Raw genomic sequence first — 55,550 nt, 5'->3', positions numbered from 1 at the left:
TCCCGTGTGGAACCCAAATCTAAGTCTCTGGTTGAGAGGGCCTGATTGTACCCGGCGCGGTGAGACCCTTCATGCGGCTTGCTCGGCTCTCGGCTCTCCTGATCTCCGTCGCTTTGGCCGGACCTGTTTTCGCGCAATCACCGACTGTTACCCCGCCGCTCTCGGCCGCCCCGAAGGACGACGGCCAGTGGACCATGCCGGCGAAGAACTTCGCCAACACGCGCTACAGCGAACTCAACGAGATCAACCTCTCGAACGTCGCAAACCTGCGGCCTGAGTTCACCTTCTCGCTCGGCGTGAACCGTGGCCAGGAGTCCCCCGCCGTGATGGCGGGGAACACGCTCTACATGGTGTCGCCTTATCCCAACACGCTCTATGCGCTCGACCTGACCAAGCCGGGCGCGCCCATGAAGTGGCGCTACGATCCCAAGCCTGAGCAGGCCTCGCAGGGCGTGGCCTGCTGCGACGTGGTCAACCGCGGCCCGACGGTGGCGGACGGCAAGGTGTTCATGTCGACCCTCGACGGCTCCATCATCGCGGTGGACGCCGAGAAAGGGACGATGATCTGGCGGACCAAGATCGCCGACATCAACATGGGCGAGACGGTCACAATGGCCCCCTTCGTGGCGAAGGGGAAAGTCTTCGTCGGCAACTCGGGCGGCGAATACGGCGTCCGCGGCTGGATTCAGGCGCTCGACGCCAACACCGGCAAGCCCGTCTGGAAGGCCTTCAGCACGGGGCCCGACAAAGAGGTCCTGATCGGGCCGGACTTCAAGCCGTTCTACGACGCCGACAAAGGCAAGGACCTGGGGATTTCGACCTGGCCGCCGGACGCCTGGAAGCACGGCGGAGGCACGGTCTGGGGCTGGGTCGCCTACGACCCCGACCTGAACCTGCTCTACAATGGCGTCGGCAATCCCGGGCCCTGGAACTCCGCGCAGCGGCCGGGCGACAACAAGTGGACCAACTCGGTCTTCGCCCGCGACATCGATACGGGGCAGGCGCGCTGGGCCTACCAGGCCACCCCCCACGACCTGTTCGACTGGGACGGCATCAACGAGAGCATCCTGCTCGACATCACCTGGAAGGGGCAGCCCCGGAAGGTGCTCGTCCGGCCCGAGCGCAACGGCCATCTCTATGTGATCGACCGGGCCACCGGCGAGGTGCTGTCTGCGGAAGCCTACGCCTACACGAACACGACCACCGGCGTTGACCTCAAGACGGGCCGGCTGCAGCGCGTCGGAGACAAGGAGCCGTCGGTGGGCAAAGTCCTGCGGGACGTATGCCCCACCGCGCCGGGCGCCAAGGACTGGAACCCGTCGTCCTTCTCCTCATCCACGGGCCTGCTCTACATCCCCCACAACAACCTGTGCATGGACTGGGAGTCCCAGGAAACCAACTACATCGCCGGGACGCCCTTCGTGGGCGCCGAGGTGCGCATGAAGCCAGGTCCGGGCGGCCACATGGGAGAGGTCACGGCCTGGAACATCCTCGAGGGCAAGCCGGCCTGGGTCATCAAGGAGCGCTTCCCCGTGTGGAGCGGGGCGCTCTCAACGGCCGGCGACCTCGTCTTCTATGGCGACATGGAAGGCTGGTTCAAAGCCGTGAACGCCAAGACGGGGGAGGTTGTCTGGCAGTTCAAGACCGGCTCGGGGATCATCGGGCAGCCCACCACCTATCGCGGTCCCGACGGGCGCCAGTACGTGGCCATTCTGTCGGGCGTCGGCGGCTGGTCCGGCGCCATCGTGTCCGGAGACCTCGACCCGCGCGACGGCACGGCTGCGCTGGGTTTCGTGAACGCCATGCGCGACCTCAAGAACGCCACCACGGCCGGAGGGATGCTCTATGTGTTCCGGCTCCCTTAAGGCCTTGATGGCGGCGTGCGCCATGGGGGCGCTCCTCGGAGCCTGCCAGCGCGAGGAGCGGGACCAGCGCCCCTCGCCGGTGGCGTCCGAGACCCGGGAGCAGGTAGCCCTGACCACCAACTCGGCGGGGCCGAGCCCGCCCGAGATCCGGGTGAGCGGCAAGGGGGCCAAGTACGAGGCGAGCGCCTACGATCAGAGCCAGGGCAAGAAGTACTACGCCTGGTTCAACTGCAACGGCTGCCATTCCAACGGCGGCGGCGGCTCCGGGCCGCCCCTGATGGACGACCGCTGGATCTATGGCGGCTCGATCGAGAACATTGTGCAGACGATCCGGGAGGGCCGGCCCAACGGCATGCCCTCCTTCCGGGGCAAGATCCCGGACGAGCAGATCTGGCAGATCGCCGCCTATGTGCGGTCCATGTCGGGCAACACGAGCTCCGACTCTGCGCCGCAGCGCAACGACTCCATGCATCCGCATCCGTCCGAGAGCCGGACGCCGCCCAGTCCGCCGGTGAACGGCGGCACCGTCGCGCCGAGCCCCAGCCGATGAACGGCCCCGGCCGCCATGCATGTTGGAGCGCCCGCGCAACCAGGTGGGCCGTTATTGCGAGCGCAGCGAAGCAATCCAGGAGCGCCGCGCGCCGAGCTTTCCTGGGCCGGGCCTCCCTGGATTGCTTCGTCGCTGCGCTCCTCGCAATGACGGCGGGGAGGCGCACCCGCTTGGTGGCGCTTTCCTTGCCGTCGGTTCTGACAGGGTGCGAACGTTGGCCTGACGCGCTCGACCCGAAGGCGCCAGAGGCGCACGACATCGCGTGGCTGATCTGGACGTTCACGGGCCTGCTCGGGGCCATCTGGCTGGCGGTCGTGATCGCGATGCTGATCGCCATCCGGGGCGGGAGGCGGGTGGCTCCGCCTGCGGCGGGAGCTACTCCTCTCGACGCGCTGGCGTTGCATCCGGCCGGCGAGCGCAGCCGCACGGTCATCGTCGGCGTCCTGGGCGGGCTTACCGCGCTCACCGTGCTGGTGCTGACCGGGCTCAGCTACGCCACCCAGCGGTCGCTGTTCGCCCCCCGCCAGGAGGGGCTCAGCATCCTGGTGACCGGCAAGCAGTGGTGGTGGGAGCTCCAGTACGAGGACGCGGATCCGAGTCGGATCGTGGAGACCGCCAACGAGATCCACGTCCCGGTGAACGTGCCGGTGACCCTGAAGCTCGAAGCCTCCGACGTGATCCACAGCCTCTGGGTTCCGCGCCTCATGGGCAAGGAGGACCTGATCCCGGGGCGGCAGAACGTCAAGCGCGTGTTCGTGACGCAGCCGGGTGTCTACCGGGGCCAGTGCGCCGAGTTCTGCGGGCAGCAGCACGCCCACATGGGCCTTCTGATCGTCGCCGAGCCCATGGCGGACTTCGAGCGCTGGCGAGACCGGCAGCGGGCTGAAGCCGCGTCTCCGTCCAGCGACGAGCAGCAGGCCGGGCACGACGCCTTCCTCAAGCGCTCCTGCGTGATGTGCCACCAGATCCGGGGCACGGACGCCGGCGGGCGCTCCGGCCCGGACCTCACGCATGTCGGTTCGCGCATGACGCTGGCCGCCGGCACGCTGCCCCTGACCCGCGGAAGCCTCGCGGCCTGGATCGTCGACCCGCACGGGGTGAAGCCTGGGGTGGACATGCCGCTCACCAAGCTCGAACCCGACGAACTCAACGCCATCGCGGCCTATCTCGAGAGCCTGAAATGACCGACGTGGCGATCCGGGCCAGCGAAAAAGACCTGCGCGACACCGACCTCGCGGCCGAGGACCTGCACGATCGGCTGAGCAGGGCCTGGGGGGCCAAGAGCGGGCTGATCGGCTGGCTGTCGGATGTCGACCACAAGGCCGTGGGCCGGCGCTACATCTTCACGGCCTTCGTCTTCCTCGCGCTGGCCGGCAGCGCCGCGGCGCTGATGCGGCTCCAGCTGGCGCGGCCCGAGTCGCAGCTCATCGGGCCGGACCTCTACAACCAGCTGTTCACGATGCACGGCACGACCATGATGTTCCTGTTCGCCGTGCCCGTAATGCAGGCCTTCGCGGTCTACCTGGCGCCGCTGATGGTGGGCACGCGCAACATCGCGTTCCCGCGCCTCACCCTGTTCAGCTACTACGTCTACGTGCTGGGCGGCCTGATGATCTGGGTCGCCTTCCTGATGAACATCGGCCCGGACGTGGGCTGGTTCGCCTATACGCCGCTCTCGGGCCCGCAGTTCTCGCCGGGCAAGCGCTCCGACATCTGGGCGCAGATGATCACCTTCACGGAGGTGTCGTCGCTGGCCGTGGCCGTGTCGGTGATCGTCACGGTGTTCAAGCAGCGCGCGCCGGGGATGACGTTGGACCGCATTCCCCTGCTGGTCTGGGCGATGCTGGTCACCTCGTTCCTGATCATGTTCGCGATGCCCGCCGTGATGCTGGCCTCGACCATGCTGATCCTGGACAGGCTGGTCGGCACGCATTTCTTCAACTACGCCGAGGGGGGCGACACCCTCTTGTGGCAGCACCTGTTCTGGTTCTTCGGCCACCCCGAGGTCTACATCATCTTCCTGCCCGGGACGGGCTTCGTCTCCCAGATCGTCGGCACGTTCTCGCGTCGTCCGGTGTTCGGCTACCTGCCCCTGGTGCTGGCGCTGGTGGCGACAGGATTCCTGTCGTTCGGCCTTTGGGTGCACCACATGTTCGCGACGGGCCTGCCGCAGCTCGGCGCGAGCTTCTTCACGGCGTCGAGCATGCTCATCGCCGTGCCGAGCGGCCTGCAGATCTTCTGCTGGATCGCCACGCTCTGGGGCAGCCGGCCGGTGCTGGCGACGCCCATGCTGTTCGTGCTCGGCTTCCTTTTCATCTTCGTGCTGGGCGGCATGACGGGCGTGATGGTGGCCTCCGTGCCGATCGACCTGCAGGTCCACGACACCTACTTCGTGGTGGCGCATTTCCACTACGTGCTGATCGGCGGCGCGGTGTTCCCGCTGCTCGGGGCCGTCTACTACTGGTTCCCCAAGATCACGGGCCGGCTGATGAGCGAGCGGCTCGGCAAGTGGAACTTCTGGACCGCCTTCATCGGGTTCAACGTCGCATTCTTCGGAATGCACATCCTGGGCCTGATGGGCATGCCGCGGCGCGTCTACACCTACCAGCCGGACCTCGGCTGGGGGCCGCTGAACATGGTCTCCACGGCCGGCGCGCTGCTGCTTGCGGCGAGCTTCGGGCTGTTCTTCATCAACGCCCTCGTCAGCATGCGCTCGGGCGCGCCCGCCGGGAACAACCCGTGGGGCGCCGGCACGCTGGAGTGGGCGACGCCTTCGCCGCCGCCGGTCTACAACTTCGCGCGCTACCCGATCGTGCGGCACCGCGAGCCGCTCTGGGCCGAGGGCGACGAACTGCCGGTCGCGCACGGCCTGATGGTGAGTCAGCGCGAGCTGCTGATCACCACGCTCACGGAAGCGCGGCCTGACCTGCGCGAGGGCACGCCGGACGGATCCATCTGGCCCTTCATCGCAGCGCTGGCGGTGGCGGTGGCGTTCATCTGTTCGATCTTCTGGGCGATCGCGGCGGTGTGGGGCAGCGCGCTGGTCGGGCTGACGCTCATCGGCTGGTTCTGGCCCAAGAGCGTGACGGAGGACGTGACATGAAGCTGCGGCCGGTCACGGACCTTTCGGGGCTGCCCACCTACGGCTATGGGCCGCAAAGCCCGATCTGGTGGGGCACGCTCGGCTTCATGGCCCTGGAGGGGATGGGTTTCGCGCTCGCCATCGGGGCCTATCTGTACCTCTACCACCTCGCGCCCGGTTGGCCGCTCGCCGACCGTCCGCCGAACCATTGGCCAGGCACGCTGATGACGGCCGTGCTGCTCCTTTCGGCCTGGCCCAACAAGCTGGTCGACCGGGCCGGGCATGAGGAGGACCTGCCCAAGGTCCAGCGGTTGCTGATCGTGATGTCCGTGATCGGGCTCCTGACGCTCGTCATCCGGTTCTGGGAGTTCACGCAGCTCTACGTCCGCTGGGACCAGAACGCCTATGGGTCGCTGCTGTGGCTCCTGCTTGGGCTGCACTACACGCACCTGATCACGGACGTGGGGGACACGCTGGTGCTGACCGCTCTGATGTTCACCAAGCACGCCCGGGGCAAGCGTTTCAGCGACGTGAGCGACAACGCGTTCTACTGGTATTTCGTGATCGGCGCGTGGCTGCCGATGTACGTGCTGATCTATTGGGTGCCGCGATGGTAGGCCGCCAAGCCGTTCCACGCCCGGCGGATGTCGAGCCCGCCGGAGCGGGCGTCCATCACCCCCGCTTCGGCTGGGCGGGCCTGGCTCTGGGGCCTGGCGCCTGGGCGGTCAACACTCAGGCCAACCTGACGCTGACGCCCTTCTCCTGCGGGTCCGGGACGCCCTGGCCCGTATACGTGTCGATCGCGATGGCCGTTCTGTCCCTGGCCGGCGCCGCGATCTCGGCCGTGGTGTTCAGCCGGGCCGGCGGGCTGGCGCGCTACCGCGAGCGAGGGGACGGGCGTCCAGGCCTTTTCCTCGCCGGCGTCGGCATCGGCGCGGGCGCGCTGTTCGCCATCGTGATCCTGACCCAGGGGGCCGCGGGGCTCGTCTTCATCGGGTGCGAGCGATGAGGCGGGCGCCTGCGCTGTCGCTCTGCGTTTTCGCGCTGGCGGCTTCGGCTGGTCCGGCGCTGGCCCATGCGGGCCACGCCGCGGAGGGTCCGGGCTGGTTCGAGGATCCCTGGGCCACGGCCATGCTGGCCGTTTCGGGCGGGCCTTACGCCGTGGGGACGGTGCGGCTCTGGGGGCGGGCAGGCGCCGGGCGCGGGATCGCCCGCTGGAGGGCCGCCTGCTTCGCGGCCGGGTGGCTCTCGCTCGCGCTGACCCTGTGCTCGCCTGTCGCTGGCTGGTCGGAGCGCCTTTTCGTGGCGCACATGATCGAGCATGAGCTGATGATGACCCTGGCCGCCCCGCTGCTGGTGATCGGGCGGCCGCTGATTGGCATGCTGTGGGCCTTCCCGCGCCGCGGGCGGCACGCCGTCGCCGCCTTTTTCGGGGCTGGGCCGCTGCTCCGGCTGTGGAACGCGCTGACGGAGCCGCTCACCGCCACGGTGCTGCACGGCGCGGCGCTTTGGGCCTGGCACGCGCCGTCCCTGTTCGCCCTGGCGCTGGAGAACCCGTTCTGGCACGCCGTCCAGCATCTCAGCTTCTTCGGCACCGCGGTGATGTTCTGGTGGTCGCTGGCCAAGTCCCGGGCCTATGGCGCCTCGGTGTTCTGGCTGTTCGCCACCAGCCTGCACAGCGGCTTCCTTGGCATCCTGATCGCGCTGGCGCGGGCTCCCTGGTACCCCGGGCAGGGGGAGGCCAGCGCGCAGTTCGGCCTCAGCCCGCTGGAGGATCAGCAACTCGCCGGTCTTGTGATGTGGGTCCCGGCCGGGGTCGTCTACGCCGGGGCGGCGCTGGTTGCGATGGGGCTCTGGATCCACCGGTCGAGCCGGACCGCGGGAGGTCGCCATGTTCCGCTCGCGTCTTGAACGCCTGCTCGTGGTCGGGGGCGTCATCGGCGCGATGGCGGCCTTCGGCCGCTACCTGGGCTCCCATGTATGGCGCCGCGACATTGTGGCGCCATCGCGCTTCGTGGCCGTTGCGAGCCCCACGATCCTGGGCGATTCCGGCCAGCGGCATGGGCTGGCGGCTATCGGGGCAGTGATTCTGCTCGCCGCGAGCGTGGGCGGCTGGTCGTGGTGGAATGCCTCGCGCCATCGCGCGGAGTTCAGGAGCGCGCTGATCGAAGGGGATCCCGGGCGGGCGCCTGACCTCGTGCGGCGCTACGGATGCGGGGGATGCCACACGCTCACGAGCGTCCGCGGCGCGGCAGGGCGGGTCGGGCCGCCGCTCGACACCGTCGGACAGCGCGTGTTCCTGGCGGGGCGGCTGCCGAACACGCCGGAGAACCTGGCGCGCTGGATCCACGACCCGCATGGCGTCGATCCGCAGACTGCCATGCCCAACACCGGCATCTCGATCGACGACGCGCGCAACGTGGCGGCCTATCTGCTCCAGGAAGCGCCGCGCTGACCGCGCTTCGGCCCTGAGCGCGCGCGTACTGCCCAGCGGCCAGCGGAACATGCGGGCGCGGACGCCGTTGAGGGCTCTGATCCCCCGCATGTTTGGAGAATTCGCATGACGATGTCCGATGGCGGCTCCGACACCATCCGCTCGGAGTTCATCACCGGCCTGCGCAACGCTCATGCGCTGGAGAAGCAGGCCCGCCAGCTGATCGAGCGCCAGCTCGAGCGCGTCAAGAGCTACCCGGACGTGGCCCAGAAGCTGCGCCAGCACCTGGACGAGACCAACGCCCAGGAGGAGCGCCTCGACCAGCTCCTGGCGCGCTTCGACGAGAGCCGTTCCGTGCTGAAGGACATGGCGACCCAGTTCATGGCCAACATGGGCGCGATGACCCACGCCATGGCGGACGACGAGATCCTGAAGAACACCTTCGCCAACCTGGCCTTCGAGAATTTCGAAATCGCCTCCTACAGGTCACTGATTTCGATAGCGAAGGCCGGCGGGTTCAGCCAGGAGGCCCAGGTGCTCCAGCAGTCCCTCAACGAGGAACTCGCCATGGCGAAGTGGATCGACGAGCACGTCGACGACGTCACCCAGCAGTACCTGAGCCTCAAGGCCAGCGGCCAGAAGGCCGACCGCTGATCCAGCCCTGACCTTTGAGAGCCGACGCCGCCGTCCGGCGGGCGGCGTTGTCACACCCGGGCTGGGCATCCCTGCGAGCCCGCCTTGCGCTTCCGCGCCATGGCGGGCGCCTTGCCGGCGTGGTACCCGATAGACAACGCGGCGCGCAGGACGCCGCGACATCGGGAGGCGCGGGCGTGGACTATCTGGCATCGCTGTTTTCCGTCGCGGGCAAGACCGCGCTGGTCACCGGTGGCGCGACCGGGATCGGCCGCATGTGCGCCGAAGCCTTGGTGCAGGCCGGCGCCCGGGTGCTGATCGCCTCGCGCAAGGGCGAGGCCTGCGAACGGGTCGCCGCGGAGCTGAACGCGCTCGGCGCGCCGGGCTCCTGCGAGGGCTTCGCGGGAGATGTCGGGACGGAGGAGGGCGTGCTGGCGCTCGCCGCTGAAGTCAAGCGCCGCGCCGGAGGCCGCCTCGACATCCTGGTGAACAATGCCGGCAAGACCTGGGGCGAGCCGCTCGAGCGCTTCCCGTGGAAGGCCTGGGAAGGCGTGTTCTCAGTCAATGTCGCGGGGCTGTTCACGCTCACGCGCGAACTGCTGCCGGAGCTCACGGCCGCCGCTTCGCCCGATGACCCGGCCCGGGTGGTCAATCTGGGGTCGGTCATGGGCTCGGCCCCCATGGGCGAGGGACCCTATTCGTATTCGGCCTCCAAGGCCGCCGTGCATCACCTCACCCGCATCCTGGCCCGGGAGCTCGCGGGGCGGCAGATCACGGTGAACGCCTTCGCGCCTGGCCCTTTCCTGAGCCGCATGATGGCCTTCGCCACCGCGGAGGAAGAGGTGCGGGCCAAGACCGCGGCCACGGTTCCGATGGGGCGGATCGGGCGGCCGAGCGACGTCGCCGGGGCGCTGCTGTTCCTGTGCGGGCGCGGGGGCGCCTACACGACTGGAGCCATCCTGCCGATCGACGGCGGCATCGCCTGCGACGTTGGCCACAAGCTGTTCGAGGTGGAGTGAATGTCGGACCATCCCTTGCCGGTCGAGGGGCCGCGGACCGCCCTGTCCCTGACGGCCTATCGCGAACGCGTGGGCCAGGAACTTGGCGTCTCGGCCTGGGTCGACGTCACCCAGGACATGATGGATCGCTTCGCCGAGCTCACGCATGACAAGCAGTTCATCCACATCGATCCGGAGCGCGCGGCGAAGACGCCCTTCGGGAGCACGGTGGCGCATGGGTTCCTGACCCTCTCCTTGCTGAGCGTGATGGCCTACGACGCCGTGCCCTCGCTGGAGGGGTCGTCCATGGGAGTGAACTACGGGTTCGACCGGCTCCGCTTCGTCACTCCCGTGAGGCCGGGGTCGCGGGTGCGCGGCCGCTTCATGCTGCGTGAGCTGGCGGAGCGGTCCGCAACCGAGCTGATGATCCGGGTCGCGGCCACCGTGGAGATCGAAGGGCAGGACAGGCCCGCGATCGTGGCGGATTGGCTGACCTTGCGCGTGCTGGACTGAGCCGAGGAGGGGGCGATGAGCATCAGGTTCGACGGACGGGTCGCCATCGTGACCGGCGCAGGCGCCGGCCTCGGCCGCAGCCATGCGCTGGGCCTGGCCGAGCGGGGCGCCAAGGTGGTCGTGGTGGACAGAGGCGGCGCCGTGGACGGCTCGGGCGGGTCCGCATATGCGGCGGAGCGGGTCGTGGAGGAGATCCGGGACGCCGGGGGCGAGGCATTCGCGAGCGCGCTGGACGTCACCGACTTCGCGGCCGTGACCGCGATGGCCCAGGACGTGCTGGCCCGGTGGGGGCGGATCGACATCCTGGTCAACAACGCGGGCATCCTGCGCGACCGCACCTTCGCCAAGATGGAGATGGAGGACTTCCGCAAGGTGCTGGACGTCCACCTGATGGGCTCCGTCCACTGCACCAAGGCCGTGTGGGAGACAATGCGCCGGCAGAACTACGGGCGAATCGTGTTCACGTCCTCGTCCTCGGGCCTCTATGGTAATTTCGGGCAGTCGAACTATGGGGCGGCCAAGGCCGCTCTCGTGGGGCTGATGAACGTGCTGCACCTGGAGGGGCGCAAGCACGACATCCGGGTCAACACGCTCGCCCCGACGGCGGCGACCCGCATGACGGAGCAGCTGATGTCGCCCCAGGCGCTGCAACTGCTGCGGCCCGAGAGCATCACGCCCGGCGTGCTCTACCTGGTCTCGGAGGTGGCCCCCTCGCGCACCATCCTGTGCGCCGGCGCGGGCGTGTTCGCCCAGACGGTGATCACCGAGACGGAAGGCGTCTACCTTGACGAGGCTGAGCGCACGCCCGAAGGCGTGGCGGCCCATTTCGCGGCCATCTCGGACACGAGCAACGAGAGCGAGCTGACCGAGGCCTTCCACCAGACGGACAAGTTCGTCAGGATGGCGGCCCAGCACAAAGGCATCGACCTCAAGGCGAGCCGATAAGGGGAGGGCGCCCATGCGCGAAGCGGTGATCGTCTCGACAGCGCGCACGCCGATCGGAAAAGCCTATCGGGGCGCGTTCAACGACACGCAGGCGCAAGCGCTCGGCGGCCACGCGGTCGCCGCGGCGGTGAGTCGCGCCGGGGTCGATCCAGCCGAGATCGACGACGTGATCCTGGGCGCGGCGCTGCAGCAGGGCTCGACGGGCGTGAACATCGCCCGGCAGGCGGCGTTGCGGGCGGGGCTACCCGCGACGGTGGCCGGCATGAGCGTCGACCGGCAATGCGCGTCCGGGCTGATGGCCATCGCCATCGCGGCCAAGCAGATCATTGTGGACGGGATGACGGTCACGGTCGGTGGCGGACTCGAGTCGATCTCGCTCTGCCAGAACGAGCACATGAACGGCTTTCGCGCCCGGGATCCCTGGCTCGAGGAGCGCGCGCCCGCCCTTTACATGAGCATGCTGGAGACCGCCGAGGTGGTGGCCGAACGCTACGGCGTGAGCCGGGAGGCGCAGGACGCCTATGCGGCGCAATCCCAGGCGCGCACGGCGGCGGCCCAGGCGGCCGGACGGTTCGACGCCGAGATCGCGCCCATGCCAAGCCGCATGGCCGTGCAAGACAAGGCGACGGGCCTGGCGTCCGCGGTCGAGACGCGGCTCGCCAAGGACGAGGGCAACCGCCCGGGCACGACCGTGGAGCAGCTCGCCGCCCTGAAGCCGGTGTTCAAGGACGGGCAGCGGATCCGGGAAGGGAGGTTCATCACGGCGGGCAACGCCTCGCAGTTGTCGGACGGCGCCTCGGCCAGCGTCCTCATGGAGGCGAAGGAGGCGCAGCGGCGCGGCCTGCAGCCGCTCGGGATCTACCGGGGTATCGCGGTCGCCGGATGCGATCCGGACGAGATGGGGATCGGGCCCGTGTTCGCCGTGCCGAAGCTCCTCAAGCAGCACGGGCTCACGGTGGATGACATCGGTTTGTGGGAGCTCAACGAAGCCTTCGCGGTGCAGGTGCTTTATTGCCGCGACCGGCTCGGCATTCCGGATGAGCGCCTCAACGTGAACGGCGGGGCCATCTCCATCGGTCATCCCTACGGGATGTCGGGCGCGCGCATGGTCGGGCACGCGCTGATCGAGGGCAAGCGCCGGGGCGTGCGCCACGTCGTGGTCACCATGTGCGTGGGCGGCGGCATGGGCGCGGCCGGGTTGTTCGAAGTCGCATAACAAACACAAGGGGGAGGACACGCCATGTCGCTCGGAGAGCCGATCGTCGGCGCCATGAACCTCGGCGTGACCGAGAAGCTGCGGCCCATCCTGGACAAGGTGCGGGCCATGGTGCGCGACGAGATCATCCCGCTCGAGCGCGAGTTCGAGGAGGAGGTCGGCAAGGCCGGCGACCGCTTCGCGCACACCCGGCGGCAGCTCGAGATCCTGGACGGGCTCAAGGCCAAGGCGCGCGAGCGCGGGTTGTGGAACTTCTGGCTCACGGATTCGGAGAAGGGCTACGGCCTGTCCACGGTGGAGTACGCCTACCTGGCCGAGGAGATGGGCAAGTCCTTCATCGGGGCGGAGGTGTTCAACTGCTCCGCGCCGGACACGGGCAACATGGAGGTGTTCGAGCGCTACGGCTCGCCGGCGCAGAAGAAGCAGTGGCTTGAGCCATTGCTCGATGGGAAGATCCGTTCGGCCTACCTGATGACGGAGCCTGGCGTGGCCTCGTCCGACGCCACCAACATCGCCCTGGAGGCCCGGCTCGACGGCGACGAATGGGTGCTCAACGGCGAGAAGTGGTGGGCTTCGGGCGCTGGCGACCCGCGCTGCAAGATCTACATCGTCATGTGCCTCACGGATCCGGAGGCGGACCGGCATCACCGCCATTCCATGATCCTCGTGCCTGCTGGAACGCCGGGCGTCACTGTGCTGCGGGCCATGCAGGTCTATGGCGAGGACGACGCCCCGCACGGTCACATGCACATCCGCTTCGAGAACGTGCGGGCGCCGAAGGACAACCTCGTGCATGGCCGCGGGCGCGGCTTCGAGGTGGCGCAGGGGCGGCTCGGACCGGGGCGCATTCATCATTGCATGCGGGCGATCGGGCAGGCGGAGCGGGCCCTGGAGGCGCTGTGCCGGCGGGCCAACACCCGCACGGCTTTCGGCAAGAAGCTCGTCGACCTTGGCGCCAACTACGACATCATCGCCGAGAGCCGCATGGAGATCGAGATGGCGCGCCTGCTGTGCCTGAAGGCGGCCTACATGATGGACACGGCGGGCACGCGCGCGGCGGCGCCCTGGATCTCCCAGATCAAGGTGGTGGCGCCGCGCATCGCGCTCAAGATCACGGACGAGGCCGTGCAGATGCACGGCGCGGCGGGGATCAGCCAGGATTTCCCGCTCGCGCGCATGTGGACGCACCTGCGCACGCTGCGCCTCGCGGACGGGCCCGACGCCGTGCACCGGCGCGTGGTCGCGAAGGCGGAGCTCAAGCGCTACACCAACGCGGGCGAGTGACATGAGCGGGACCGTCGCGGCCCTCGACGAGGCGGCGCTGGCGCGCTGGATGGAGGCGCATGTCCCCGGCTTCCGGGGGCCACTGAGCGCCGAGAAGTTCCCGGGCGGGCAGTCCAACCCGACATTCCGCATCACTGCCGGCTCGGGCGCCTACGTGCTGCGCCGAAAGCCGCCCGGCCAATTGCTCAAGTCCGCCCATGCGGTGGACCGCGAATTCCGAGTGATCAGCGCCCTCGCGCAGACGGACGTGCCCGTGCCCAAGGCGCTCGCGCTGTGCACGGACGAGTCCGTGCTCGGGACGCTGTTCTACGTCATGGAGGAGGTGCGAGGGCGGGTGTTCTGGGACCCGGCGATGCCTGACTCGCAACCGGACGAGCGCGCGGCCGTCTACGACGCCATGAACGCGGCGCTCGCGGCGCTGCACTCCGTGGATGTCCAGGCCATCGGCCTCGCTGATTTCGGCAAGTCCGGGGACTACTTCGCCCGCCAGGTGGCGCGATGGTCCGAGCAGTACCGCGCCTCCGAGACCCAGCCCATCCCCGCCATGGACCGGCTGATCGCCTGGCTGGGGGAGAACCGGCCCCCGGACGACGGCCGCATGTCGCTCGTGCATGGCGACTACCGCATCGACAACATGATCTTTGCGCCCCACTCGGCGAAGTTGCTCGCCATCATCGACTGGGAGCTGTCGACGCTGGGCCATCCCTTTTCGGACCTGGCCTACCAGTGCATGCAGTGGCGGCTGCCGCACGAGGGCGATTTCCGCGGCCTTGCGGGCGTGGACCGCTCGGCCCTCGGGATCCCGACCGAGGAAGCCTATGTGGCGGCCTATTGCCGGCGCATGGGTCTCGACGGCATCCCGACCTGGACGTTCTGTCTCGCCTTCAGCTTCTTCCGCCTCGCCGCCATCCTGCAGGGCGTGCTGAAGCGCGTGCTCGACGGCAACGCTTCGAACCCCGAGCACGGGTTGAAGATGGGGCGCGCCGTCCCGTTGCTGGCCCAGATGGCGTGCGACCTCGTGGAGGCGCGGGGATGATCATTCTCCTTCCGTCATTGCGAGCGGAGCGAAGCTATCAAGGCGATGGCGCCCGCCGCGATGGATTGCTTCGTCGCTGCGCTCCTCGCATGGACGGGGAGACATCGGCCGCTCTGATTTCTCAGGGCGAGGCGCCATGAATCGGTTTGCGGGAAAATCCGTCCTGATTACGGGCGCTGCGGGCGGGTTCGGCCGGCGGGCGGCTGAGCGGTTCGCGGACGAGGGGGCGCGGCTCGTGCTGTCCGACCTCTCGGCCGACCGCCTGGAGCAGCTCGCCGCCGGCTTGCGCCGCGGGGGCGCGGAGGTGGCGGTCGAGCCGGGGGACGTCTGCCAGGAATCCACCGCGCAGCGGTTGGTCGAGGCCGCCTTATCCGCCTATGGGCGGCTGGACGTCGCGGTGAACAACGCCGGGATGATGCACCCCTTCCGCAAGCTGCCCGAGGTCGATTCAGGCCTCGCCGAGAAGGTCCTGGCGGTGAACCTTACGGGCGTGTTCTACGCGCTCAAGCACCAGCTGCCCGCCATGGAGCGGCAGGGCGGAGGTGTGATCCTGAACATGGCCTCGGTGGCGGGGCTGGTCGGCGCGCCTCTCCTGTCGGTCTACGCCGCCGCGAAGCACGGCGTGGTCGGGCTCACAAAAACGGCGGCGGCCGAGTACGCCCGCAGGAACATCCGGGTGAACGCGCTGTGTCCCTCCTTCGCGGACACCGCGATGGTGCACGACGAACTCGCCCAGATGCGCGGCGGCCCCGACGAGGCGCTGGCGCGCGTGCTGGGCGCCATCCCCATGCGGCGGCTCGCCAGCGTGGACGAGGTGGTGGGGGCGATGCTGACGCTCTGCGGGCCGGAAAGCGCCTTCGTGACCGGCGTGGCTCTGCCCGTGGACGGCGGGTTGTCGGCGGTGTGACAGGGGCCCATTCCCCTGGATCATCTCCCGCGCCTTCGGTGCGCCCGGCATCACGGCGCCTGATCATTCGGCTGCGGAGCTCGCGTTTGCGGCTTTCTCGCCGGGCCCGGGCGGCCAGCCCTCGCGATGGCGGGCGCGGTCCTTGTCCGCGTCTTCCGTCTGGTCATGCAGCAGGATGGTCTGCGTCGGGAAGGGCAGGTCGATCTTCGCCTCGGTCAGGGCGTTGCGCAGGGCCTCGACGACCCGCGCCATGGTGTGGACCACGTCGGTGCGGATGGACTTCGTCCACCAGCGGATGCGGAGGTTGACCGAGGAGGCGCCGAGCTCCCAGGCCAGCGCTTCGGGCGGCGGCTCGGCCTCGACGCCTTTCACGCCCTTGATGGTGGACAGGATCACCTCGCGGGCCTTCTCCAAGTCGTCGCCATAGCCGATCCCGATCTCGATCTGGCTGCGGCGCTTGGGGAAGGCGGTGTTGACGATGACCGAGGTGGCGTAGACATCGTTGTTTGGGATCACCACGCGGCGGCCGTCATAGGTCTTGATGAGCGTGGCGCGGGCCTCGATGTGCTCCACCGTGCCCTCGTATTTGCCGACAATGATTTGGTCGCCGCGGCGGAACGGCTGGCGCCACAGAATCAGCAGGCCGGCCATCCAGTTCTGCAGGATGTCCTTGAAGGCGAAGCCGATCGCGATGGAGCCGACGCCCAGGGTCGACAGCAGGTCGGCCGGCTTGATGGACGGGAACACGATCGCGGAGATCACGAGCACGCCGAGCAGGACCACGCCCCAGCGGGCGAACTCCGCCAACAGCTCGCCCAGGTTGTCGCGGCCGCGCCGCTTGAACACGCGTCGGACAACGGCGCGCACGCCCCAGGCGACGAGCCAGAAGACGACCGCGACCCCGAGGGCCAGGGCGAAATTGGGCAGGAGCCAGAAGAAGCCCTTGATGAGCTCCTCGATCTTGGCGGTGGACAGGTGGGACTCGGCGGGCACGGGGCATCCTGGGCTGTTGAAGCCTTTCAATGCGCCGCTCGGCCGATTGTTCGTGAGGGCTAGGCGGCCGGCCTGCCATGGGCGGCGAAGCTCCCGCCGTTTTCCGCCAGTTCGACCAGGAGCGGCGCAGGCTCCCAGCCGGCCCCGTAAGCCTGGTGCAAGTCCCGCACATCAGCCAGGACCGCCGGGAGGCCGATGGCGTCCGCCTCGAACATGGGGCCGCCGCGCCAGGCGGGGAAGCCGTAGCCGTGCAGCAGGACCATGTCGATGTCGAGCGCGCGCGCGACGATTCCCTCCCGCAGGATCTTCGCGCCTTCGTTGACCATGGCGGCGCGCACCCGGCGGACCAGCCGGTCGGCGTCGAAGGGCTCGCGCTTGCGCCTGAGTTCCGTGGAAACGTTCTCCACGAGATCCGAGACCTCGGGATCGACCTGCCGCTTGCCGTTCTCGTAGCGGTAGTAGCCCATGCCGGTCTTCTGGCCGAAGCGGCCCTGGGCGCAGAGGCGGTCGGCGACGGTCCCGCCGTAGCGGCCGCGGGGGTCTCGGGTCGCAGCGAGGCGCTTGCGCCGCGCCCAGCCGATATCGAGGCCGGCGAGGTCGGCCACTGCAAAGGGCCCCATCGCCATGCCATAGCTCTCCAGCGCGGCGTCGACCTCCTGGGGAAGAGCGCCGTCCTCAAGGGCGAAGTCGGTCACCTGACGCCAGGCGGCCAGGATGCGGTTGCCCACGAAGCCATCGCAGACCCCGCAGGTCACCGGCAGCTTGCCGAGGCGCTTCGCCAGGGCCACGCCAGTCGCTACGGCCTCCTTGGCGCTGGCCGCGCCTTCGACGACCTCGACCAGCCGCATGATGTTGGCGGGCGAGAAGAAATGGAGGCCGATCACGTCGGCCGGACGGCCGGACGCCTCGGCGATCTCGTTGACGTCGAGGTAGGAGGTGTTGGTGGCCAGCACGGCCCCATGCCGAGCGGTTGTTCCAAGCCGCGCGAAGATGTCCTTCTTCACGGCCATGTCCTCGAAGGCGGCCTCGATCACGAGGTCCATCCCGGCGAGGTCGCCGAAGTCCTCCGTCACGGTCAGACGCGACAGGCGCTCGTCCTTGCCGGACTCGTCGAGGCGGCCCGATTTCATCGCCCGCGCGTAGAGGCCGGCGATGCGGTCCCAACCGGCGCCCACCGCCTGCGTGCTGGTCTCGACCACCGTGACGCGGAGGCCCGCGTCCAGCAGCGCCACTGCGATGCCGGCCCCCATGGTGCCCGCGCCGATCACGCCGACCGTATCGACGCGCCGGGGCTCCACCCCGTGGAGGTGCGGCACGCGCTGGACCTCACGCTCGGCGAAGAAGGCGTAGCGCAGCGCCCTGGCCTGGTCCGAGCCGACCAGCTCAGCGAAGATGGCGCGCTCGGCCTTGAGGCCTTCCTCGAAGCTCAGGCGTGTCGCGAGGCGCACCGCCTCGACCACCTTCACGGGAGAGAGCTGGCCCCGCGCCCTGGCCAGGACGGACGAAGCGGCTTTCTCAAACTCGTCCTGGTCATAGGGCGGAATGATCAGCTGGCTCGTCCGGCGCGGCGGCTTCTCCGTGAGCTCCCGCGCCAGGGCGATCGCGTCGGCGCGGAGATCCGGGCCGGAGATGGCGTCCAGCAGGCCCTTGGCCTTCGCTTCGATGGCCTTCACGGGCTTGCCGGAGGCCATCATCTCCAGGGCCGCCACGGGGCCGGCGAGACGCGGCGCGCGCTGGGTGCCGCCGGCGCCGGGCACGATGCCGAGCTTCACCTCAGGCAATCCGACGGACGCCTTCGGGTCGGCGATGCGGGCATGGCAGGCGAGCGCGACCTCGAAGCCGCCGCCCAGCGCCGTGCCATGGATGGCGGCCACAACGGGCTTGGTTGAGCCTTCCATGGCGGCCAGAACCTCGTTCAATCCCGGGGCGAGCGGCGGCTTGCCGAACTCGCGGATGTCAGCGCCGGCGATGAAGGTCCGGCCCTCGCAGGCGATCACCAGGGCATGGACGGAGGGGTCCGCGACCGCGGCGGAAACCTGGGCCAGCAAGCCGGTGCGCACGGCCTGAGACAGGGCGTTCACGGGCGGGTTGTCGACCAGAATCAGTGCGACGTCGCCCTCGCGACGGGTCGTGACGGGGCTTGGTTCGCTCATGCGGTCCTCGGTCGTTGTCTGTCCCTGGGCGCGGACGCTTCTGCCTTGCGAGCGGCGGCGTCCTGGCGCGCATCCTAGAAGGGGCGGGCCGTCCAGCGTAAGCCCCGCCAGCATTCTGACGTTGCGCAACCTCAGGCAGCGAGAACTGGCGCAAGCTGCCGGCGCTGAAAGGAGTGGCCGCCTGCGGCCGCGGGCAGGCCACGACATCCGAATGGACATCGAGGTTGCGCCATGGACTTCCGATCCCTCATGCCGTTTTCCGGCTCATCCCTCTCTCGCGCCGGGAATGGCGATCCCTTCATGAGCCTGCGTCGTGAAATGGATCGCATGTTCGACGACTTCACCCGCGGCTGGCCGGCGCCGTCCGGCATGGAGCAGGGCGGCTTCCTGACCCCCAAGGTGAATGTGGCCGAGACCGAAAAGGGCCTCGAGGTCACGGCCGACCTGCCGGGCGTCGATCCCAAGGACATCCAGGTCGACCTGACCGACGGGGTGTTGACGCTGAAGGCGGAGCACAAGAGCGAGAAGGAAGAAAAGGACGAGGCCAAGAGATATCACCTCGTCGAGCGTTCGAGCGGCTCCTACATGCGGCGGTTCTCGCTGCCATTCGAGGCGGACGAGGACAAGATCGACGCGAGCTTCGAGAAGGGCGTGCTGAAGATCAGCATTCCCCGTTCGGCGAGCGCCGAAAAGCCGGCCAAGAAGATCGAGGTGCGCAGCGCGTAGGCGCTTCGGGCCGCGGGCTCACGACCGCGCGGGCCGGCTCTCCGGAGCCGGCCCGCTTGCGTTCGGCGCGTCTTGTGGGAATGTCCGACGCCAAGCATCTTTCGCCCGGGCGCGGCTTGAAAGCCGGGGCGGGATGCATTATTGACCTCCCCCGAAAGGGCGCGTGGGCCGCAGACCACGTGGAACACGGCGTGCCCGCGAGACCCAACCCGATTCTGGTCGTTCCGCGCGACCGTCTGAAGCGAGACTGGACCGATGAAGATCCGCAACTCTCTCAAGTCGCTGCGCGAGCGCCACCGCGACAACCAGATCGTGCGCCGCAAGGGCCGCGTCTACATCATCAACAAGACCCAGAAGCGCTACAAGGCGCGTCAGGGCTGAGGCCCGGCGGCCTGGCTCTCCCGAGCCGGCCTTCAATCGCGGTTTGGAACAGGGCGCAGCCTCTGCGCCCTGTTTTCGTTCGTCTGCATCCTGCGACGGCGAAGCCTTTGACACGCGCCGGCCGCGCCCTATGCTCTGGGCATGTGCGCGTTCCGGATCGCCCTCTGCGTCGGGTTGGGCCTCGCCGTCCTTGGCGGGCCGGTTCTTGCGGCGCAACAGCCGCCCGCGCACGCCAGGGAAGGCAAGGCGCCGCCGCCCCGGGCCGCGACGCTGGACGACCTCTACGAGCGGCTCGCCAGGACAAAGGACGAGAGCGAGGCCAAGGGCATCGTCGCCAGCATCCAGCGCCGCTGGATGCGCTCTGGCAGCGATACGGCCGACCTCCTCTTCAGTCGCGCCATGGACGTTGCCGAGCAGGATCCCGCGCTCTCCATCGAGCTTCTGGATCGCGTGATCGCCCTCGAGCCCAAGTGGGCCGAGGCGTGGAACAAGCGTGCGACCGTGTTCTACATGATGGGCGACGTCACGCGCTCCATGGCGGACCTGCGCGAAACGCTGGCCCTGGAGCCACGGCATTTCGGGGCGCTCTCCGGCCTCGGAATCATCCTGCAGGCGAACGGGGACCGGAAGAAGGCCTACGACGTGTTCAAGCGGGCGCTGGCCGTGAACCCGTTCCTGGCGGATGTGAAACGCCAGGTCGAGCACCTGGAGCCCGAGGTGGGCGAGACCGACCTGTGACCCTGCGTCACTTTGCGGTCGCGCCGGACTGAACCTCCGCGCCGCTCGCGCGTAAGCGGTTCAAAGCAGGAGACCTTCCCCGCATGAACCGCGCCGCCTTCGCGTTGACCCTCACGGCCGGCGTCGCCCTGACGTCGGCCATTGGCTCCATCGCGCTCACCAGCGTGCTGGACCGGCGCTACCCGCCGCGGGGCCGCTTCGTTCCCGTGACCGGCGGGCGCGTCCACCTGATCGACCGCGCGCCGGAAGGGCGGGCCCCCGCCGGGACGGTGCTGCTGCTGCATGGCGCTTCGGCGAACTCCGGCGACATGATGATGGCCCTGGGCGACCGGCTCGCGGATCGCTATCGCGTCATCGCGGTGGACCGCCCTGGCCACGGCTGGACCGATCGGCCTGGCAAGCGAGCCGACTCGTCTCCGGCCCGGCAGGCCGCGGTCATCCGGGAGGCCTTGTCGGGCCTCGGGATCCATCGCGCCGTCGTCGTGGGGCACTCATGGTCCGGCGCGCTCGCCACCGCCCTGGCCCTCGATCACAAGGACCTCGTCAGCGGGCTCGTTCTGCTGGCAGGGGCCACCCATCCGTGGAGGGGCGGCGTGGCCTGGTACAACACGGCGGCGTCGGATGACCGTTTCGCGCCGATCTTCACGCATACAGTGGCCACGCCCGCCACGGCGCTGGCTCTCGACGCCGGCATCAGGGCGGTGTTCGCGCCCAACGACCCGCCCCGTGGCTACGCCGAGCGCACGGCGGTGCGCCTCCTGCTGCGTCCGGCCGAGTTCCAGGCCAACGCCGAGGATCTCACGGACCTGAACGCCTTCCTCAAACGGCAGAGCCAACGGTACGGCGAGATCACGGTCCCGACCAGCATCCTGCACGGGGAGGCGGACAAGATCGTCTCGCCGGTGCTGCATTCGGTGGCGATCAACCGGCAGATCGCCGGGTCCAGGCTGATCCTGCTGCCCGGCGTCGGCCACATGCCGCACCATGCGGAGACCGACCTCGTCCTGGGCGAGATCGACAGGGTTTCCGCCGAGGCGCGACGCCTCGCTCAGGCCGCGGAATAGCGGTCAGCGCGACATGCGTGTCAGGGGGACTTGGGAGGCGTCGACGGCGAACCCCGGCTGGGGTCCGTGAGCTGCACCGTCCAGTTCTTCTGCTCGCCTGTGTCGATCTCGAAAAAGCCGACGCGGTCGAAGCCGCGGGCCAGGCAGTCCTCCACGCCGCGGACCGTGAACTCCTTGTCGCGGGTGCACATGAAGGTCTTGCCGCCCCATTCGCCGCCGCGGTCATAGTCCTGGGCGTAGATGTAGTAGAAGCGCGCCGCTAGCCCGCCTTTGAGCATGGTCTCGCACTCGTTCGGCTTCAGGTTCCACCAGCCTTCGGACAGCCAGCCCTGGGCGTCGCGATAGCCCAGCGCCACGCCGACTCGGCTCTGGGTGAGGTTGCACAGGCGCAGGTCCGCCCGGGCGGGCGCCGCGCAGGCCATGCTGGAGACGAACGCGGCGGCGAGCAGCGCGGGCAGGCGGAACGACATCGGCGATTGGGCAATCCATAGGAGGTGAGTCGCCCGCGATTTGGCGAGCCGGCGCCCCTGCTGTCAACCAACCAGGATGACGCGCAGGTCGTTGACGTTGGTTCGGGTGGGGCCGGGCTTCAGCAGGTCGCCGAGCTTCTCGAAGAAGCCGGTCGAATCGTTGTTCGCCAGGAACGCTGCGGGCTCCAGGCCGGCTTCCCGGGCGCGGGCGAGGGTGGTCGCGTCCACGACCGCGCCGGCCGGGTCGTCCGCCTTGCCGGCGCCGCCATCGGTGCCATCCGTGTCGCCCGCCAAGGCGGCGATCCCAGGCTCGCCGTCGAGCGCCAGGGCCAGCGCGAGGGCGTATTCCTGATTGGGGCCGCCGCGGCCATCGCCCTTGATGGTGACGGTGAGTTCGCCGCCCGACAACAGCGCAACGCGGCGTCCCTCCGCCTTGAGGCGGCGCGCCATAGCGGCGTGCTCGGCCGCAACCTCGCGCGCCTCGCCCTCCAGGTCCGCGCCGAGCGGAATCGGGTCATAGCCCGCCGCCCGGGCGGCCTCGGCGGCCGCTTCCAGCGACTTCGCCGGCGTGGCCACGATGTGGAACTCCGCACGCTCGAAAGCCGGATCCCCGGCCTTGGGCGTCTCGTTGGCGTCGTCGTCCAGCAGCGCCCGGGCGGCCTGGGGCAGTTCGAGCTTGTACTTCGCCACTACGGCTCGGGCGTCCGCCATGGTGGTGGGGTCAGGGACGGTCGGGCCGGACGCGATGGTGGACGGGTCGTCGCCGGGCACGTCGGAAATGGCGAGCGTCACCAGCCGAGCGGGCGCGGCGAGGCGGGCGAGGCGGCCGCCCTTCATCAGGGACAGGCGCTTCCGCAGCGTGTTGATCTCGCCGATGTTGGCGCCCGAGCGCAGCAGGGCGCGGGTGAGGCCCTGCTTCTCGGCCAACGTCAACGCGCCCGCCGGAGCGATCCAATTGGCGGACCCGCCGCCGGAGATCAGGGCCAGCACGACGTCGTTCGGCCCCGCCTCCTGGGCGAGCGCCAGGGTGCGGCGGGCCGCCGCCAGGCCGGCTTCGTCCGGGAGAGGATGGCCAGCCTCCACCACTTCGACCGCGTGGGTCGGCTCGGCGTAGCCGATGCGGGTGACGGCCAGGCCGGTGAGGCGGGAGTCGTCCAGGCCGCGCTCGTCCATGTAGAAGCGCTCCGCGGCCGCCGTCATGCTGGCGGCCGCCTTGCCGGCGGCGAGGATGATCACGCGGCCGTTGGCGGGCGGCTCTGGCAGATAGCTCGGCAGGCAGTCGCTCGGGTGGGCGGCGCGCACAGCGGCGTCAAAGATGGCGCGCAGCGTGGCGCGGGTCTCGGCGGCGTCGCCCATGGAGTTTCCTTCCCGTGTTCTTGTCGTGCTTATGGCTTGGCCGCCTCCCGCGGCCGGGCGATCCAGATCCCGAGCAGGATCAGGGCGCCGCCCAGAGATTGCGCCACCGTGAGCGCTTCGCCTAGCGCGATCCACGCCACGATGGCGGCCGCAATCGCTTCCAGGAAGATCACCAGGGAGGAGAACACCGCCGGCAGGCGGCCGAGCGCGACGGAGAGCAAGCCCTGGCCGCCCGCATGGCTGAGCCAGGACATGCCCAGGAGCGCCAAGGCGCCGGCCGCTGTCCTGGGCCACAGGGCGTCCCCCGCGAGCAGCGCGACGCCGAGCAGGATGAGGGCGGTGACGCAGGACAGCGCGAAGGTCACTCGCGCCGCGCCCGCATGGGCGCGGGCCGCCTGCACGGCGATGAAATACAGGCCGAAGAAGACCGCAGTGGCGAGGCCGAACAGGTCGCCGCGCAGCTTGGCTGGGTCCACCTGCAGGGAATGCCCGATCAGCGCCACGCCGCCCAGGAGGCACAGCGCGACCCCGGCCAGGATCTCGCGGCGGATGCGCTGCTTCAGCACGGCCCAGGAGAACAGCACCACCCAGATCGGCGCGGTGGTGGCGAAGAAGGTGGCGTTGGCGATGGTCGTCTGCAGGATCGACACATGCCAGAACAGGAGGTCCCCGGCGAACAGGAGGCCTGACACGACCGCAGGGCGCGTGAAGGTAGGTTTCGCGCCGGCTCCGGCCGCGCGCTCCTCCAGCCGCGCCCAGGCGTAGAGCACGGGCAAAGCCAAGGCGACCCGCCAGAACGCGGAGGCGAAAGGCCCGACGCCGGCGTCCTGCGCCAGGCGCACGAAGACGGGCGAGATCCCCATGGCGAGGGCGCCGCCGACGAGGGCGGAGAGAGCGCCGGCGCGCCCGGAAGCGGCGTCGGGGGCCGTCGCGGCCGGGCGTGCGATGTCGGGCGAGGTCATGGAGGCGCATGCGTCATGGCGGGAATGCGCCACAGTCCTATGGCAGTTCGCCCGGCCCGTCACTATGGTTGCGCCGTTCCTGGGAAGCCCGCATGACCGCCCCGCCCATTGCGCTCATCGAACAGCCCGTCGTCATTCCCGGCGATCCCGCCTGCGGCGTGGTTCTTCTCTGCGACCACGCCTCCAACCACATTCCGGAAGAATACGGCTCGCTCGGCCTGCCGCCCGCCGAACTGGAGCGGCACATCGCCTACGACATCGGCATTGCGGGCGTGACGCGCCGGATGGCGGAGATCCTGGGCTGTCCCGCAGTGCTCAGCCACTTCTCGCGGCTGCTGATCGATCCGAACCGGGGAGAGGACGACCCCACCCTGGTGATGCGCCTGTCCGACGGGGCCGTGGTTCCGGGCAACGCCAGGGCCGATCGGGCGGAGGTGGAACGCCGGCTGGCGCGCTTCTACCGCCCCTACGACAACGCCGTCGGGCGGGTCATCGAGGAGGCGCTGGCGTCCGGCAATCCGCCGGCGGTCGTGTCGATGCACTCGTTCACGCCGGCCTGGAAGGGCGTGCCGCGGCCGTGGCATGTCACGGTGCTGTGGGACGCCGACCCGCGGCTGGCCTTGCCCCTGATCGAGGCGCTCGCGGCGGACAAGGCCCTCCTGGTCGGCGACAATGAGCCCTATGACGGCGCGCTCGCGGGGGACACGGTCAACCGCCACGCCACCGCGCGCGGGCTCGCCAACGCGCTCCTGGAGGTCCGGCAGGACCTGATCGGCGGGGAAGAGGGGCAGGCCGAATGGGCGGAGCGGATCGCGGCCGCGCTGCTCCCGATCCTGGCGGAGCCCGAGACGCACCGCGTCGCCATGCATCCCACGCGCACGGCGAGCCGCCATCGCGCGGCGTTCGCGCCGGAGCCGAGCCCCAGCATCTGACGGGGCGCGGCGAGGTTTTGCCCGCGTTCCACAGGGGGCTTCGCCGCGGCCTTGACCGGGGCGGCCCCATGGCCGAAACCCTCGCGCGAATTTCTCAAGCCGATTCTGACGAGGCGGGCTCTCCATGGACAATTCGATCGCGGCCGACCAGCTGAAGGCCATCATCGAGCGCATCGAGCGCCTCGAGGAAGAAAAGAAGGCCCTCAGCGAGGACATCAAGGACGTCTATGGCGAAGCCAAGGGCAACGGCTTCGACACCAAGATCATCCGCAAGATCGTCGCGCTGCGGAAAAAGGACCATGCGGAGCGCAAGGAGGAAGAGGCCATCATGGAGCTCTACCTCGAAGCGCTCGGCATGGCCTGAGGGGCGCAGCCCTCAACGGGCGCAGACCCGCCGCCCGGCGCGATAATAGCAACGAACGGGCGGACGCGTGGCGACCGCGGCGCCGCGAGGACCCGCGCATCCGGCGCGATACACGCCTTTCGCGCAGACGACAGCCTCGGCCGGCGTCGGGGTGGCGAACAAAACCGCCGCGAAGGCGGCGAGCGCGAGGCCTCCGGCGAGCATCAGGCTTTGCATGACAAGGCTCCTCCTCGGCTGGCCTCGTTTTGGAAGCCCGCGGTTGCGGCCTGTGAGCCAGCCGCCTTCAGCTTGGCCCAGCCCGGAGCCCGCGCCCTGACAGGGCGCAAGTTCGGCGGTTCCGAGTTACGCGGGGTCCGAAGCGCCGCGTTCAGTGCGCAGGAGAAAACCGGGCGAGCGGCACCGCCTTGACGGCCGGGCCGCTGAAGCGGTCGGCGCTGAGTTCACCGGGCCCCCGCTCGAAGCGCATGGCCACCGTCGTGACCGGCTTCGCGGCGGCGCCGGGGATCTCCTTGGGAGCGATTTTCGCCTTGGCGGTGCTGACGGAGGCGGGACGCGGCGCGGCCGGATGCTTGCCGCCCAGGCTGCTGGACGCGAAGAGGGCCTGAAGGCCGTCGCGGTCCAGCGCCGCCGTGTTTTCCGGCTCGTCCGCCGGCGCTTCGGCGCGCGACGGCTCGGGCGACCGCGCCGACGCCGCCCCGTGGGCGTGGGCCTCGGCGGCCGCGCGGGTCGTGTTTGGCATCCCGACCGGGAGGGTCGCGGGGAGCATGGGCTCAAGCGACGCCAGGGCGACCGGCCGGGCCGGCGGCAGCGGGACGTTGGCGTAGACGGGGGCCGTAGCCGGCCCGAGATCGGCAGGGCGGGCGAGGGGCAGCGGCAGGTTCACGATGCGCGGCTCCACCGCGCTCGGCGCGCCGGTCGGTCCCGCCTGCCACACCATCTGGGGCTGGCCCGGCGCGGACGCGGCTGGGGCCTCAAGGGCGGCCAAAGCGACGGGGCGGCTCGCCGGAAGCGGAACGTCGGCGGAGCGAGGCGCTGGCGGCGCAACGGGGGCCGGCGCGGGCGGCGGCTCGATGACGGCGGCGCCGGCCGGCCCCATGGGGCCCAGCGAGGCGACCTGCACCGGCGCGGGCGCGGGCGGAGCGTCCGGCTGGCGGCGACCGAAGAGGGGCGCGGGACGGGCGGGCTCGCGGTCGGTGCGGCCAAAATTCACCGCGACATAGCGATCATCCTCAGCCGTGGCCGGGGCGTAGGCGGCGACCTGCGTGGAGGGGCGGGACGGGCCACGTCCGCGGCCCCGGACGGGCTGGGCGGTCTCCTCGTCTTCGTCCTCGCCTCCAAGGCCGAACAGGGCGGCGAAGAAGCTCTTGCCCTTGCGGGCGGTCACGACGCGCGTGGAGCCCTCCTCGCCGTCGGCATTGCCCGCATAGGCGAACACCGTGCCGCCGTTGGCGACCACCTCGGCGGCGGCCTCCTCGTAGCCGGGCATGGGCTTGCCGTCGATCGGGATGTGGACCGTCTTGCCGTCGGGGAACAGGCGGGCGAGCTGGTCCCGGCTCATGCGCGGCCAATGGCGCACGCTGCCCGCGTCCAGGTGAACGAAGGGGTTGTAGGCGTTGGGGTAGTAACCCACGCCGCCACGCTGAAGGCGAAGACCGACCTCGCGCACCTTCGCCATGGAGGCGTCGGGCAGGTAGAAGTCCATCGCCTTGCCCAGCATGTGCTGGGAGTGCTTGGCCACCGCGCGGGAGCGCCGTCGCAGCATCGCGTTGGTCTCGGGCGCGCGGTAGGCCGAAACGACGTGGATGGGCTCCTGGGAGCCGACTTCGCGGTACACCTCCCAGACGATGTCGAACAGCCGGGGGTCCATGCTGGTCGGCTCGTCGAAGCGCCAGTCGCGCAGCAGCCAATTCAGCTTCTCCAGGCCGTCACGGTCGAAGACGCCGTTGCGCTTGAAGGTGATGACCGCCGTTTCCTTGGAATGCGTGTGGTAGATGTTGAGCGAACGCGTGTCGCCGTTCGCCTCGGCGTTTCCGACCGCGCCGGTCTCTCCCACCACGATGGACAGGGCGGCGATAGCCGGCATGGCCGGCTTCAGCCAACGCGACGCGAACGCCGCGGCTCGAGACGCAAACCGGAACCGCACGATTCAACTCATCGGTTGTTCGGAAGAGGCGCAAATCGGCCCCAAACCCGCGAGGATGATGAATTGAACGTTGCCGAAAACGATTAACGCCACGTTACGGCCCCCCGATCGCCCGCACCGCCCTCCCTTGAGGAGGAGGGATGCATGGCTCGCTGGCGCCCGCGCGACTCAGCCCGGAGTCACGCCCAGCCAGGCGCCGGTCGGGAGCAGAGATGACCACAGCGGTCGACCGTGGTCAAAGCCAAGTTCATGCTTGAGGTTGGGCCTCAGGGCTGGCGCTGCGCCTGCGTCGCCTCGGCGGCGTGCGCGAAGCGGCGCCCGTCGGAGGCCAGGCCCAGGGCGGTCCTGACCCGCCCGTCATACCCGTAGAGATCCTCGCGACGCACCAGGCGGCCTGTTTCGTCCACACTCACGGTGAAGTAGGTGAGGTGGATCGGCAGGGTATGTTTGAACCGGATCGTGCGTTCGCCCTTGCCGATGAGCCCCCGCAGTCGCTTCTCGTCATATCCCTGGTCGCCGAGCACGAAGTCAGCCAACCGGAACGGGTTCTCGACGCGCACGCAGCCGTGGCTGAAGGCGCGCTTCTCGTTGGCGAACAGGCCGCGAGACGGGGTGTCGTGCAGGTAGACGGCGTGCTGGTTGGGGAACATGAACTTGATGAAGCCCAGGGCGTTGCGCTCGCCCGGCGGCTGCCTGACGAAGATGCGGTTGCCCTTGCGGATCACCTCGTAGCCCTGGCGGGCCGCATAGTTCGGATCCTGCGCCATCTTGGGCAGGAACTCGTTCTTGATGATGGACGGCGGCACGTACCACGACGGGTTGACGATGACGTATTCCATCATGTGCGAGAAGATCGGCGTCGGCGACGTGGCCTTGCCGACCACCACGCGCGTGCGGTGCACGACCTGTCCGTTCTCGTAGAGCCGCAGGGTGTATTCCGGCAGGTTCACCTCGATGTGGCGTTCGCCGAGGTCCTGGGGCAGCCAGCGCCAGCGCTCCATGTTCGCGATCACGTCGCCCATGCTCACATTCGACGAGCTCGAACGGATGCGGCCGGTCAGAAGATCGGCGGTGTGCTGGTCGAAGATGCCGGTGGCGCGCACGCGCCGGGCCCGCTGAAAGGCCTTCACCGCGGCGATCAACTCGTCGTCGTAGGCCTGGTCCGGCTTCGGATCCAGGGACAGCTTGGCGCGGATCAGGGGCACGCGCGGGTCTGTCGAGCCGTAGCGCAGGGGCGGGCCCTCGAACTCGTCCCGCTGCTGGTGCAGCGCGCCGGTGGACTCCCGCATCTCGTGCAGCTTGGCCTTGAGGGCCAGATAGCCCGGATGCGGCGGCTGGTAGGCGGCGAGCGCTTTGCCGGCGTCGGCCGCCTGCGCGAGCGCAGCGAGCACCTCCGCGGGTTCGGGCAGAGCCAGATCCGGCGTGATGAGATTGGAGAGCCGGCTCGGCTCGATGCGGGCGCCCCGGGCGTCGCGCGCATAGGCGACCGCCGCGGCCGAAAGCGAGAGGTCCGCCTCGGCGCGATCCGCCGGGCCCGCGTCGGCGGCGGGCAGGGCGGCCGGGTAGGAGGCGGGGTCGAGCGCGTCGTCCTCCGCCGTGGCGATCTGCGCCAAGACGGCCTTGGCGGCTGCTGTGGGCTGGCCATCGGCGAACCAGACGGGCTTGTCGTCGCGGCCGGCGTAGAATGCGGCCAGCGCCTCGCGCTCCTTCTTGGGCAGGCGCGCAACGGGCTTGCCGACCTTGGCGGCGCCCTCGGCGTAGGCCTTCAACGTGGCCCGCAGGGCGTCGGCCTCGACGGTGGAGAGGTCGGGCTTGGAAGCGTCGATCACCACCGTCACGGGCGGCAGATCGGGCGGCGGGATGTCCACGGCCGGACTGGCCGGCGCGGCGGCGACGGCGGGTGCGGCCGGCTCGGCGGGCTTCTCCGCAGCCTTCGGTTGCGCGGGAGCGGCGGGGGCCGCGGCCTCCTCCACGATCAGGGTGGAGGGCTCGTCTGGCAGAGGCACGACCACGTCGGCTGCCCCGACGGACGGCTTTTCAGAGGCAGCGACGGAATTCTCAGCAGCGGCCGGAGCGGGGGCTGCGGCGGGGTGCTGGGTCGCCGCCCCGGCCGTCATCGCCGCAGCGGCGTTCGCCGGTTCCGCGGGGGTGGCCGCGGGCGCCACCGTGGCCGCGGGGACCGGAGGTTCTTCCGCGCGCGCCAAAGACGCGGACGCCAACAACGCCAGCAGGGACACGCCGGCCATCGGCGCGCGCCAGGACAGTCCCCGCATGCCATTCTCCATTCGATTCACCATCGGGCGTCCCGACGAGAGCTTTGTCCTCGCACAAGCGGACAAGCACAAGCCTGAAAAGACCTCACAAACCCGTGTGCCAACGCTTCGTCCTTCTTTGTCGGCCGGTGTGTCCGGACAACATCGCGACGTCAGGCCGCAGCGTCTTCTGTATCCTCGCCAGAGTCGTCGAGGCCCAATTCTTTCAATTTCCGGTAGAGCGTAGACCGTCCGATGCCGAGCTTACGCGCCATCTCGGTCATGTGCGAGCGGTAGTGGCCCAACGCGAAGCGAATGGCTTCCTCCTCCAGGGAGGCGAGAGTGCGCACGTCGCCGTTCTCGTCGAGCAGGGAGACCCGACTGGGGTCGCGCAAGGCGACCAGCGGAGCCGGCGCAAAAGCCTCCTCGACCATGCGCGCGGATTGGAACTGGGGAACCGCCGCGGCGTAGGCGGGGGGTGTCGCAAGGGGGGGCGGAGCGGGGGGCGCGGGCGGGATCCTGGCCTCGAAGCCGTCCACCTGGGCGGCGATCTGCGGGAACTCGTCCACCGTGAGTTCGTCGCCGTCGCACAGCACCACGGCGCGGAACATCGTGTTTTCGAGCTGGCGCACGTTGCCCGGCCAGGAATAGCTGGACAGGAGCGCCACCGCCTCGGGGGAGACGCCGCGCAGGCGCTTGCCTTCCTCGGCCGCGATCCGCGCCATGAAGCGACGTGCGAGGTCCGGCACGTCCTCGCGGCGCGCGCGCAGAGGCGGGATCGTGATCGGGAACACGTTGAGGCGATAGAACAGGTCTTCGCGAAAGCGACCCTGCTTCACGGCCTCGATCAGGTTGGCGTTGGTGGCCGAGATCAGGCGCACGTCGACCTTCACGGTCTTGCGGCCGCCGACTGGGTCGACCTCGCCTTCCTGGATGGCGCGCAGCAGCTTGACCTGGGCATCCAGCGGCAGGTCCCCGACCTCGTCCAGGAACAGGGTGCCGCCGTTCGCCTCCACGAACTTGCCCACGTGGCGCTCGGTTGCGCCGGTGAAGGCCCCCTTCTCGTGGCCGAAGAGGATGGATTCGACGAGGTTGTCCGGGATGGCGCCGCAGTTCACCGTGACGAAAGGACGGCCGCGTCGCTCGGACGAGCCCTGGATGGCGCGGGCGAGGAGCTCCTTGCCGACGCCCGACTCGCCTTCCAGCAGGACCGGGATATTCGACTTCGCGGCCCGCTCGCCGAGCCGGATGACGCGCGCCATCTCGGGGCTGCGGGTCACCAGGTCCTTGAAGGTGAGGGCGCCCTGGGCGTGGCGGTTGATGCGCCGGATCTCGTCTTCCAGGGCCTCCGCCCTGAGGGCGTTCTTGATGGAGACCGCGAGACGCTCGGCCCCGACCGGCTTCACCACGAAGTCCGCCGCGCCGGCCCGCATGGCCGAGATCACGGTTTCAATGGAGCCGTTCGCCGTCTGGACGATGACCGGCACGGCCTTGCCGGCCTGGCGCAGGCGCGACAAAACGCCCATGCCGTCGAGGCCCGGCATCACCAGATCCAGCACCACGAGGTCGATCCCCTCGCCGTCGGGCCCGGTCAGGATTTCCAGCGCCTGTTCGCCCCGCTCGGCGATGCGGGTCATGTAACCCAGGCGGTTGATCATGCTGTCGAGAAGGCGGCGCTGAATGGGATCGTCGTCGACGATCAGGATCGTGTGGGTCATGGGCCGCCTTGGGTATGTGTCCCGTTTCGGCGCCATGGTGCGGGTTTCGGGTAAACGGCTCTTTAATGGGCCGAGCGGTTGCGCCGGCGTGGGGGCATTGTGGGAACCGCCAGGGGCGTCCTATGTGTTATCCATGCTCGTCCTCCCTGCCTGGTGAACCATGCCCTTGATCCGGTCCATTGCCTGCGCCCCTTCCGCCGCCCGCGACGCGGGGGCCACGCTGGGCGAGCTGCCCGAATGGGACCTGAGCGACCTTTACCCATCCATGGATTCGCCTGAGTTCGCGGCCGAGCTCAGCGAAGCGGAGGCGGACTGCAAGGCCTTCGCTGACGCCTACAGGGGCAAGCTCGAGGGCATCGTGTCCGGCCCGAACGCAGCGGAGGCCCTGAACGCGGCTGTCCAGCGCTATGAGCGCATCGAGGACCGGCTCGGGCGCGTGATCTCCTATGCGGGCCTGGTTTACGCGGGCGACACCACGGATCCGAAACGCGCCAAGTTCTACGGGGACGCCCAGGAGCGGCTGACTGCGGCTTCGTCGGACCTGCTGTTCTTCCAGCTGGAGCTGAACCGGCTGGACGACGCCCGGCTCGACGCCCTGGCTGCGCATCCGCCGCTGAGCCATTACCGGCCGTGGCTGGAGGACATCCGCAAGGAGAAGCCGTACCAGCTGGACGACAAGCTCGAGCAGCTCTTCCACGAGAAATCGGTCACGGGCCGGGCGGCCTGGAACCGCTTGTTCGACGAGACCATCTCGTCGCTGAAATTCCAGGTGGGCGACGAGGAACTGACGCTCGAGCCCACCCTCAACAAGCTGCAGGACGCCGACGGAGAGGTGAGGCGCACGGCGGCCGAGGCGCTGGCGAAGACGCTGGGCGCCAACCTGCGCATCTTCACGCTGATCACCAACACGCTCGCGAAGGACAAAGAGATCGCGGACCGCTGGCGCGGTTTCGAGGACGTGGCGGACAGCCGGCACCTCTCCAACCGCGTCGAGCGCGAAGTGGTGGACGCGCTTGTGTCCGCCGTGCGCGCCGCCTATCCGCGGCTGTCGCACCGCTACTACGCCCTCAAGTCCAAGTGGTTTGGCGTCGAGGCCCTGAACTTCTGGGATCGCAACGCGCCGCTGCCCAAGGTCGAGCAGCGGGTGATCGGCTGGACGGAAGCGCGCGACACCGTGCTCGACGCCTACAATGGTTTCTCGCCGGAAATGTCGGAAATCGCGCGGCGCTTCTTCGACGGGAGCTGGATCGACGCGCCCGTGCGGCCCGGCAAGGCGCCGGGCGCCTTCGCGCATCCCACGGTGCCGTCCGCGCACCCCTACGTGCTGCTGAACTACCAGGGCCGGCCGCGGGACGTGATGACGCTCGCCCATGAGCTGGGGCACGGCGTGCACCAGGTGCTGGCGGGGCCGAACGGCGCGCTGATGGCGCCGACCCCGCTCACGCTCGCCGAAACGGCGTCCGTCTTCGGCGAGATGCTCACCTTCCGGGCGCTCCTGGCCAAGACGACCGACAAGGCGGCGCGCAAGGCCATGCTCGCCGCCAAGGTCGAGGACATGATCAACACGGTGGTGCGGCAGATCGCGTTCTACACCTTCGAGCGCGACATCCACACGACGCGCGCGGCGGGCGAACTGACGGCCGAGCAGATCGGCGAGATGTGGATGAAGGTGCAGGCCGAGAGCCTCGGGCCGGCGATCCGGCTGGGCCCGGGATACGAGACCTTCTGGTCCTACATCCCGCATTTCATCCACTCGCCGTTCTACGTTTACGCCTACGCGTTCGGCGACTGCCTGGTGAACTCGCTCTACGGCGTCTACGAGAAGGCGGCGGACGGCTTCGCCGACCGCTACCTCGCCATGCTGGCGGCCGGCGGCACCAAGCACCACACGGAGCTCCTGGCCCCCTTCGGGCTCGACGCGCGCGACCCGGCCTTCTGGAGCATCGGGCTCGACCTGATCGACCGGATGATCACGGAGCTGGAGGGGATGGAGTAGGCCTGCGGCGACCTGCCTCGGGGCGCGGGCGGCCGAACCGCTCGGCCCGCGCCGTCGACACCTGCCCCTCGCCGCCCCATATCTGCGCCATGGCTGATCGAGACGACGAACGGAACCGCCTCTCCGCCCGGGCGGCGCGCTATGCGCGGGTGGGGGCGAATGTGGGTGGGGCGGCTGCGCGCATCGCGGGCGCGCGGCTGTTCGGTGGAGGGGACCGGCGCTCGGGCGCCCAGGCGCTCACGGAGGCGCTGGGCGGGCTGAAGGGGCCGCTGATGAAGGTCGCCCAGCTGATGGCGACCATCCCGGAAGTGCTGCCGCCGGAATACGCCGAAGAGCTTTCGAAGCTTCAGAGCGACGCTCCTCCGATGGGCCCAGCCTTTGTGAAGCGCCGCATGATGGCGGAGCTCGGGCCCGACTGGCAGGCGCGCTTCGGCTCGTTCGAGCTGCGCTCCGCGGCCGCCGCCTCGCTGGGGCAGGTGCACAAGGCCACGGCCAAGGACGGCTCCCCGCTCGCCTGCAAGCTGCAGTACCCCGACATGCAGTCCGCCGTGGAGGCGGACCTGCGGCAGCTCGACGTGCTGTTCGCCATTCACCGGCGCATGGACCCGGCCATCGACACCCGCGAGATCGCCAAGGAGATCGGCGCCCGGGTGCGCGAGGAGCTGGACTACCGCCGCGAAGCCAAGCACGCGGCGCTCTACGGGCTGATGCTCCAGGACGAGCCGCAGGTCCGCGTGCCGCATGTTTGGAGGGAGTTGTCGAGCGGCCGCCTGCTCACCCTTGACTGGCTCGAGGGCGAGAAGCTGCTGAGCTTCAAGCAGCACTCGCTGGAGGAGCGCAACCGCATCGCCACCGCCATGTTCAAGGCCTGGTGGTCGCCTTTCAGCCGCTTCGGGGTGATTCATGGGGATCCGCACCTCGGCAACTACACCGTGTTCTCGGGAGGCGGCGAGCCGCAGGGGATCAACCTGCTGGACTATGGCTGCATCCGCATCTTCCCGCCGCGCTTCGTGGGGGGCGTGGTGGACCTCTACCGCGGGCTGCTGGAAAACGACCCGGCCCGGGTGGTGCACGCCTACGAGGTGTGGGGCTTCAAAGGCCTCACCAAAGAGCTGATCGATATCCTGAACATCTGGGCGCGCTTCATCTACGGTCCGCTGCTGGATGACCGCGTGCGCACTATCGCGGACAAGGTCAGCCCGGCCCAGTATGGGCGGCGGGAGGCCTACACGGTGCACAAGGCGCTCAAGGAAAAGGGGCCGGTGCGGGTGCCGCAGGAGTTCGTATTCATGGATCGCGCCGCCATCGGGCTCGGCGGGGTGTTCCTCCACCTCGCGGCGGAGCTGAACTTCCATCGGCTGTTCGAGTCCGCGATGGTGGATTTCTCGCTCGAGGCGGTGGAGCGCCGGCAGGCCGAGGCGCTGGCGGCAGTCGGGTTGAGGGCGACGAGCTAGGTTGCGTCATCTCGGCCGGAGCCGCGGCGGGGAAGGAGAACCAGGACGACCTGGCGCCTCGCCCAGACGCCTGGATCCCCTTCCCGGCCTGCTTCGCAGGCCGCCGGGGATGACGGCGGACAAATTGAAAGCCTCAGTCTCTGCCCCCGGCAGCCCCTGGATTGCTTCGTCTCGGCGCTCCTCGCAAGGGCGGGCTCACTCCCGCACCAGGTCTCCCAGCAGGCTTGCGGCGACGGTCAGCTTCGAGATCGTCAGGCCGGAGCCAGCGATCGCTTCTACGGAGCGGATGATCCGCTCGACGGACGCGCCCCGTTTCGCCATCCAGGCGTCGACCGCGACGGCGCCTTCGGACGCCTCCGTCTGGGCGATCTCGCTGGTCAGGGCGCGATGGGCGGTCTCTATGCCGGCCAGTGCACGGTCGAGGGCGAGGCGGTCATAGTAGTCCGCGGCGGCTATTTCCTGCGCGGCCTGGGCCAGCTGCCCGAGGCGGAAACGGTTCGCGGCGGCGAAGTGAATGGCCGCAATGGCTTCGGCCGGGCGGCCGACCTTTTCGGACACCAGCACGATGTCCGGCGCTGCGGTGATGGCCGGCAGGGTTGCGAGGCGCTCGGCCAGTTCGGCCGGTACGCCCGCATGGGCGAGCTCCGCGGCCCGGCGACCCACGGCTTCGCGAGACGCAGGCTCCAAGGCCGTGTCGCGGGCCGCCTCCACTGCGGCCACCCCGGCGCGGAAGCGGCCGACGACGTCCTCCAGGGTGTGCTGGGTCCAGTCCACGTGGCGGATGAACCAGACCATGCGGGAGAGCAGCAGGTCCTGGACGCCCTTGTAGAGCCTGAGCTGCAACTCACCGGAGATCTCGCCGTCAAGGGCGTCGATCGCGCCGTTCAGGGAGATCAGGTCGAAGCTGTCACGCGTGGCCGCGTAGGCCGCCGCGATGGTGGGCGCGTCGGCGCCTGTCTGGTCCACGAGGCGGGTGACGACCGTTGCGCCGCCCCGGTTGACGATGGCGTTGGCCAACTGAGTGGCGATGATCTCGCGCCGCAGGCGATGCGTCTCGATTGCGTCGGGGAAGCGCGACACGAGGATCTTGGGGAAGTACCGCACCAGCTCGGTCGCCAGGTACGGATCATCCGGCACGCGGCTGTCGAGCAGCGCGTCATGAAGGGCGAGCTTGGCGTAGGCCAGGAGCACGGCCAGTTCGGGCCGGGTCAGCGTCTCGCCGCGGCGATCCATGTCGGCGAGGGTCATTTCGTCGGGCAGCAGCTCGACAGTGCGATCCAGCCGCCCGGAGGCTTCCAGGGTTTGCATGAGGCGGCGGGCGAAGCCGAAGTCCTCTCGGCCACGCGCCTGGGACAGCGAGAGCGAAAGGGTCTGCAGGTAGTTGTTGCGCAGCACGAGGCCGCCCACCTCGTCGGTCATTTCGGCGAGCAGCGCCTTGCGGTGCTCGGCGTCCAGGCGGCCGTCGCGCGCCGGCGTGGCCAGCGCGATCTTGATGTTCACCTCCACGTCGGAGGTGTTCACGCCGGCCGAGTTGTCGATGGCGTCCGTGTTGAGGCGTACGCCCTTGTGGGCCGCCTCGATGCGGCCAAGCTGGGTGACGCCGAGGTTCGCGCCTTCGCCGATCACCTTGGCGGCGACCTGCGCGCCGGTGATGCGGACGGCATCATTGGCGCGGTCGCCAACCTGCTCGTCTGTTTCAGCCGAGGAGCGCACATAGGTGCCGATGCCGCCGAACCAGAGCAGGTCCACGGGCGCCTTCAGGATGGCGCGCATCACCTCGGCCGGCGTCGCTTCCGCCTTGTCGAGGCCGAGGGTCGCCCTGATTTCGGGCGAGAGCGGGATCGCCTTCAGAGAGCGGGAGAACACGCCGCCGCCCTTCGAGATCAGGCTCTTGTCATAATCCTGCCAGGACGAGCGGGCGAGATCGAAGAGGCGCTGGCGCTCGGCGAAGGAACGCGCCGGATTCGGGTCGGGGTCGAGGAAAATGTCGCGGTGGTCGAACGCGGCCACCAACCTGATCTGCTCGGACAGCAGCATGCCGTTGCCGAACACGTCGCCGGACATGTCGCCCACGCCGACCACGGTGAACGGCGTCGACTGGATGTCCACGTCCATTTCGCGGAAGTGACGCTTCACGGCCTCCCAGGCGCCGCGGGCCGTGATGCCCATGCCCTTGTGGTCGTATCCCACCGAGCCACCCGACGCGAAGGCGTCGCCCAGCCAGTGGTGATGCTCCTCCGAGAGGGCGTTGGCGATGTCCGAAAAGGTCGCGGTGCCCTTGTCGGCCGCCACGACGAGGTAGGGATCGTCGCCATCGTGCCGCACGGTGTCAGCCGGCGGGACGATGTGATCGCCCTCGATGTTGTCGGTCAGGTCCAGCAGGGTCCCGACAAACTCCTTGTAGGCCGCGACCCCTTCCGCCATCCAGGCCTGCCGGTCGGAGGGCGGCGGCAGATGCTTGGGCACGAACCCGCCCTTGGCCCCCACGGGCACGATCACGGCGTTCTTGACCTGCTGGGCCTTCACAAGGCCCAGCACCTCGGTGCGGAAGTCCTGGCGCCGGTCGGACCAGCGCAGTCCGCCACGGGCCACCTTGCCGAAGCGCAGGTGGACGCCCTCCACCCGGGGCGAATGGACCGCGATTTCGTAGAGCGGCCGGGGGAGAGGCAGGCCCTCGATGCGCCGGCTCTCGAACTTGAACGCGATCGGGATGCGCGCCTTGCCGTCCGGCCCAAGCTGGAAAAAGGACGTGCGCACGGCGGCTTCGACCAGGTTCACGAAACTGCGCAGAATGCGGTCCTCGTCCAGGCTGTCGATGGCGGCGAGGCCGCTGTCGATCTCGCGGCGGATCGCATTCTGGCGATCGCCGCGCTCCTCGGCCGCCTCGGGACGCGGGTCGAAGCGGGCATAAAGAAAGTCGACGAGCAGGGCGGAGAGCCCGGCGTGCTTCGCCAGGGTGGTCCACATGTAGTCCTGGCTGAACGGGGCCCGGGCTTGCTGCAGATAGCGCGACAGCGTCCGAACGGCGGCGACATCCCGCCAGCCCAGGCCGGCCTCAAGGACGAGCGCATTGAAGCCGTCGGACTCGGCCAGGCCTCGGAACAAGGCCATCAGAGCAGCCTCGAGCTTCGGCCTCAGCGCCTCGATGTCGATCTCGCCGCCCTTGAAGCGCTCCAGCGCCATGTCGTGCAGCCAGATGCGGCCCGTCTCGGGCGCGCCCTCGGGCTCCACCCGATAGGTGCGCTCGTTGAGAACGCGGAACCCCATGTTCTCCAGCAGAGGCACGCGCTCGGAGAGCGGCAGAGGCTGGCCAAAGGCGAACACCTTGAGGTTCACCCGGGTCGGCTCCTCGCCTTCGCGCCGCTCGATCCGCACGGCCCGCGGGTGCGCGTCGTCCAGCTTTTCCAGCACCTGGATGTCCGCGATGGCCTGGGCGGGGCCGAAGGCCTCGCGATAGGCGGCCGAGAAGGCTCCCGCAAAGCGGGCCGCGGTTCCGCGCGCCCTGGCGCCCTCGTAGGCGTCCGACAAGGCGTCCGCGAGTTGGTCGCTCCAGGTGCGGACGACGCCCTGGACCGCCTCCTCGAGCGCGCCGCGCTCGATGACGGGAGTTTTCCCCTCGTCGCGGCCGATGATGTAGTGGGTGCGGGCGAGGGGACCCTCGGGATAGGCCGGGTAGGCGGCCGAGAGGCGGCCCTTGTAAAGGCTCGCGAGCAGGTGGCCGACCCGGTTGCGGACCTGGGTGTCGTAGCGCTCCTTGGGAATGTAGACGAGCACCGAGACGAAGCGGTCGAAGCGGTCGGGCCGGGACAGGACGCGCACGCGCGGGCGCTCGTAGAGCGCCATGATGTCGGTGGTGAAGCGCAGCAACTGGTCGACGCCGACCTGAAACAGCTCGTCGCGCGGGTAGCTTTCCAGCACGTTGCGCAGGGCGCGGCCGGAATGGCTGGCGGGATCGTAGCCCGCACGGCGGATGACCTGGGCGACCTTGTGCCGGACGTAGGGGATCGCCTGGGTGGTCTCCGTATAGGCCGACGACGTGAACAGGCCGACGATGCGCAGCTCGCCAGAGAGCAGGCCATCGGGCGTGAACAGCTTGACGCCGACATAGTCCAGGTGGACGCGCCGGTGGACGCGCGACTTCACGCTCGCCTTGGTGACGATCAGAGGCACGGGCTCCTTGAGGAAGGCCCGGATCTCCGGCGTGATGGCGACGAGTTCGCCGCCCCGGCGCAGCACTTTCACCGTAGGATCGGAGAGGATGCCCAGTCCGCTGCCCTCGACGGGATCGGCGGCCGTGTCGCCCTCGGGCATGCGGTATTCGCGAACCCCAAGCAGGGTGAAATTGTCTGCAGCGAGCCAGTCCAGGAGGGCGATCGCTTCGGCGATCTCGTCAGCCGGCAGCGGCGGCGGATTGCTGCGATACGCGTGAATCGCCTCGGCGATGCGCCCGCGCATGGCGGCCCAGTCGCGCACGGCCACGCGGACATCGGCGTAGACCTTGGCGAGCCCCTCGGCCAGGGCCTGGCGGGCCGCCTCGCCGTCCAGGCGGTCGAGGTGGACCTGGATCAGGCTCTCGCGCCGGGCGCCCGGCTGCCCGCCGGCCATGGCTTCGCCGGCGAAACGGACGAGACGTCCATCGGAATCGCGCTCGACGGCCACGATGGGATGCGCCACGAACCGAACGGCGAGCCCACGGTCGGAGAGCTCGGCCAGAGTCGAGTCCAGCAGGAAGGGCATGTTGTCGTTGAGGATCTCGACGACGGTGATGTCGCGCTCATGGCCGCCGATCTCGACCCGGCGGTCGGTGAAGCGGATGTCCTCGTGGCCTGACCGACGCGGGCTCGAGAGGTGCTCGAAGGCGCTCGCCGCAAAGGCGGCGAGATCGGGGGCGGAATAGAGCGCGAGGTCTTCGGCTGAAACACGCGCGAACAGCGCCTCGACGAAGCTTTCCGGAACGCGCCCCTGCCCCTCGGGCATGGCCTGGATGATGGCCAAAACCAGATCCTGGCGGCCTTCCCGGTCACGTTTCAGCATCGCTGCTTACCCCCGACCTCGCTGCGGCGTCGTTTGCGCCGTCCTCGTTGGGGTTATGCTAGGCCTACGATGGTTATGAAGCCATGACTGTTTTCGGCCTGGAAGGCGAAGAATATTTCGCCGAACAGGCCAAAGACGGGTGAAAAGCCGGCCCGGGGTCGTCCTTGCGAAGAGTGAAGCCACGAGGCTATCCAGGGCGCCGGGCGCCGCCCTGGATTGTTGCGCTGCGCTGGCGATGACGCTGGGTTCGCGATCTGACGCCGATATGCCCGGGACGATCCCGCGCATATTGGTGATTGGCGGATGCTTCGCTTGACCTCCCGCATGGGCGGGAGACGAGATCACGCAAGCGCGCTCTGCATCAGCCGCGTGAGCCGCTGGGCGAAGGCGGCCGCGTCGGCCGGGGGCTGGCCTTCCGCGGCGCGGGCCTGGTCCAGGAGAAGGTGGGCGGCGTCTTCCACCAGCGCCTTGTCGCCGCCCTCCTTGAGGCGGTTGGCCAGCTTCGCCACGAGGTCGTGGCGCGGGTTGACCTCCAGCACCGGCTTGGTGGCCTCCGCAAGCTTGCCATGGGCCGCGAGGAGGCGCTCCAGGCCGCGGTCCGGGCCGTGCTCGCCGGCCACCAGGCAGGCCGCGCTTTCTGCCAGCCGCGAGGACGGGCGCACATCCGACACGGCGTCGCCGAGCGTCTGCTTCACGAAGGCGAGCAGGGTCGCGACTTCGGGGCCGGTCTCCTTGTTCTCTGGCGCTGTCTCGCCTTCGGCGAGCGGAACCTTCTCGATGTCGGCTGCGCCCTGGGTGACCGACTTGAAGGGCTTGCCGTCGAAGCCCAGCGCGTTCTGGACCCAGAAGGCGTCCACCGGATCGGACAGCAGCAGCACCTCGATGCCGCGGGCGCGGAAGCCTTCAAGGTGCGGGCTCGCGGCCAACCGCTTGGCGTCATCGCCGACGAGGTACCAGATGTCGGTCTGGTTCTCGCGGAGTTCGGCGACGTAGGCCTTGAGCGAGCGACCGCCCTCCGGGTGCTTCGAGGTGGCGAAGCGGGCGATGCCGAACAGGGCGTCGCGGCGCTCATAGTCCTCGTAAAGGCCCTCCTTGATCACGGGCCCGAAGGCCTTCCAGACCGCAGCGAACTTCTCCGGGTCCTTGTCAGCGAGCTTCTCGAGTTCGGACAGGATCCGGTTGGTCACGCCCTTGCGGATGGCCGCCAGGATCGGGCTCTCCTGGATGGTCTCGCGCGACAGGTTCAGCGGCAGGTCGGCGCTGTCCACCACGCCGGAGACGAAGCGCAGGTAGCCGGGCAGGATCTCCAGTTCGTCGGAGATGAACATGCGCCGGACGTAGAGTTTCATGCGGCCCTTGCGCAGCGGATCGAACAGCGCCAGCGGCGGCGTGGAGGGCACGAAGGCGAGCACGTTGTACTCGTGCCGGCCCTCGGCGCGGTAATGGATGGTCAGCGCCGGGTCGTCGAACTGGGTGGCGACCGACTGGTAGAAAGACTTGTAGTCCTCGGCCGAGATCTCGCCTTTGGGCTTCGTCCAGATGGCGGCGCCGTCGGCGATGCGGCGCTTCTCGGCGCCGGGCTTCTCGACCAGGTCCACCGGCACCGGTACGGCGCTGCCGTGCTCGCGCACGATGCGCTCGACCGTATGGGGCTGGGCGTAGTTCTCGCTGCCCTCGGAGAGGTGCAGCACCACCTTCGTGCCGCGGGCCGGGGCGTCGCCTTCCGGGGCGGGTTCGATCGTGTAGGCGCCCTGGCCGTCGGAGGACCACTTCCAGGCCTCGGACGCGCCCGCCTTGCGGGTCAGCACGTCGACGCTGCGGGCCACCATGAAGGCGGAGTAGAAGCCGACGCCGAACTGGCCGATGAGGTTGGAGCTGGCGGCGTTGTCGCCGAGCTGTTCCAGGAAGGCGCGGGTGCCCGAGCGGGCGATGGTGCCGAGCGCCTCGACCAGGTCGTCATGGCTCATGCCGACGCCATTGTCGGCGACCGTCAGGGTCTTGGCGTCCGGGTCGCACGCGATCGTGACGCCGAGCTCCGTGTCGTCGCCCAGGAGCGCGTCGTCCTGCAGGGCGAGGGTGCGCAGCTTCTCGCAGGCGTCTGCGCCATTCGCGACCAGCTCGCGCAGGAAGATGTCCCGGTCCGAGTAGACCGAATGGACCATGAGGTGGAGCAGGCGGGAAACGTCGGCCTCGAAGGCGCGGCTCTCGCTCTTGGGGGCGTTTGTTTCAGGAGCAACGGCGTCTACCACGGGTCGCCTCTTGGTTCTGGCGGGACGCAGGCCCGCGCGGGATTTCCGGGTCGCGGCCGAAGCTCGGCCGCCGCGGCGGATATCGCGAGACGGTGAGCCGATTTCAAGTTCCCGGAGCGTCGATCCAAAAGAGAAGGGCCGCCTTTCGGCGGCCCTTAAGGACAGGGAACTGAAATGGTGGGCCCGAACCCCGTACGCCGGGGGGCTGGGGGGCTGATCGATCCGGACGAACCAGGTTCGGGCCCGAGGCAACGGAAATGGTTATCGTTGCTCATCGGGGCGGGCGATTGTTCGGTTCAAGGAATTTTTGTGGCGGACATCACGGCCGCCGCGTGTGGATATCAATCGGCGCCGCGGTGCGGCGAAGGCGGGCGTTTCGCGCCCTGGAGAACCGTGCCAGACTGCCCATATGACAGACCGGCGACACGGGCCGGCGCCAGGATGGAGGCGAGATGAGCGAGGCTGACCTCTCGGATCCGCAGACCGCATCGAGGACGCGCGAGGGCCCAGGGCCCGGCGTCCTCGGCTTCCCGGGTCCGATGCAGGTCGTGTTCGACAGGCACGAACTGCGAGCGCTTTTCGACACCTACGGCCGCAAGGTGGCCGAGGGCGAATGGCGGGATTACACGCTCGATTTCCTGAAGGACCGGGCGGTGTTCTGCGTGTATCGCAGGGCGAACGAATTTCCCCTCTACCGGATCGAGAAGAACCCCAAGCTGGCGCGCCGCCAGGGCGCCTACTCGGTGGTGGCGGCCAGCGGACACATCCTGAAGCGCGGGCACGACCTCGCGCGCGTGCTCAGCGTGCTGGAGAAGCCGCTGAAGCTGGTGGTGAGCTGAGGATTTTCCGGCCCCTGTCGATGCGAGTCGGTGGCGACGCAATTGAGCCGCGTGCGCCACGCCCCACTGGATTGCTTCGTCGCTGCGCTCCTCGCAATGACGGAGGCTAAGCTTCCGCGCTCTCCATCACGGGAACGCCTTCGGCGCCCGCGCCGAGGCGGCGCTGCATGATCACCTGATCCAGCCAGCGGCCGTGCTTGTAGCCGACGTCACGCACCACGCCGGCGTTCAGGAAGCCCAGCGAGCGGTGCAGGGCGATGGAGCCGGTCGAGGAGCTGTCGCCGATGACGCCCACCATCTGGCGGAAGCCCTGGCGTTCGCAGTGGGCGATCAGCGAGGACAGGAGCGCCCGGCCGACGCCGCGGCCCTGGACGTCCGGGGCGACGTAGATCGAATCCTCCACGGTGAACTGGTAGGCGGGGCGGGGACGGTACGGTCCCGCATAGGCGTATCCGACCACCCGGCCGTCCACCTCGGCCACCAGGTAGGGAAAGCCAGCCGACAGCAGCGCCTCCCGGCGGCGGGCCACCTCGGCCTGGTCGGGCGGATCGATCTCGAACGACGCCGTCCCGTTCAGCACGGCGTGCTCGTAGATCGCCGTGATCGCGGGCAGATCCTTGTCTTCGGATGGGCGGACGATGGCGGTCATGAAGGCGCTCGACGATACGGGGCGGCATCTTTGTGCCATCCCTTCACGACGTTCGAAAGCGGAGACCGTTGCAGCCCCCACGAAAAAGGCCCCGGGCGAACCCGGGGCCTCGTGCGGTTTCCGCTCACATGCGGATCAGTCGTTGTTGCGCTGGCCCATGAGCGAGAGCAGGAACTGGAACATGTTGATGAAGTCCAGGTACAGCGTCAGGGCGCCCATGAGCGAGGCCTTGCCCATCATCTCGGCGTCGCCCGCGACGTAGTCGTACTGCTCCTTCAAGCGCTGCGTGTCCCACGCCGTCAGGCCGGCGAAGATGCCCACGCCCAGGATGTTGATGACGAACTGCAGGCCGCTATTCTGCAGGAAGATGTTGACCAGGCCAGCGATGATGATGCCGAACAGGCCCATCACCAGGAACGAGCCCATGGCCGACAGGCTACGGCGCGTCGTGTAGCCGTACAGGGACAAGGCGCCGAACGAGGCCGCCGTGATGGCGAAGACCTGCACGACGCTGCCGACCCGGTACATCAGGAAGATCGACGACAGCGACAAGCCCATCACGGCCGCGAAGGCCAGGAATGTGCCCAGCAGCGAGCTGTAGCTCATGCGCTCGAAGCGCCAGGACAGCACGAGCACGAAGGCCAGCGGGGCGAAGATCACCACGTAGGCCAGCGGCGTCGAGAACAGCGCCCGGGCCATGCCGGTCGTGTACATGCCGAAGGCGACGAGCGCGGAGATGCCCAACGCCAGGGTCATGTGATTGTAGATGCCGAGCATGTAGGCGCGCAGGCCCTGGTCGTACTCGGCCACGCCAGCCCGGCCGGCGACCGGCCCGAACTGGGAATAGGCGTTGCGATCAAAGTTCGACATGTCGTCCTCTCAGCGAGCGGATTGCTTTCCCCTCCCGCCGGTGTGGTCCCGGCAGTTGCGAGAAATATGAGGGGCGCCCCGCGGGAAAACAAGAGCCGCCTCCGGGGAGGCATTTCAAAAATCCAGAGCTGGAATCGCTCAAGTGTAAACGCGTCGTGAACAGCGGCGCGTCTACTCCAGAAGACTGCACACGGCGGGTCTATTCTACTTACAAGTCGCGGAGATACGCGGCGGGCTTCTGCCCCAGAATGCGCCACGTGCCGGCGAGGCCAAGCAGAATGGTCAGGGCGACAGCCCCAAACGCGATGGCGACGGCGCCCGTCATGGGCCACTCGAACGGCAGCTTCATCAGCCGGGTCACGATCCACCAGGCCGCTCCGGCGCCCGCCAGCGCGCCGAACACGGCCGTCGCGACGCCCAGGATTCCGTATTCGAGCAGGAAGGCGGCGAGCAGGCGCCCGCGGGTCGCGCCCAGCGTCTTCAGCACCACTGCGTCGTAGACGCGGGCGCGGCGCCCCGCCGCGAGCGCGCCGGCCAGCACCAGGATGCTCGCCACCACGGCGACGGCGCTGGCGCCCCGAATGGCGACCGCGAGCTGGCCGACCAGCTCGTTGATGGCGTCCAGGGCGTCCTTGACGCGGACGGTCGTGACGTTCGGGAAGTCCCGCGCCATGGCGGCCACCACGGCCTGCTCCTGGGCCTGGGTAGCGCCGCCCGGGAACGTCACGGTCGAGAGATCCGAATGCGGCGCCCCCGCAAAGGTGGAGGGCGAGAACACCATGACGAAGTTGATGCCGAGCGACTGCCACTCCACCCGGCGCAGGTTGGCGATCTTCGCCGTGATGTTGCGGCCGAGCACGTTGACCGTGATCGTGTCGCCGATGTCGAGGCCGAGCCCCTTGGCGAGCTCGTCCTCGAAAGAGACGAGCGGCGGTCCCTTGTAGTCGGGGGCCCACCAGGAGCCGGCGACCACGCGCGAGCCCTCCGGCGGCTCGGCGGCGTAGGTGATGCCGCGGTCGCCTTCCAGCACCCAGGTCGCGTTCTCGGCCGCCTTCACCTCGCCGGCCGGCACGCCCTTGAGCGACACGACCCGGCCGCGCATCATGGGCACGCGCTCGACCTTGGCGCCCTTGGCGGCCTCGCCCAGCAGGGCGTCGAACCTGTCCGCGTCCCTGGACGGGATGTCGAGGAAGAAGAAGCTCGGCGCCCTTTCGGGGAGTGACCGGGTGAGCTGGCCGCGAATGGACGCGTCCACGAGGGAGAGGGCCACCAGCAGGGTCACGCCCAGGCCCAGCGAGAGGGCCAGCGAGGGCGTGAGCGCGCCAGGTCGGTGGATGTTGCCCACCGCGAGCCGAAGCTCCGCGCCGCGGGGGCGCGGCATGCGCGCCGCGGCGGCCATGATGCCGGCGGCCACCACGCGGAGCAGCACGAAGCTGCCGGCGGTTCCCACGACCGCGGCGATCGCGACGCGGCGATCGTAGCTGAAGCCGATCGCTGCTCCTGCAAGGGCCGCGACGGCGAGCGCCAGGGCCACGAGGTAGCGTCGCCGCGGCCAGCGTCGATCGGGGGCGACCTGGTCGCGGAACAGGCCGGGCACGGACACGTCGTGCACGCGGCTCAGCGGCCAGAGCGAAAAGGCGAGGGCGGTGAGGAGCCCGTACAACGCCGCCCCGGCGAGTTCGCGCGGGTAGACGTGCGGGTCGAGGGGAATCGGCAGCAGGCTGCGCAGGCTCGAGGCCAGCGCGTAGGGCAGGGCGGCCCCAACCGCGAGCCCGAGCGCCACGCCCAGCAGGGCGAGGGCGAGGATCTCGATCAGGGCGATGGCGAAGACGCGCCCGCCCGTGGCCCCGAGACTCTTGAGAGTCGCCAGGGAGGCCCTGCGGCGGTCCACATAGGCGGCCACCGCGTTGGCCACGCCCACCCCGCCCACCACCAGAGCGGCGAGGCCGACAAGGGTCAGGTACTGGCTGAAACGCTCGATGTTCTTGGCGAACTGCGGGGCGGCGTTCGCCCGGGAGCGCACGTCGAAGCCGGACTCCGGGAGGGCCTTTGCGATTTCGTCGGTGACGCGGGCGAGCGAGGGCTCGTCCGCGTTCGGCAGGATCAGCCGGTAGGACCAGCGAACGAGGCTGCCCGGCTGGAGCAGGCCCGATGCGCGGAGCGCGTCCTGGGAGAGGAGCAGGCGCGGGCCGAAGGAGATGCCGGCCGCGAGCTTGTCCGGCTCGGACTGGATGGCGGCGCGAAGGACGATCCGGGCGTCGCCGAGGCGGACGACGGCGCCGGGCTTCAGGTTCAGGCGGGTGAACAGGGCCGGGTCGGCGGCGGCCCCGAAAGCGTCGCCCTCGCGGGCGAACAGAGCCTGCGGGGTGAAGGGCGGATCGGTCTGCAGCGCGCCGATCGAGGGATAGCCGGCGTCCGTCGCCTTCACCTCCACGAGGGCGGTCTGCGTGTCGTCCACCCGCACCATGGCGCGCATGGTGGCGACGCTCGTCATGCGGCCGAACCGTGCGAGCGCGACCTTCTCGGCGTCGGTCGCTTCGCGCTGGAGCAGGCTGGCGGAGAGATCGCCGCCCAGGATCATGCGGCCCTGCGCGGCCAGGCCGTCGCCCAAGGAGCGGGCGACGGAGCCGACGCCCGCGATGGCGGCTACGCCCAGCGCGATGCAGGCGAGGAAGACGCCGAAGCCGCGCAGGCCGCTGCGCAGGTTGCGAAACGCCAGTCGGAGCGAAACGGCGATCTCGGAGAGGAAGCCCGCGTTGCGGGGTGGATCAGCCTGGGCCGAGCGGGGCAGCGTGCCGTGCATGGTCAGGCGCGGCCCCGTGTGAGTTCGTCGGAGCGGGCCTGGTCGATCACGCCGGAGCGCAGGGCGACCGTGCGATCGCAGCGGCGGGCCAGGCCAGGGTCGTGTGTCACCAGCACCAGCGTGGCGCCACGCTCGGTCTTCATGCGGAACAGGAGGTCGACGATGGAGGCGCCGGTGTCCTCGTCGAGGTTTCCGGTGGGCTCGTCGGCGACCAGGATGGCGGGATCGGGGGCCAGGGCGCGCGCCAAGGCCACGCGCTGCTGCTCGCCCCCGGAAAGCTCCGCGGGGTAGTGGGAGAGCCGATGCCCGAGGCCGACCTGATCCAGTTCGGCCCGGGCCCGCGCGAAGGCGTCCGCCTGGCCGGCGAGCTCCAGCGGCACGGCCACGTTCTCCAGCGCCGTCATGGTGGGCAGCAGGTGGAAGGACTGGAACACGATGCCGACCCGCCGGCCGCGGAAGCGGGCGAGGGCGTCCTCGTCCAGGGGGCCGAGTTCCTGTCCTTCGATGCGCACGGCGCCCGCGTCGGGGCGCTCCAGGCCGGCCATGACCATGAGGAGGGTGGACTTGCCCGAGCCGGAGGGACCCACCAGCCCCACGGCCTCGCCCCTGTCGACCGCGAGCGAGACACCCTTCAGGATGTGGACGCGCGCGGCGCCGCGCCCCAGGCTCAGATCAACGTTTTCGAGCTCGATCGCCTTGACCATGCGAGTTCCCGTGCCGATGTCACGCCCCATGACCGCCAGCACGTCCGTCTGCACGTCCGCCGCGACCGACCCTCAATATGGGGGCTCGCATTCCGCCGTCCAGCACGGGAGGGCGAAGCGCCGCGTCGCTCCCGCCTTTGCGCTCCTCGCCGCCCTTCTGAGCCTTTTCGCCATGTCGTTTCCCCTCGCCGCCCTGGCGTCGCGCCCGCTGCGGGTGGTGGCCCTCGGCGACAGCCTCACCGCGGGCTACATGCTGCCGCAGGACGCGGCCTTCCCGGAGCAGCTCGAAAAAGCGCTGAAGGCGCAGGGCGTGGCGGTGGAAATCCAAAATGCCGGCGTCTCCGGAGACACGGCCTCGCAGGGGCTGGAGCGTCTCGACTGGTCGGTCCCCGACGGGACGGACGCGGTGATCGTGGAGCTCGGCGCCAACGACGCGCTGCGGGGCGTCGACCCGGCCGTGACCCGCAAGGCGCTCGACGAGATCATCGCACGGCTGAAGGCCCGCAACATCGCGGTGCTGCTCGCCGGCATGTACGCGCCGCGCAACATGGGCGCGGACTATGTCCAGGCGTTCGACGGCATCTACCGGGACCTGGCCGCCAAGCACGGCGTGCCACTCTATCCGTTCTTCCTCGACGGCATCGCGGGCGACCGCGCGCTCAACCTGCAGGACGGGCTCCATCCCAACCCGCAGGGCGTGAAGGTGATCGTGTCGCGCATCCTGCCGGCGGTGACGAGCTTTCTCAACACGGTGAAGCCGGGCGCGTGACGCCGCCGTCATACGCAGCCTGAGCCGCGAAGCGGCGGAGGGGGAGGGGATCCAGACTGGTGCGCGCCTTGTCCGGGATCCCCTTCCCGCGCCTGCGGCGCGCCGGGGATGACGGGGCAAATCAGCGGACGGGGTTCGCGTGCAGGGGGACCTAGCGCTCCGCCGCATTCCGTGCTTCAAGCCCGGCCACAATCCCCGCCAGCGCTCCCCGGAGATCCCCATGGAATTGCGCCCCCTTGGCCGCACAGGCCTCAAGGTCAGCCTTCTTTGTCTCGGCACCATGACGTGGGGCCAGCAAAACACGGAGGCCGAGGGCCACGAGCAGATGGACTACGCCCTCGACCAGGGCATCAACTTCTTCGACACGGCCGAGCTTTACTCGATCCCCCCGAAGGCCGAGACGCAGGGCTCCACGGAGCGGATCATCGGGACGTGGTTCCAGTCGCGGAAGTCGCGCGACAAGGTGATCCTCGCCTCCAAGGTCATCGGCCGCAGCGTCATGGACTGGTTCCGCGACGGCCGCATCCCGGGCGAGCTCAACCGCGCCCAGATGACGGAGGCGCTCGACAAAAGCCTGAAGCGCCTGCAGACCGACTACATCGACCTGTACCAGCTGCACTGGCCGGACCGCGCCGTGCCGTGGGGCGCCAACCCGACCGTCTACAAGCACAGCGACTATGTCGGCCCGGAGAACCCGATCGAGGAGATCCTGGCGGTGCTGGGCGACTTCGTGAAGGCCGGCAAGATCCGCCACGTGGGCCTGTCCAACGAGAGCGCCTGGGGGACGATGAAGTTCCTGCAGGTCTCGGAAGCCCGCGGCCTGCCGCGCGTCGCTTCCGTGCAGAACGCCTACAATCTGGTCAACCGCACCTACGAGACGGCGCTGGCCGAGATCTCCATGCGGGAGGATGTCGGGCTCCTGGCCTATTCGCCGCTGGCCCAGGGTTATCTTACCGGCAAGTACCTGAACGGAGCGCGCCCGGCCGGCGCTCGCACCACGCTGTTCAACCGCGGCCAGCGCTACGAGAAGCCGGGCGCGGAGGAGGCCATCTCCCGCTACGTGAAGCTCGCGCGCGAGTGGGGGCTCGACCCGGCCCAGATGGCGCTCGCCTTCGTGAACGGGCAGCCCTTCGTGGCGTCCAACATCATCGGGGCCACGAGCATGGAGCAGCTCAGGACCGACATCGCGTCAGTGGGGGTGAAGCTCGCCCCGGAGCTGCTGGACGCGATCGACGGGATTCACCAGCTGCACATGAACCCCTGTCCGTAAGGGTGCGGGGCTGCAACCCTGGGTGTGTTCCTGGCATTGCCATTGCAGCATTGAGAATCACGCCGGCCCTGTCCCAAGCTGGGCCGGCGTGGAGACTTCGGGCGCTCCCCGCGCCCGGGACGACCGTCCGCCGGCGCGCCCGCGCCGCGCTTCGACAGGGAGGGCAGGATGCCGCGTCTGTTCACCGGCTTCGAGGTGCCGCCCGACATCGCGAACACGCTCTCGAGCCTGCGGGGCGGCCTTGTCGGCGCCCGCTGGATCGACGTGGAGAACTACCACGTCACCCTGCGCTTCATGGGCGACATCGACGACCATCTGGCGCGCGACGTCGACGCCATGCTGGCCGACGTGCGCCGGGGGCCGATCACGCTGACGCTGGACGGGCTCTCGGCCTTCGGCGGGGACAAGCCCCGGGCGCTCGTCGCGCGCATCAAGCCCGACCAGGCGCTCATGGACTTCCAGGCGGAGCAGGAGCGCATCGTGCGCCGCGCGGGCCTGCCCCCGGAGAAGCGCAAGTTCACGCCGCACGTCACGCTCGCGCGCCTGCGCGACACCACGCCCTGGCACGTGGCCGACTTCCTGGCCGCGCAGGGGCGCGTGCCCGCGCGCAGCTTCACGGCCGACCGGTTCGTGCTGTTCTCCTCGCGCGCGTCCGTGGGCGGGGGCCCGTACGTGGTCGAGGCCGCATACCCGCTCGGGTAGGCGGGTCTGGACCCGCGCGCCCGCGCGCGCCATGTTCGCGTGAGCACAGGGAGGACGCGCATGCCTGCACGCCTGAGCGAGGACGAGCGCCGGGAGGCGCTGGCGCATCTGGCCGGATGGGCGCTCGTGGAAGGCCGCGAGGCCATCCAGCGCCGCTTCGTGTTCAAGGACTTCAACGAGGCGTTCGGGTTCATGGCGCGCGTGGCGCTGGCGGCCGAGCGCATGAACCACCACCCCGAGTGGTCCAATGTCTACAAGACCGTGGACATCACCCTGGCCACCCACGACGCGGGCGGGCTGACGGAGCTGGACGTGAAGCTCGCCCACAAGATCGACCAGCTGGCTGGCAGGCCTTAGGCGTTCTCAGGCCGTCCTTGCGAGCGCAGCGAAGCCATCCAGGCGCCGCCGGGCGCGAAACGGATGCGACGCGGCCCTTGGCCCCTGGATTGCTTCGTCGCTTCGCTCCTCGCAAGGACGGTGAGGTTCTACTTCGGCTGCATGCGCAGCGCGCCGTCGAGGCGGATGGCCGTGCCGTTCAGCATGTCGTTCTCGATGATGCCGCGCACCATGGCGGCGTACTCGTCCGGCCTGCCGAGGCGGGAGGGGAATGGGATTCCCGCCTCTAGGGACTTGCGGAAGTCCTCCGGCACGCTCTCGAACATGGGCGTCTGGAACAGGCCCGGCATGATGGTCATCACGCGGATCCCATAGCCGGCGAGGTCGCGCGCGATCGGCAGCGTCATGCCGACGACTCCCCCCTTGGATGCGGAATAGGCGGCCTGCCCGATCTGCCCGTCCTCCGCCGCCACCGAGGCCGTGCATACGATGACGCCGCGGCCGCCGTCGGCGGTCACGGGCTCCAGTCCCGCCATGGCGGCGGAGCTCTTGGCGATCACATGAAAGGTGCCGATCAGGTTCACGGACAGCACCTTGACGAAGCTTGCGAGGTCGTGGGGCACGAACTCCCCGGTGTCGCGCTTCTTCGACACGGTGCGCTTGCCGGGGGCTATCCCGGCGCAGTTGACCAGGATGCGCTCGACGCCATGGGCGGCCCGGGCCTTTGCGAGCGCGGCGTCCACGGAGGCCTCGTCGGCCACATCCGCGCGGCAGAACACGCCGCCTATCTCGCGGGCGACATTTTCCCCGCGCGCCTCGTTCATGTCGAGCAGCGCCACCCGGGCGCCCTGGGCGGCCAGCATGCGGGCGGTCGCCTCGCCGAGGCCGGAGGCGGCTCCGGTGACGATGGCGGCGGTTGTGGCGTCGATTTTCATGGGGCTCCCTCCGTTCTTGCCGGGAGGTTAGCCGCAAGGCGCGCGGCTCAAAAGGCCCGAGCCCGTGCGCCGCGTCGCAGGTCCTTGTGCGCCTGATCGCCCGGGCCCATCTATCGGGACGTCGCGGGCGGCCATCTGCTCGCCCTGGAGGAGCCGATGACGGGTTTTTCGGAGGAATGGCTGGGCCGTCCCCTGAACAAGGCCGAGATGGAAGCCATGCGGCGCGCCGCCAAGGACGAGAAAGGCGTGTTCTCGGACACCTGGCGGCTGCTGAAGCGGGTCGGCAAGAACATTCCCTTCGCCGAGGACGTGCTGGCCGCCTATTACTGCGCCACGGACCCGACAACGGAACGGCGCGTGAAGCTGATCCTGGCCGGCGCGCTCGCCTATTTCGTGATGCCGTTCGACGTGCTGCCCGACTTCATGCCCCTGATCGGCTTCACGGACGACGCCGCCGTGATCGCGACCGCCATCGCGACGGTGTCGCGCGCCATCAAGCCCGAGCACCGCGACCGCGCCAAGGAGGCGCTGGGGAAGGGGCTGGAAGAGGCGTAGCAACGCGCCGGCCCTGCGGGGAGCGCAGCGACGAAGCGATCCAGATTTGGGGGCGCAGGCGCTTGCGGTTTGCGCCCGGCGGCCCCTGGATTGCTTCGCTGCGCTTGCAATGACGCGGGAAGGCTGCGGGCGACACTGGCCCGCCAGCAAGTCCAATGAACGCTCGCCGTCCTTGCGAGGAGCGCAGCGACGAAGCCATCCAGGGCCACGGGGCGCAGGCGTGTTCGGTTCGCGCCCGGCGGCCCCTGGATCCGCTTCCCGGTCTGCTGCGCAGACCGCCGGGGATGACGGGGCGAGTTTACGCCCCCGTCCGCACCAGCACCTTGCCCAAAGCCTTTCGGTCGGCCAGCAGGCGGATGGCCTTGCCGGTCTGCTCCAGCGGGAGGATCGTCGAGGCGAGGGGGCGGATGCGGCCCTCCGCGGCCCAGCGGAAGATCGCCTCGATGTTGCTGGCGTTCTGGGCGGGCTCCTTGTCGGCGAAGGCGCCCCAGAAGACGCCCTGCACGTCACAACCCTTCAGCAGCATCAGGTTGAGCGGAATGCGGGGGATGTCGCCGGCCGCGAACCCCACCACGAGGAAGCGCCCCTTCCAGGCGATCGCGCGCAGGGCGGCCTCGGACAGGTCGCCGCCCACGGGGTCGTAGACCACGTCCACGCCCGCGCCGCCAGTGAGGCGCTTCAGTCCCTCCTTGAGATCTTCCTTCGTGTAGTCGAGCGTCTCGGCGGCGCCGTGCTCGCGGGCCAGCGCCAGCTTGTCCGGCGAGGAGGCGCAGGCGATCACGCGCGCCCCCATGGCGACGCCCAGTTCGACCGCCGCGAGCCCCACGCCGCCGGCCGCGCCGAGCACGGCGAGCGTCTCGCCGGGACGGAGGTGGGCGCGGTCCTGCAGCGCGTGCAGGGACGTTCCGTAAGTGACGAGCAGGCCCGCGGCGGCTTCGTCGGCGAGGCCTTCCGGGATCGGGATGAGGCGACCCGCGGGCGCGACGACCTTGGTGCGGCAGGCGCCGTAGCCGATGTAGCCCGCTACCCGCTGGCCCGGCTGGAGCCCGGTGACGCCGTCGCCCAGCGCCGCCACCCGGCCGGCGAACTCGGCCCCAGGGGAGAAGGGCAGCTCGGGCTTCACCTGATAGCGGTTCTGGATGATCAGCGTGTCGAAGAAGTTCAGAGCCGTGCAGGCGACGTCGACGACGACCTCCCCGGGACCCGGCGCGGGGTCGGGCAGCTCCTCGATGACCAGACTCTCCGGCGGGCCGAAGGCCCGGCACAGGACTGCTCGCATGCGGTTCCCCTCCCGATTCAAGGCATGATTTGGTCGCCGGCGCCCGGCCTAGCCGGCTTCGAGCACCCCATCGGCCTCGAGGATTCTACGCAGGCGCCCGAAAGCCAGGCGGATGCGCGACTTCACGGTGCCGAGGGGCAGCTTGGCGCGCTCGGCGATCTCGCTGTGGGACAGCCCATCGTAGAAGGCCAGGCGCACCAGCTCGAGCTGCTCCGGGGGCAGGCCGCCCAGGGCGGCGCGCAGGCGCTCCTCCCGCTGCTGTAGGTCGAGCATGCGGTCGGTCTGCGGGTCATCGGGGATGTCGAGATCCGACTCGAGCGGGTCCATGTATTCGACGCGGTCGCGACGCAGTCCGTCGATGCGGCGGTTGCGGGCGATCCGGTAAAGCCAGGTCGGCACGGACGACTTGCCCGGGTCGAACTGGTCCGCCTTGCGCCAGAGGGTCACCAGAACCTCCTGGGTCAGCTCCTCGGCGGCCCCGGCGTCGGAGCCGAGCCGCAGCAGATAGGCGTTCAGGCGTGGCGCGAAATAATCGAACAGGCGCGCGAAAGCTTCGCGGTCCCGCCGTTCGGCGACGGCGGCCACAAGCGCAGCCAGTTCTTCGTGGGACGTCAACGGGCAGTCTTCTCTGTTTCGCGGGACCCGACGCCCCCTCGCGGCGCAAGCGTGCGCCATCCACGGCGGATTCTTAGCATGTTCGCATGTCCGGCGCTGCGACGAAACTCGTGAGCGCCGGAAAGTCGGGCGTTCGTGAACGCAATCTTGGACAATGCCGGCCGTTGCATCAACATTCTGGCGCCGCGCCGTGGGCGCGGTAACATGCTGCCCATGATTCGCCCCGTGCTCCCGCGTTCCCTCGCCCTTTCCTCCGTGATCGTCTCCGCCCTGGCGCTCGGGGGCGGCGCGGCGGCGGCCCAAGACGCCAAGCCGGCGAAGCCGGCCGCCAAGCCCGCGACGGCCTCGCCGGCTAAACCCGGGACGGCGCCGGCGAAGCCCGCCGCGGCCCATGGGGCGACCGGCGCGAAGGGGGCCGCAGCCGCGAAACCCGGCGCCAAGCCTGCCGCGCTCGGCGGCGGGCAGCCCGTGCAGCTTGAGGTCTTCGGGGATTGGGGCGCCTACGCTTCCACCACCCCCAAGGGCAAGGTGTGCTACGCGCTGGCGCAGCCGAAGGATCGGCTGCCGAAGGGCCTCACCCGGGATCCGGGGTACCTGTTCATTGCGACGCGCCCGGCCGAGGGCGTGCGCAACGAGGTCAGCATGGTGCTGGGCTACGCCACCCAGGACGGCGGCGAGGGCAAGGCCACCATTGGCCGCAGCAGCTTCGCGCTGGTCACAAAGGGTAACGCGGCCTGGGTCAAGAACGCCGCCGAGGACGGCGCCTTCGTGGAGGC

Annotated in this window: 49 protein-coding genes (1 of these 49 only partly in view); 31 read left to right on the top strand and 18 right to left on the bottom strand. The window is 69.5% G+C overall.

Features of this window, described 5'->3' with window-relative positions; translation table 11 throughout:
• Positions 1–71 precede the first annotated feature (71 nt).
• The 16 genes from SLNSH_RS01320 (at position 72) to SLNSH_RS01245 (ending at position 15,463) form a co-directional block, all read left to right on the top strand.
• A complete protein-coding gene (locus tag SLNSH_RS01320) occupies positions 72–1,865 on the top strand; it encodes a methanol/ethanol family PQQ-dependent dehydrogenase (protein ID WP_106334829.1) in 1,794 nt (597 codons plus the stop codon).
• A gap of 22 nt (positions 1,866–1,887) precedes the next feature.
• On the top strand, positions 1,888–2,415 hold the full coding sequence (locus tag SLNSH_RS01315) for a c-type cytochrome (RefSeq protein ID WP_245421950.1): 528 nt from the start codon (positions 1,888–1,890) through the stop codon (positions 2,413–2,415).
• A gap of 146 nt (positions 2,416–2,561) precedes the next feature.
• On the top strand, positions 2,562–3,599 hold the full coding sequence (locus tag SLNSH_RS01310; RefSeq protein WP_106334827.1) for a cytochrome c oxidase subunit II: 1,038 nt from the start codon (positions 2,562–2,564) through the stop codon (positions 3,597–3,599).
• A complete protein-coding gene (gene ctaD, locus SLNSH_RS01305) occupies positions 3,596–5,518 on the top strand; it encodes a cytochrome c oxidase subunit I (RefSeq protein WP_106334826.1) in 1,923 nt (640 codons plus the stop codon). The genes SLNSH_RS01310 and ctaD overlap by 4 nt, the downstream gene beginning before the upstream one ends.
• Positions 5,515–6,114: a cytochrome c oxidase subunit 3 gene (locus SLNSH_RS01300; RefSeq protein WP_106334825.1), complete on the top strand. Its 600-nt coding sequence runs from the start codon at positions 5,515–5,517 to the stop codon at positions 6,112–6,114. The genes ctaD and SLNSH_RS01300 overlap by 4 nt, the downstream gene beginning before the upstream one ends.
• Positions 6,108–6,506: a hypothetical protein gene (locus tag SLNSH_RS01295; RefSeq protein WP_106334824.1), complete on the top strand. Its 399-nt coding sequence runs from the start codon at positions 6,108–6,110 to the stop codon at positions 6,504–6,506. The genes SLNSH_RS01300 and SLNSH_RS01295 overlap by 7 nt, the downstream gene beginning before the upstream one ends.
• Positions 6,503–7,408, top strand: coding sequence for a cytochrome c oxidase assembly protein (locus SLNSH_RS01290; protein ID WP_106334823.1), 906 nt, complete (start codon positions 6,503–6,505; stop codon positions 7,406–7,408). The genes SLNSH_RS01295 and SLNSH_RS01290 overlap by 4 nt, the downstream gene beginning before the upstream one ends.
• Positions 7,389–7,952, top strand: coding sequence for a c-type cytochrome (locus tag SLNSH_RS01285; protein WP_245421948.1), 564 nt, complete (start codon positions 7,389–7,391; stop codon positions 7,950–7,952). The genes SLNSH_RS01290 and SLNSH_RS01285 overlap by 20 nt, the downstream gene beginning before the upstream one ends.
• 105 nt (positions 7,953–8,057) lie before the next feature.
• A complete protein-coding gene (locus tag SLNSH_RS01280) occupies positions 8,058–8,585 on the top strand; it encodes a ferritin-like domain-containing protein (RefSeq protein WP_342587850.1) in 528 nt (175 codons plus the stop codon).
• A gap of 176 nt (positions 8,586–8,761) precedes the next feature.
• Positions 8,762–9,583, top strand: a complete 822-nt coding sequence (locus tag SLNSH_RS01275; RefSeq protein ID WP_106334822.1) for an SDR family oxidoreductase — start codon at positions 8,762–8,764, stop codon at positions 9,581–9,583.
• A complete protein-coding gene (locus tag SLNSH_RS01270; RefSeq protein WP_106334821.1) occupies positions 9,584–10,075 on the top strand; it encodes a MaoC family dehydratase in 492 nt (163 codons plus the stop codon).
• 15 nt (positions 10,076–10,090) lie between these two features.
• Positions 10,091–11,020, top strand: a complete 930-nt coding sequence (locus SLNSH_RS01265) for an SDR family NAD(P)-dependent oxidoreductase (RefSeq protein WP_106334820.1) — start codon at positions 10,091–10,093, stop codon at positions 11,018–11,020.
• Positions 11,021–11,033: 13 nt separating this feature from the next.
• Positions 11,034–12,236, top strand: a complete 1,203-nt coding sequence (locus tag SLNSH_RS01260) for an acetyl-CoA C-acyltransferase (RefSeq protein WP_106334819.1) — start codon at positions 11,034–11,036, stop codon at positions 12,234–12,236.
• Positions 12,237–12,290: 54 nt separating this feature from the next.
• Entirely contained in the window at positions 12,291–13,520 is a 1,230-nt protein-coding gene (locus tag SLNSH_RS01255; protein WP_106334904.1) for an acyl-CoA dehydrogenase family protein, read from the top strand.
• 1 nt (position 13,521) lies between these two features.
• Positions 13,522–14,556, top strand: a complete 1,035-nt coding sequence (locus SLNSH_RS01250; RefSeq protein WP_106334818.1) for a phosphotransferase — start codon at positions 13,522–13,524, stop codon at positions 14,554–14,556.
• Positions 14,557–14,692: 136 nt separating this feature from the next.
• Positions 14,693–15,463, top strand: a complete 771-nt coding sequence (locus tag SLNSH_RS01245) for an SDR family NAD(P)-dependent oxidoreductase (protein WP_106334817.1) — start codon at positions 14,693–14,695, stop codon at positions 15,461–15,463.
• Between the two features lie 63 nt (positions 15,464–15,526).
• On the opposite strand, the gene SLNSH_RS01240 is transcribed toward SLNSH_RS01245, so the two are convergent.
• The gene (locus SLNSH_RS01240) at positions 15,527–16,456 is read right to left on the bottom strand and encodes a mechanosensitive ion channel family protein (RefSeq protein WP_106334816.1); all 930 of its coding nucleotides are present in this window, start codon (positions 16,454–16,456) and stop codon (positions 15,527–15,529) included.
• 59 nt (positions 16,457–16,515) lie between these two features.
• Positions 16,516–18,609: a 3-hydroxyacyl-CoA dehydrogenase NAD-binding domain-containing protein gene (locus tag SLNSH_RS01235; RefSeq protein ID WP_106334815.1), complete on the bottom strand. Its 2,094-nt coding sequence runs from the start codon at positions 18,607–18,609 to the stop codon at positions 16,516–16,518.
• A 300-nt stretch (positions 18,610–18,909) separates the two neighbouring features.
• Here SLNSH_RS01235 and SLNSH_RS01230 point away from each other — a divergent pair, with 300 nt between their 5' ends.
• The 4 genes from SLNSH_RS01230 to SLNSH_RS01215 all read left to right on the top strand — a co-directional run bounded on the left by SLNSH_RS01230 (position 18,910) and on the right by SLNSH_RS01215 (position 21,518).
• A complete protein-coding gene (locus SLNSH_RS01230; RefSeq protein WP_210202464.1) occupies positions 18,910–19,335 on the top strand; it encodes an Hsp20/alpha crystallin family protein in 426 nt (141 codons plus the stop codon).
• 255 nt (positions 19,336–19,590) lie between these two features.
• On the top strand, positions 19,591–19,716 hold the full coding sequence (ykgO, locus tag SLNSH_RS01225) for a type B 50S ribosomal protein L36 (protein ID WP_106334813.1): 126 nt from the start codon (positions 19,591–19,593) through the stop codon (positions 19,714–19,716).
• Between the two features lie 141 nt (positions 19,717–19,857).
• Positions 19,858–20,454, top strand: a complete 597-nt coding sequence (locus SLNSH_RS01220) for a tetratricopeptide repeat protein (protein ID WP_106334812.1) — start codon at positions 19,858–19,860, stop codon at positions 20,452–20,454.
• Positions 20,455–20,537: 83 nt separating this feature from the next.
• Entirely contained in the window at positions 20,538–21,518 is a 981-nt protein-coding gene (locus tag SLNSH_RS01215) for an alpha/beta fold hydrolase (protein WP_106334811.1), read from the top strand.
• Between the two features lie 20 nt (positions 21,519–21,538).
• Here SLNSH_RS01215 and SLNSH_RS01210 read toward each other — a convergent pair whose 3' ends face one another.
• The 3 genes from SLNSH_RS01210 to SLNSH_RS01200 form a co-directional block, all read right to left on the bottom strand.
• A complete protein-coding gene (locus tag SLNSH_RS01210) occupies positions 21,539–21,988 on the bottom strand; it encodes a DUF1036 domain-containing protein (RefSeq protein WP_106334810.1) in 450 nt (149 codons plus the stop codon).
• Between the two features lie 63 nt (positions 21,989–22,051).
• Positions 22,052–23,344: a glycerate kinase type-2 family protein gene (locus SLNSH_RS01205; protein WP_106334809.1), complete on the bottom strand. Its 1,293-nt coding sequence runs from the start codon at positions 23,342–23,344 to the stop codon at positions 22,052–22,054.
• A 29-nt stretch (positions 23,345–23,373) separates the two neighbouring features.
• On the bottom strand, positions 23,374–24,306 hold the full coding sequence (locus SLNSH_RS01200) for a DMT family transporter (protein WP_106334808.1): 933 nt from the start codon (positions 24,304–24,306) through the stop codon (positions 23,374–23,376).
• Positions 24,307–24,398: 92 nt separating this feature from the next.
• Here SLNSH_RS01200 and SLNSH_RS01195 point away from each other — a divergent pair, with 92 nt between their 5' ends.
• Positions 24,399–25,238 (top strand): N-formylglutamate amidohydrolase, encoded by an 840-nt coding sequence (locus SLNSH_RS01195; RefSeq protein ID WP_106334807.1) that lies wholly within the window; start codon positions 24,399–24,401, stop codon positions 25,236–25,238.
• Positions 25,239–25,362: 124 nt separating this feature from the next.
• Complete coding sequence (locus tag SLNSH_RS01190) at positions 25,363–25,602, top strand: DUF2312 domain-containing protein (protein ID WP_106334806.1); 240 nt, start codon at positions 25,363–25,365, stop codon at positions 25,600–25,602.
• Positions 25,603–25,614: 12 nt separating this feature from the next.
• Here the strand turns inward: SLNSH_RS01190 and SLNSH_RS01185 are convergent, their stop codons facing one another.
• The 4 genes from SLNSH_RS01185 to SLNSH_RS01170 form a co-directional block, all read right to left on the bottom strand.
• Positions 25,615–25,818 (bottom strand): hypothetical protein, encoded by a 204-nt coding sequence (locus tag SLNSH_RS01185; RefSeq protein WP_106334805.1) that lies wholly within the window; start codon positions 25,816–25,818, stop codon positions 25,615–25,617.
• A gap of 151 nt (positions 25,819–25,969) precedes the next feature.
• Positions 25,970–27,685 carry a peptidoglycan L,D-endopeptidase MepK gene (locus SLNSH_RS01180; protein WP_106334804.1) on the bottom strand — a complete coding sequence of 572 codons (1,716 nt, stop codon included), beginning with the start codon at positions 27,683–27,685 and terminating at the stop codon, positions 25,970–25,972.
• Between the two features lie 326 nt (positions 27,686–28,011).
• Positions 28,012–30,018, bottom strand: a complete 2,007-nt coding sequence (locus SLNSH_RS01175) for a L,D-transpeptidase family protein (RefSeq protein ID WP_245421946.1) — start codon at positions 30,016–30,018, stop codon at positions 28,012–28,014.
• Between the two features lie 152 nt (positions 30,019–30,170).
• On the bottom strand, positions 30,171–31,715 hold the full coding sequence (locus SLNSH_RS01170; RefSeq protein WP_106334803.1) for a sigma-54-dependent transcriptional regulator: 1,545 nt from the start codon (positions 31,713–31,715) through the stop codon (positions 30,171–30,173).
• 160 nt (positions 31,716–31,875) lie between these two features.
• Here SLNSH_RS01170 and SLNSH_RS01165 point away from each other — a divergent pair, with 160 nt between their 5' ends.
• Together SLNSH_RS01165 and SLNSH_RS01160 are read left to right on the top strand one after the other, a co-directional pair.
• Complete coding sequence (locus SLNSH_RS01165) at positions 31,876–33,711, top strand: M3 family oligoendopeptidase (RefSeq protein ID WP_106334802.1); 1,836 nt, start codon at positions 31,876–31,878, stop codon at positions 33,709–33,711.
• 89 nt (positions 33,712–33,800) lie between these two features.
• Positions 33,801–35,165: an ABC1 kinase family protein gene (locus SLNSH_RS01160; RefSeq protein WP_106334801.1), complete on the top strand. Its 1,365-nt coding sequence runs from the start codon at positions 33,801–33,803 to the stop codon at positions 35,163–35,165.
• A 195-nt stretch (positions 35,166–35,360) separates the two neighbouring features.
• Here the strand turns inward: SLNSH_RS01160 and SLNSH_RS01155 are convergent, their stop codons facing one another.
• Positions 35,361–40,199: an NAD-glutamate dehydrogenase gene (locus SLNSH_RS01155; protein ID WP_106334800.1), complete on the bottom strand. Its 4,839-nt coding sequence runs from the start codon at positions 40,197–40,199 to the stop codon at positions 35,361–35,363.
• 341 nt (positions 40,200–40,540) lie between these two features.
• A complete protein-coding gene (gene htpG / locus SLNSH_RS01150; protein WP_245421944.1) occupies positions 40,541–42,448 on the bottom strand; it encodes a molecular chaperone HtpG in 1,908 nt (635 codons plus the stop codon).
• Positions 42,449–42,900: 452 nt separating this feature from the next.
• Here htpG and SLNSH_RS01145 point away from each other — a divergent pair, with 452 nt between their 5' ends.
• Positions 42,901–43,287, top strand: a complete 387-nt coding sequence (locus SLNSH_RS01145) for a DUF2794 domain-containing protein (protein WP_106334799.1) — start codon at positions 42,901–42,903, stop codon at positions 43,285–43,287.
• Between the two features lie 106 nt (positions 43,288–43,393).
• Here SLNSH_RS01145 and SLNSH_RS01140 read toward each other — a convergent pair whose 3' ends face one another.
• From SLNSH_RS01140 to SLNSH_RS01125, 4 genes are all read right to left on the bottom strand, one after another.
• Positions 43,394–43,936 carry a GNAT family N-acetyltransferase gene (locus SLNSH_RS01140; RefSeq protein ID WP_106334798.1) on the bottom strand — a complete coding sequence of 181 codons (543 nt, stop codon included), beginning with the start codon at positions 43,934–43,936 and terminating at the stop codon, positions 43,394–43,396.
• A gap of 135 nt (positions 43,937–44,071) precedes the next feature.
• The gene (locus tag SLNSH_RS01135; protein ID WP_106334797.1) at positions 44,072–44,806 is read right to left on the bottom strand and encodes a Bax inhibitor-1/YccA family protein; all 735 of its coding nucleotides are present in this window, start codon (positions 44,804–44,806) and stop codon (positions 44,072–44,074) included.
• 208 nt (positions 44,807–45,014) lie between these two features.
• The gene (locus SLNSH_RS01130) at positions 45,015–47,609 is read right to left on the bottom strand and encodes an ABC transporter permease (RefSeq protein WP_106334796.1); all 2,595 of its coding nucleotides are present in this window, start codon (positions 47,607–47,609) and stop codon (positions 45,015–45,017) included.
• A gap of 2 nt (positions 47,610–47,611) precedes the next feature.
• Positions 47,612–48,313, bottom strand: a complete 702-nt coding sequence (locus tag SLNSH_RS01125) for an ABC transporter ATP-binding protein (RefSeq protein WP_106334795.1) — start codon at positions 48,311–48,313, stop codon at positions 47,612–47,614.
• Positions 48,314–48,341: 28 nt separating this feature from the next.
• Here SLNSH_RS01125 and SLNSH_RS01120 point away from each other — a divergent pair, with 28 nt between their 5' ends.
• The 4 genes from SLNSH_RS01120 (at position 48,342) to SLNSH_RS01105 (ending at position 51,411) form a co-directional block, all read left to right on the top strand.
• Complete coding sequence (locus SLNSH_RS01120; protein ID WP_106334794.1) at positions 48,342–49,082, top strand: arylesterase; 741 nt, start codon at positions 48,342–48,344, stop codon at positions 49,080–49,082.
• 220 nt (positions 49,083–49,302) lie between these two features.
• Entirely contained in the window at positions 49,303–50,352 is a 1,050-nt protein-coding gene (locus tag SLNSH_RS01115; RefSeq protein ID WP_106334793.1) for an aldo/keto reductase, read from the top strand.
• 168 nt (positions 50,353–50,520) lie between these two features.
• Positions 50,521–51,054: an RNA 2',3'-cyclic phosphodiesterase gene (gene thpR, locus SLNSH_RS01110; RefSeq protein WP_106334792.1), complete on the top strand. Its 534-nt coding sequence runs from the start codon at positions 50,521–50,523 to the stop codon at positions 51,052–51,054.
• Between the two features lie 60 nt (positions 51,055–51,114).
• Positions 51,115–51,411: a 4a-hydroxytetrahydrobiopterin dehydratase gene (locus tag SLNSH_RS01105; RefSeq protein ID WP_106334791.1), complete on the top strand. Its 297-nt coding sequence runs from the start codon at positions 51,115–51,117 to the stop codon at positions 51,409–51,411.
• Positions 51,412–51,539: 128 nt separating this feature from the next.
• Here the strand turns inward: SLNSH_RS01105 and SLNSH_RS01100 are convergent, their stop codons facing one another.
• Positions 51,540–52,325 (bottom strand): SDR family NAD(P)-dependent oxidoreductase, encoded by a 786-nt coding sequence (locus SLNSH_RS01100; RefSeq protein WP_106334790.1) that lies wholly within the window; start codon positions 52,323–52,325, stop codon positions 51,540–51,542.
• Positions 52,326–52,481: 156 nt separating this feature from the next.
• Here SLNSH_RS01100 and SLNSH_RS01095 point away from each other — a divergent pair, with 156 nt between their 5' ends.
• Entirely contained in the window at positions 52,482–52,880 is a 399-nt protein-coding gene (locus tag SLNSH_RS01095) for a YkvA family protein (protein ID WP_245421942.1), read from the top strand.
• Positions 52,881–53,178: 298 nt separating this feature from the next.
• Here the strand turns inward: SLNSH_RS01095 and SLNSH_RS01090 are convergent, their stop codons facing one another.
• Positions 53,179–54,159, bottom strand: coding sequence for an NADPH:quinone oxidoreductase family protein (locus SLNSH_RS01090; protein WP_106334789.1), 981 nt, complete (start codon positions 54,157–54,159; stop codon positions 53,179–53,181).
• 48 nt (positions 54,160–54,207) lie between these two features.
• Complete coding sequence (locus SLNSH_RS01085) at positions 54,208–54,774, bottom strand: sigma-70 family RNA polymerase sigma factor (RefSeq protein ID WP_245421940.1); 567 nt, start codon at positions 54,772–54,774, stop codon at positions 54,208–54,210.
• A 225-nt stretch (positions 54,775–54,999) separates the two neighbouring features.
• On the opposite strand from SLNSH_RS01085, the gene SLNSH_RS01080 reads away from it, so the two are divergent.
• Positions 55,000–55,550, top strand: partial view of an invasion associated locus B family protein gene (locus tag SLNSH_RS01080; protein WP_245421935.1) — the 5' portion only. The gene runs 124 nt beyond the window's last position; 551 of the gene's 675 nt are visible here — the first part of the coding sequence; its start codon is at positions 55,000–55,002; its stop codon lies off the right edge, out of view.

This window comes from Alsobacter soli, assembly GCF_003004785.1.
GTDB classification, from domain to species: Bacteria; Pseudomonadota; Alphaproteobacteria; order Rhizobiales; family Beijerinckiaceae; genus Alsobacter; species Alsobacter soli.
This window is presented reverse-complemented; position numbering and strand designations above follow the sequence as displayed.

What these genes read in the sequence shown, in the direction of transcription:
- SLNSH_RS01180 (WP_106334804.1), bottom strand. Translation starts at nt 27,685, where the DNA reads ATGCCGGCTATCGCCGCCCTGTCCATCGTGGTGGGAGAGACCGGCGCG.
- SLNSH_RS01295 (WP_106334824.1), top strand. Translation starts at nt 6,108, where the DNA reads ATGGTAGGCCGCCAAGCCGTTCCACGCCCGGCGGATGTCGAGCCCGCC.
- SLNSH_RS01205 (WP_106334809.1), bottom strand. Translation starts at nt 23,344, where the DNA reads ATGGGCGACGCCGCCGAGACCCGCGCCACGCTGCGCGCCATCTTTGAC.
- SLNSH_RS01140 (WP_106334798.1), bottom strand. Translation starts at nt 43,936, where the DNA reads ATGACCGCCATCGTCCGCCCATCCGAAGACAAGGATCTGCCCGCGATC.
- SLNSH_RS01250 (WP_106334818.1), top strand. Translation starts at nt 13,522, where the DNA reads ATGAGCGGGACCGTCGCGGCCCTCGACGAGGCGGCGCTGGCGCGCTGG.
- SLNSH_RS01285 (WP_245421948.1), top strand. Translation starts at nt 7,389, where the DNA reads ATGTTCCGCTCGCGTCTTGAACGCCTGCTCGTGGTCGGGGGCGTCATC.
- SLNSH_RS01165 (WP_106334802.1), top strand. Translation starts at nt 31,876, where the DNA reads ATGCCCTTGATCCGGTCCATTGCCTGCGCCCCTTCCGCCGCCCGCGAC.
- ctaD (WP_106334826.1), top strand. Translation starts at nt 3,596, where the DNA reads ATGACCGACGTGGCGATCCGGGCCAGCGAAAAAGACCTGCGCGACACC.
- SLNSH_RS01130 (WP_106334796.1), bottom strand. Translation starts at nt 47,609, where the DNA reads ATGCACGGCACGCTGCCCCGCTCGGCCCAGGCTGATCCACCCCGCAAC.
- SLNSH_RS01315 (WP_245421950.1), top strand. Translation starts at nt 1,888, where the DNA reads ATGGGGGCGCTCCTCGGAGCCTGCCAGCGCGAGGAGCGGGACCAGCGC.
- SLNSH_RS01125 (WP_106334795.1), bottom strand. Translation starts at nt 48,313, where the DNA reads ATGGTCAAGGCGATCGAGCTCGAAAACGTTGATCTGAGCCTGGGGCGC.
- SLNSH_RS01320 (WP_106334829.1), top strand. Translation starts at nt 72, where the DNA reads ATGCGGCTTGCTCGGCTCTCGGCTCTCCTGATCTCCGTCGCTTTGGCC.
- SLNSH_RS01115 (WP_106334793.1), top strand. Translation starts at nt 49,303, where the DNA reads ATGGAATTGCGCCCCCTTGGCCGCACAGGCCTCAAGGTCAGCCTTCTT.
- SLNSH_RS01300 (WP_106334825.1), top strand. Translation starts at nt 5,515, where the DNA reads ATGAAGCTGCGGCCGGTCACGGACCTTTCGGGGCTGCCCACCTACGGC.
- SLNSH_RS01265 (WP_106334820.1), top strand. Translation starts at nt 10,091, where the DNA reads ATGAGCATCAGGTTCGACGGACGGGTCGCCATCGTGACCGGCGCAGGC.
- SLNSH_RS01310 (WP_106334827.1), top strand. Translation starts at nt 2,562, where the DNA reads ATGACGGCGGGGAGGCGCACCCGCTTGGTGGCGCTTTCCTTGCCGTCG.
- SLNSH_RS01100 (WP_106334790.1), bottom strand. Translation starts at nt 52,325, where the DNA reads ATGAAAATCGACGCCACAACCGCCGCCATCGTCACCGGAGCCGCCTCC.
- SLNSH_RS01280 (WP_342587850.1), top strand. Translation starts at nt 8,058, where the DNA reads ATGACGATGTCCGATGGCGGCTCCGACACCATCCGCTCGGAGTTCATC.
- SLNSH_RS01230 (WP_210202464.1), top strand. Translation starts at nt 18,910, where the DNA reads ATGAGCCTGCGTCGTGAAATGGATCGCATGTTCGACGACTTCACCCGC.
- SLNSH_RS01105 (WP_106334791.1), top strand. Translation starts at nt 51,115, where the DNA reads ATGCCTGCACGCCTGAGCGAGGACGAGCGCCGGGAGGCGCTGGCGCAT.
- SLNSH_RS01185 (WP_106334805.1), bottom strand. Translation starts at nt 25,818, where the DNA reads ATGCAAAGCCTGATGCTCGCCGGAGGCCTCGCGCTCGCCGCCTTCGCG.
- SLNSH_RS01220 (WP_106334812.1), top strand. Translation starts at nt 19,858, where the DNA reads ATGTGCGCGTTCCGGATCGCCCTCTGCGTCGGGTTGGGCCTCGCCGTC.
- SLNSH_RS01175 (WP_245421946.1), bottom strand. Translation starts at nt 30,018, where the DNA reads ATGCGGGGACTGTCCTGGCGCGCGCCGATGGCCGGCGTGTCCCTGCTG.
- SLNSH_RS01095 (WP_245421942.1), top strand. Translation starts at nt 52,482, where the DNA reads ATGACGGGTTTTTCGGAGGAATGGCTGGGCCGTCCCCTGAACAAGGCC.
- SLNSH_RS01120 (WP_106334794.1), top strand. Translation starts at nt 48,342, where the DNA reads ATGACCGCCAGCACGTCCGTCTGCACGTCCGCCGCGACCGACCCTCAA.
- SLNSH_RS01260 (WP_106334819.1), top strand. Translation starts at nt 11,034, where the DNA reads ATGCGCGAAGCGGTGATCGTCTCGACAGCGCGCACGCCGATCGGAAAA.
- SLNSH_RS01245 (WP_106334817.1), top strand. Translation starts at nt 14,693, where the DNA reads ATGAATCGGTTTGCGGGAAAATCCGTCCTGATTACGGGCGCTGCGGGC.
- SLNSH_RS01255 (WP_106334904.1), top strand. Translation starts at nt 12,291, where the DNA reads ATGAACCTCGGCGTGACCGAGAAGCTGCGGCCCATCCTGGACAAGGTG.
- SLNSH_RS01190 (WP_106334806.1), top strand. Translation starts at nt 25,363, where the DNA reads ATGGACAATTCGATCGCGGCCGACCAGCTGAAGGCCATCATCGAGCGC.
- SLNSH_RS01270 (WP_106334821.1), top strand. Translation starts at nt 9,584, where the DNA reads ATGTCGGACCATCCCTTGCCGGTCGAGGGGCCGCGGACCGCCCTGTCC.
- SLNSH_RS01145 (WP_106334799.1), top strand. Translation starts at nt 42,901, where the DNA reads ATGAGCGAGGCTGACCTCTCGGATCCGCAGACCGCATCGAGGACGCGC.
- SLNSH_RS01155 (WP_106334800.1), bottom strand. Translation starts at nt 40,199, where the DNA reads ATGCTGAAACGTGACCGGGAAGGCCGCCAGGATCTGGTTTTGGCCATC.
- SLNSH_RS01215 (WP_106334811.1), top strand. Translation starts at nt 20,538, where the DNA reads ATGAACCGCGCCGCCTTCGCGTTGACCCTCACGGCCGGCGTCGCCCTG.
- SLNSH_RS01195 (WP_106334807.1), top strand. Translation starts at nt 24,399, where the DNA reads ATGACCGCCCCGCCCATTGCGCTCATCGAACAGCCCGTCGTCATTCCC.
- SLNSH_RS01090 (WP_106334789.1), bottom strand. Translation starts at nt 54,159, where the DNA reads ATGCGAGCAGTCCTGTGCCGGGCCTTCGGCCCGCCGGAGAGTCTGGTC.
- SLNSH_RS01135 (WP_106334797.1), bottom strand. Translation starts at nt 44,806, where the DNA reads ATGTCGAACTTTGATCGCAACGCCTATTCCCAGTTCGGGCCGGTCGCC.
- SLNSH_RS01170 (WP_106334803.1), bottom strand. Translation starts at nt 31,715, where the DNA reads ATGACCCACACGATCCTGATCGTCGACGACGATCCCATTCAGCGCCGC.
- SLNSH_RS01210 (WP_106334810.1), bottom strand. Translation starts at nt 21,988, where the DNA reads ATGTCGTTCCGCCTGCCCGCGCTGCTCGCCGCCGCGTTCGTCTCCAGC.
- SLNSH_RS01200 (WP_106334808.1), bottom strand. Translation starts at nt 24,306, where the DNA reads ATGACCTCGCCCGACATCGCACGCCCGGCCGCGACGGCCCCCGACGCC.
- SLNSH_RS01235 (WP_106334815.1), bottom strand. Translation starts at nt 18,609, where the DNA reads ATGAGCGAACCAAGCCCCGTCACGACCCGTCGCGAGGGCGACGTCGCA.
- thpR (WP_106334792.1), top strand. Translation starts at nt 50,521, where the DNA reads ATGCCGCGTCTGTTCACCGGCTTCGAGGTGCCGCCCGACATCGCGAAC.
- SLNSH_RS01290 (WP_106334823.1), top strand. Translation starts at nt 6,503, where the DNA reads ATGAGGCGGGCGCCTGCGCTGTCGCTCTGCGTTTTCGCGCTGGCGGCT.
- ykgO (WP_106334813.1), top strand. Translation starts at nt 19,591, where the DNA reads ATGAAGATCCGCAACTCTCTCAAGTCGCTGCGCGAGCGCCACCGCGAC.
- SLNSH_RS01160 (WP_106334801.1), top strand. Translation starts at nt 33,801, where the DNA reads ATGGCTGATCGAGACGACGAACGGAACCGCCTCTCCGCCCGGGCGGCG.